This is a genomic window from Bdellovibrio bacteriovorus HD100 (assembly GCF_000196175.1).
GTDB lineage: Bacteria > Bdellovibrionota > Bdellovibrionia > Bdellovibrionales > Bdellovibrionaceae > Bdellovibrio > Bdellovibrio bacteriovorus.
Window position 1 is genome coordinate 341,313 of record NC_005363.1, and the last position, 57,403, is coordinate 398,715.

A 57,403-nucleotide genomic window follows, 5' to 3' on the forward strand; every position below is an offset into this window, starting at 1 on the left:
AGTTCCTGAACCAGGTGACGCTGTTGGTTCACCTTGATCGGGTAAACGCCCCGGTACTGGCCTTTGTAGCCATGATCAGCAAATGCTTTTTGGAAGCAGCCGTTCAAAAGCTCCACGCGGGATTTAATAATTTCCGGAAAACGAATCATGATGGGAACGCGGATACCGCGGTCCAAAAGATCTTGGGTCAGCTCATGCAGATCCACTGTCGGACCTGTAGCGCCCATCGGAGTGACAGCAACATTGCCTGCGCTGTTAATTCTGAAATAACCGTTGCCCCAGTTATTAATCCCATAAAGCTCAGCACTTTTTTCAGGACTCCAAGTCATCTCTCGCTCTCCTCGGGGGACCGATGAAAAGGGCCCAATTGACTGCGTTGTCAGGGGACCTCTTTCGCTCCGACGTGCTTGGAGCACGCCTGCGCTTCAGAGGGACCCTTCCGCCTTGCACTTGGACCTTTTTGATCGGTCTTGTTTTGCGTGAATCCCGCTTCGTATATTTGGGATTCGGTTGTTTACTTTACGATCAAGTTCAAAATTTTGCCGGCTTTGTAAATCACCTTGTCGGGATTCTTGTCGCCAAGCACAGCTGCCACCTGTTGAACGGCTTTCGCCGCGGCCACAGCTTCCTGTTCGGAGGCTGCCACGCCAATTTCGATCGTGCCGCGCATTTTTCCATTCACTTGCACGCCGATTGTCACAGTGTCATCAGCGCACAGGGTGTTATCATATTTTGGCCATGGAGCCAAAGCGCAAAGTCCCTCTCCGTTCATTTTTTCCCACAATTCTTCAGCCAAATGCGGGGCAAACGGAGCCAGAATCTGTACCAGCGGTTTTACGGCCAAAACAGAGCGGCATTCTGCACGGTAAAGCTCGTTCACCAGGATCATCATGGCGCTGATCGCAGTGTTAAAGCTCATGGACTCGATGTCTTCTGTGACTTTTTTAATCGTTTTGTGAACTAATTTCTCAATCTCCGGAGTCAAAGCCTCGGAAGTTGCCACCAGCTGACCGTCGTCGTTCACCACAAGGCGGGTGATACGATCCAGGAAGCGTTTCACGCCATCGATACCAGTCGGAGCCCAAGGTTTGTCCTTGTCCACCGGACCCATGAAGCTGATAAAGGTTCTCAAAGCATCGGCACCGTGGGAACGAGCAATGTCTTCCGGAGAAATCACGTTTCCACGGGATTTCGACATTTTCTCGCCATCCGGGCCCAGGATCATCCCCTGGTGCGCCAGTTTCTGGAACGGTTCATCGTGGGTCACAAGACCGCAGTCAAAAAGAACCTTTGTCCAGAAGCGGGCATAGAGCAAGTGACCGACCGTGTGTTCAGGGCCGCCGACGTACAGGTCGACCGGCATCCAGTACTTTTCAGCCTCGGGGCTGAATGGAGCTTCGGTGTTTTTCGGGTCAATGTAACGCAGGAAGTACCAGGAAGAACCCGCCGCACCCGGCATGGTGTCCGTCTCACGACGGCCTTCTTTGTCGCCGTCCATGTACTTCACCCAGTCCGCGTTGCGCGCCAGCGGTGCTTCGCCGGTGTCAGCCGGTTCGTAGTCAGCCACTTCCGGCAAAATCACCGGAAGCTCATTTACTGGAACCCCTTTGGAGCCATCAGCAAAGTGAACAATCGGGAACGGCTCGCCCCAGTAGCGCTGACGGCTGAACAGCCAGTCACGCAGTTTGTACTGAACTTCGCGAACGCCCAGCTTGTTTTCTTCCAGATGCTTCAGCATTTTGGAGATGGCTTCAGTTTTATTCAAGCCGTCCAGGAATTCAGAGTTGATCATGATGCTGTCGCCTTCAAATGGCAGCATATCACTTTCAAGAACGGACTTGATCGGGATGTTGAACTTGGTTGCGAATTCAAAGTCGCGGGCATCGTGACCAGGAACGGCCATGATTGCACCCGTGCCGTAATCCATCAGCACATAGTCAGAAATCCAGATTTCAATCTTGTCGCCCGTGATCGGGTGAGTCGCGTGGGCACCAGTGAACACGCCTGTTTTTTCCGTGGAAGCTTTGCGGTCCACTTCGGATTTTTTCGCCGTGTCAGCGATATAATTTTCCACCGCCGTGTACTGAGGCTGGGAGGTGATTTTCTTAACCAGCGGATGTTCCGGAGCCATCACCATGAAAGTCACACCAAATAATGTATCAGGACGAGTGGTGAAGACTTCGAAGGTGTCTTTTTCGCCGTGAACCTTGAAGGTGATGCGCGCACCTTCGGATTTGCCAATCCAGTTGCGCTGACCTTCTTTGGTTCTTTCCGGCCAGTCCAATTTGTCCAGATCATTCAAAAGACGTTCAGCATAGTCCGTGATTTTCAGCATCCACTGTTTCATCGGAACGCGGATCACCGGGTGACCGCCACGCTCGGATTTACCATCGACCACTTCGTCGTTGGCCAAAACAGTTTTCAATGCCGGGCACCAGTTGACTGGAACTTCCTTCTGGTAAGCCAGGCCACGCTCATAAAGTTTCAGGAAGATGAACTGAGTCCACTTGTAGTAATCAGGCTCACAAGTAGAGATCTCGCGGCTCCAGTCAAAGCTGAAACCAAACGTCTGCAAGGTTTTGCGGAAGCTGTCGATGGCTTTCTTCGTGGTGATTGCAGGGTGAACACCAGTCTGAATAGCATATTGTTCCGCCGGCAAACCGAAAGCGTCATAACCCATCGGATGAAGAACGTTGAATCCGTTCACACGCTTGTAGCGGGAGATAATATCGCCCGGAGTGTAAGAGGCCATGTGCCCCACATGCAGACCGGAAGCCGAAGGGTAAGGGAACATATCCAGGGCATAATATTTCGGCTTGGAACTGGTTGTCTCAGCTTGAAACGCTTTCGCATCAGCCCATTTTTTCTGCCACTTTGCTTCGTACTCGGTGAAGTTCAAACTCATAAAAACATCCTTCAAAATTCAAAGAAAACACCATCACCATAATTAGCGAAAATCCCCTGACAATTCAACGAATAAGACCCCCTTAGCGCTCACAGCAGGCCCCTCATCAAAACACAGAAAATGTAAGAAAACTCTCCCCGCCCAAAGTCCAAACACCAATCGAACTAACGCGTGCATCATGTTGTCGCAAGATGCCCCAAAACCTCGCGCTCGGGCGGACCAACAAGATCTGTCTGAGGGGGAAGGGGTGGGGGCTGATCTCCGCCGCAAGTTCCGCAGGTCCGGGGGAATTGCGGAACGCAAGGAGCCCGGACGAGCCAAAGGGCCTGTAAATGGGGAAAAACCCCACCGAGCGAGGACTGTCCGAAGCGCCGGAGATCAGCCTCCAGTCCTTCTCCCGGCGGGGCAGGATTAAAGTTTGGTAGTCTGGTCTTATGATTAGAAAATTGTCTAAATAATTCCCGGAATTAACCGATGAGTAGGGCAGAAGTTACACTGGTATGTAAGATGAGTTTTGAAGTAAGCCCTAAACAACCCAAAAGTCGCCGTATTCTAGTAATCGACGACGATAAAGACAGCCTGGAGATTCTCCTGGAGCCGTTGCGCTGGGAGGGCTACGACGCGCGTGGTGTGACCACGGAAGCCGAAGCCCACAAGCTCATCGAATCCTGGATTCCTCACATTGTCATTTTAGACTGGATGGCGCCTTCCATGGCGGGCTTGCGCGTATTGAAGTCGGTGCGTGAGCGTCTGTCTCATGTTTCCTGTGTGTTTGTTTCTGAAAATTCCAGCACTGAAGCGATCATTGAAGCTCTGGATTCCGGGGCGGATGACTATATCGTAAAGCCTTTTGTGCCGTTGGAGCTTCTGGCACGCATTCGTTCGCAACTGCGTATCCGTGACCTGCACGAGCAGCTGCTTTTCGCCAATGAAAAACTCAAAGAGCTTGTAGACACCGATGACCTGACGGGTCTGTATAACATGCGTTCGCTGTATCAACGCCTGGACTTCGAGATGGAGCGCGGTCGTCGTTTCCATCGTGATGTCTGTGTCGTGATGATGGATATGGACTATTTCAAAACCGTGAATGACGGTCATGACCACTTGTTCGGAAGCTATGTGCTGTCGGAGGTGGGGAAAATCATTCGCGCCAATACCCGTAATATCGACATCCCGGCCCGTTACGGCGGGGATGAATTCCTGATGGTGTTGACAGAGACCAACCACGCCGGGGCGATGTATTTCTGTGAACGCTTGCGTGAAAATATTGAAAAGACCACGTTCCGCAATGGTGAGGACTCCATGAAGCTGACGGCTTCATTGGGCTTTGCTATCACCATTCCGGGGGAAAATATCAGCGCCCGTGAACTGGTTCGCCGCGCCGACCATGCCCTGTATCAGGCCAAGAGGGCGGGACGCAATCAAGTGGCTCATTACAAGCCCGAAAGTGCGCCTGTGGTGGAAATCAAATCCGCTGTTCATAAGCGTCGTAAAGCGGCCGGCTAATTATTCGTTGACCTGCCTCGCTCTATCTAAGAAAACGCTCCTATATGCAAAATGCTGTGTCTTCTTCTGACAAGATCCGTAATCGTGCCGCCTGGGTTTCCGCCATCGCCAGTGTTCTGATATTTGCGATGAAGGTTTTTGCCTATCGTCTGACGGGCTCGACGGCGGTTTTATCAGACGCCCTCGAGAGTATTGTGAATGTGATAGCAGCTATCGTGGCGCTGTTTGTGATTCGTTTTGCCTCGCAGCCTGCGGACGAAAATCACCCTTATGGCCATGGCAAGGCCGAATATTTTTCTTCTGCTTTTGAAGGTGGGATGATCTTCTTTGCTGCGATCATGATTATCGGCGAAGCGGTCAAGGCGTTGATCTATCACGAGCCGACCCAGCAGCTTGAGACGGGTTTGCTGATTGTCGGGGGAGCTGCGCTGGTGAACCTGGCTTTGGGTTTGTACCTCAAGCGCGTGGGCAGGACTCATCAGTCGGATGCACTCAAAGCCAGCGGGGCTCATGTCCTTTCTGACGTGCTGACCACAGTCGGCGTGATGGTGGGACTGGGGCTGGTGCTTTTGACGGGAATTCAGTGGCTGGATCCGGTCATCGCTGTGCTGGTGGGTTTGCAACTGGCTTATGCCGGATTCAAGATTGTTCGCGGGTCTTTGGGGGGGCTTATGGATCAGCAGGATCCAGCCTCGCTGGAACAGCTGGCGGAGGCGATGGAGAAAAACCGCGTTCCTGGAGTGATTAACATTCACCATTTACGGGTGATCCGTTCTGGGCGCTTCCACCACGTGGATGCGCACATGGTGGTGCCGGAATATTGGGATGTTTCTCAGGTTCATGCCATGACCGGTGATTTTGAGGCGGCGGTGGTAAAGGATTATGAGTTTGACGGGGAGCTGGTGTTTCACCTGGATCCTTGTAAAAAATCCTACTGTGACAGCTGCCAGGTTCCCCAGTGCCCGATTCGTTTGCAGCCGTTCCGGCAGAAGCCTGACTTCTCTGTGAAAAGCTTGACCGATGACCCGGCTCCGACTAATCAAGGGACCCATGACAGATCAGGCTCTTCGCAGACAAATTAACATCACCAAAGACCTTCCCAACCAGAACGCCTACACCCTGGCGTTGAATGGCGAATATGCACACGTGGCTTTCGATGAACTGCGTGCGCCGCTGAACAAGGGCAAGTGGCGTTCGGACGTCTTCAAAGCCGATGCGGCCATGCCGCTGGATGTGGAAGTGGGCACTGGCAATGGGACTTATTTTGCTCATCACGCAAAGACCCATTCCGACCGTCTGTTGGTGGGTCTGGAGCTGAAATACAAACCTCTGATTCAATCCATCCGTCGCGCCGTGAACGCGGGCTGCAAAAATGCGGCGATCACGCGTTTCCATGCCTTCAATATTGATCATCTTTTCGCTGAGGGTGAAATCGACAACGTCTACATCCATTTCCCGGATCCATGGACGTCTCCGAAAAAGCCTAAAAACCGCTTCGTGTGCAAAGAGAATCTGGAGTTGTTGTTCCGTCTGCAAAAGCCAGGTTCTTTCATCAATTTCAAAACTGATTCTTTGGTGTACTTCCTGTGGGCGATGGATGAAATCCGTCAGTCCCCGTACAAGATCATTTTTGAAACTCAGGATCTGCACAATTCGGACATGAAAGATCAGAACTTCGAAACGGCTTTTGAGAAAATCTTCCTGCGTGAAGGAATCAAAATCAATTTCGTCAGACTTCAGAAGATCTAAGGTTCTAGGTCCAGCGTTAAAAGGCAAAATTCAAAATTAGTCCCGCACTCGGGATACAATGGGCCCATAGAAGGAGAATTCTATGGGTTTTTTATTAAAGGCTACTATGACACTCCTTACTTTGACTCTGTCGCTGGGTTTTGAGCAGGCGGAGGCCGCTATCACGCGTGAAACTGATTTTGTGACTCCGGCAGAGCCGATGACTGTTTTACGCAGTTCAGTGGTGCCTTGTTATGGCCGAAATCAGGCCGGGGTGGGGCGAAGAACGAATATGTCCTATGTGGAAGGGGAGCGCTGTTCAGTTCCGCAGCCAGCAGAGGCCCGTCGACTGGATCGCCCCGACCACGAGGTGGATGATCCGGGCCGGGACTTCAGACCTCGTGCGCTTTAATATCACCAGTATGTCGCGTCGATTGTGATGTCGCCCTGAACCCGGGTTTGGCAACTGATGCGAACCTCCGAAGAAAGCCCGTTTTTTTCGCGCAGGAAATTTTCCGTGTCGTTTTCAGCAGATAGATTCTGTTTTCCATCCACAATGATAATTTTGCACTTTGCGCAAACGCCATCTCCGTCGCAGCTGGAGGCCACAGGAAGGCCTGCTTCCAGCAACGCCGTCATCAGTACGGTGCCGGCAGGAACTTCAATGGCAGGCATGTTCTTTTTAAAGGAAATCAACGGCATAGCCCATTGTAGCTGACGCAGTCCAAAACGTGCAAAGAAGTAATGAAAACGGGGCTATTTGTGGTAGCCTTGATCCGTTATTGTCCCGACCAATTGTGAGGTAATCTATGACTCAGGATCAAAAAGTTGAAAACGTCATCATCATCGGTTCCGGCCCTGCAGGCCTGACTTCCGCTATCTATTCTTCCCGCGCCAATCTGGAGCCTTTGATGATCGAAGGTGAAGAGGCCGGCGGTCAGCTGATGACCACGACCGAAGTTGAAAACTTCCCGGGCTTTGACCACGGGATCACGGGTCCTGACCTGATCACGGTCATGAGAAAACAGGCTGAAAGATTCGGCACGCGTTTTATCACTCGTAACGTGACGAAAGTGGATTTTTCCCAGCGTCCGTTCAAAGTGTGGATCGGTGACAAACTTCACCTGGCAAAATCCATCATCATCTCTACCGGCGCCAGCGCGAAGTATCTGGGCCTGCCTTCTGAAAAAGTTTACGCCAACCGCGGTGTTTCCGCGTGTGCAACGTGTGATGGTGCCTTCTTCCGCAATCAGGAAATCGGCGTTGTTGGCGGTGGTGACACGGCGATGGAAGAAGCTCAGTTCCTGACTCGTTTTGCGACCAAAGTGTATCTGATCCACAGACGTGACCATTTCCGTGCTTCCAAGATCATGGTGGACCGTGCTTTGAAGAACCCAAAAATCGAAGTGCTTTACAACACTGAGGTGATCGAGGTTCTGGGGGACGGCAAGGGTATGACCGGCGCAAAAATCAAAGGCACTCTTGATGGCGCTGTCAAAGAACTTCCGATCACAGGTCTATTCCTGGCCATTGGCCATAAGCCGAACACCGACCTTTTTAAAGGTGTTTTGGATATGAATGAGACAGGCTATTTGATCACCCAGCCCAACACCACGTATACTAACATTCCAGGTGTCTTTGCGGCGGGAGACGTGCAAGATCACGTATATCGTCAGGCGATCACGGCAGCCGGTACAGGTTGTATGGCGGCGATCGATGCTGAAAGATGGCTGGAAGCCCAGGAAGCTCACTAAGGAAGATATGAAGGACAAAAGAATCAACACCAAGGATTTGATCGAAAAGATCGAGAAAATGACCAAGGCCCGCATTGCTTCTCAGGAAGTGGTGCCTTTGGATCAGTTCCGTGAAGCCAAGAAAAAGCTGGATCCAAAGATCATTCTGGTGATCGAGGATGACGAAACCATGCGCCTGGCGATGAAAAGAATCCTTGAGAGTGAAGGTTACGTGACGAAGCTTGCGGCCGATGGCACCGAGCTTTCCACAGTGCTGGATGATCACTCGGTGGATCTGATTCTGATGGACGTTGGATTGCCTTGGATCAACGGTTTTGAATTGGCGCAGTTGCTGAAAGAACACCGCGATCTGAAGAAAATCCCATTGGTGTTCGTGTCCGGCAAAGCTTCTGAAGAAGACATGAAAAAGGCCTTCGAGATCGGCGCGGATGACTACATCAAAAAGCCATTCGACGTTGAAAAGCTGAAAAAAACCGTGGAAACGCTTTTGAAGCTGAATCCGTAACCGGAACGAAAATAGCTTAAAAAATTGGGACCCCTCAGTGAGTGATTGCTGAGGGTTTTTTTATTACAGACCAAAGTTCTGTCTCAATTCGGGAACACAGGCCGTTTCCATACTTTCCCAATACTTCTTGCAGAAAATAGTGAACGTGGCCCCCTTTTTAACGATAGAATTAAAGGACTCATGGCACGTAAACACGTCATCATCTTACTTGTTGTAATCACAGCGGTTGTGGCGCTTTCCTGGTTCCTAAAAAAGGATCAGGAGCCGACTCTGGCTGAATCCCTGAAAGAGGCCGCCGATGTTGTTGCCTCTTCTGAAGACCGTCTAAGCGAAGAGGACATTGTTTTGCAATCCCCGAGCGCACAGATGCAGGTGACCGAGATACCTTCGCATGGCCAGAACCAGGCGGAAGAATCCCGCCGTTTGCTGGAGCCGAAAAGAAAGCAGACTGTTTTACCCAAACCGGATGATCGTCGTCTGGCGCAGTCCTCAGTTCTGTCCGGCAGTTCCTGGAAAGTGTGGGAGGGTGTGACCGCTTATCCGCAGTCCGCCGGCAAACGCAGTGCTTATCTGGCTGAAATTAACGGCTACTATCTGGTCGAAGAAGAAGGCTTCCGTGGCGATGACCGTCACTTTTCGGCGTCGCAGCCCTTGGCAGTTTATAACGAACGCAAAGGGATTGCCGGAGTTGTGACGGGCACGATTCAGATCACGTTGAATGAAGGTGTGAATATCGATTCCCTGATTCAGGAATATGACCTGAAAGTGGTGGGTGCGATGCCGGAGGCGAATTTGTACTTTGTGACCTCCGCACAGGACACTTTTAATTTGTCCTCTTTGAAAGAACGTTTAAGCAGCGAACCTGGCGTCAGTCAGACCCAGCTGGAGATTTTGAGCAGGAAGTATGAAAAGTTTTAGTCCCAAAGCCAAAATGCTGGCGGGCCTTGCAGTGATAGCCACTATCACGGGGACTTTATTTACCAACTGTGCGAAGAACAGTTTCACCGCCGTTGGTGAAGAGCTGGTGGGCACCGGGGCGGATCCGCTGTTGGGTTATGCCTGGCATATCAATAACACCGGACAAAAGGTTTTCGCCACCGATGCCGGAACCGCGGGTGTTGATCTGAATCTGTTGCAGTCGTGGACCGGGGGACTGACCGGAAGTGGAATCAAGATTGTGATTTCCGATGACGGGGTTCAGGATGCCCATCCGGATTTGAAGGACAACTTCCTTTATGGGGTGTCCAAGAACTATCATACTTCAGGTACGAACAATGCTCCTCCGAACTCTGCGGATGACAATCACGGGACTGCGGTTGCGGGTCTGGCGGCGGCTGTCGGGGATAACGGTGTGGGCAGCAAGGGTGTTGCTTACAAAGCCAAACTGCTGGCCTATAACTTCCTGTCTACAGGAGTTTCGCAAACCTTCAGCCGAATGGCCGAGCAGCTGAGCGGTGGGTATGATGTTTACAACATGAGCTGGGGGAACTCGCAGAACTATCTGCCGGATCCTGTGGCCGCCTGGGAAACAGCTTTGCTGAACGGGGTGCTCAATGGTCGCAGTGGCAAAGGCTCCATTTATGTAAAGTCTGCCGGTAATGACTTCCTGGTGGAATGCAAAGGCTCCACCGACACCTACTGCATCGGCAACTCCAATTTGGACCCGGACAACAGCACGCCTTACACAATTCTGGTGACGGCATTAAATTCCACCGGTGACGCGGCTTCGTATTCGTCTGTGGGTTCGAATGTCTGGATTTCGTCCTTTGGGGGAGAGTCCGGCGATGATTCTCCGGCGATGGTGACCACCGATCGCACCGGTTGTACGGCGGGCTATGCTCAGACCAGCATTTCCGGCAAAGTGGAGTTCGAACGAGGCAACAACGGAAACAGCAATTGCAATTACACGACGACATTTAACGGGACTTCTTCGGCGGCTCCGGTTCTGACCGGGGCGATTGCGCTTCTGCTGGAAGCCAATCCGAATCTCAACTGGCGTGATGTGAAATACATTCTGGCGAAGACGGCGGTGCAGGTTCGTCCTAACTCGGGGGCCATCAGTAACCATCCACTTAGAAATTATCCAGGGAATTCGTCCAAGAACGTGATTCTGCCGACAGGGGCGGTCTGGGAAAATGCCTGGGTGACCAACAGTGCCGGATTCAAATTCCACAACTGGTATGGCTTTGGTCGTGTGGATGTGGATGCGGCGGTGGCGATGGCAAAAAACTACACTTCGACGTTTACGGCCGGTCTTTCTGGTACAAGTTGGATTGAGAACACAACAAGGGTGGCCATTCCTGATTACAGTGCGACGGGTGTCAGCAACACCGTGACAGTGACAGACAATCTGCGCATCGAAGGGGTTCGTATCCGGTTGAAAGTGGATCATGACCGCGTGGGGGATCTGGGTGTGGAACTGACGTCTCCGTCAGGCACCAAGAGCATGATTTTGAATATGCGAAATTCGTTGTTGGGTCAGGTGGACTATGACAACGAAGTCTTCCTGAGCAATGCTTTCTTCCAGGAGCGCTCCAATGGCACCTGGACAATCAAAGTCATTGATGGTGGTTCAACCTTCAATGGGGATCTGGTCAGCTGGGGGCTGCAGATCATCGGAACACCTTAGTCCGCAATAAACATCGATGATATACAGCGGGTTTCAAGGTTTCCGCTGTAATAGGACGTTGAACCCACACGGGAGAATGTCTTTGTGGTGCTGTCATAGCTGAATTTCTCGATATTGTAGGGAACATTCCCCGTCGTGAAATTCGTGGTCACGGCACCGCCCGTGGCGACATACAGATGGCCCTCCACTTCGTCATAGACCATCGCCGAAGCTCCATAGATCACACCGGGAACCTCATAGGCATTCACCGGATCAGAGATCGTGTTGGCGGTTTCATCCACATCGTAAGTGTAAATTGAATTCAGCATGGAACCTGTGATTCCCGCATAGGCCACAGCAATGCGTCCGGCATCAGGCATATACACTGAAGCTGTCGGATAAGCTGTCAGGGCCGGGCCGGATTGCGCCGCCAGGCACCCGCTGGTTCCATTCCATCCTGTCAGTCCATTCATGATGCCGATGCGGTTGTTCGCACTGGAAGCATTCTGCGAGTGAGTATAGATGATGTTGTAACCGGCGGCATTGGAAGATGTCGGATAGGTCGCAAGGGAAGTGATGTTGGTGATCGAGGCACTGCAGGCACCACCAGGAGCCTGCACCCAGGCATTGGTGCCTGAGCCGGATTCTCGGGATTTTCCGGTGTCGAGTTTTTCAATCGCTGTCGTGCGGCTGATCAAAAGGCCATCCACCACAGAAATCAAGTAGCGAGCGGCGGATTGCAACGCGCCAATAGGGGCCGTCGCGGAAGTGTTGTTATAGAAAGTCTGTCGTTCACCGGACAGCTCTTTTTTGATCAGCTCGATACGGCGCTGGCCGGTGTGCTCCAGCAACGCCAGCAGATGTTCTTCGTCGTGATTGACGATACTGACAGGAGTTGTGCCCGGGGCATCAAGACCCGTCGTAAAGTCGGCTATGCGGCCTTCATATTGGGCGGTCTCAAGCCCGATGCGGAAAATCACGTTGGAAGAAGTGGTGGCACTGTAGGTGGTGTTGCCGGTGCCCGAGTAACAGGCGCCGCTGGCGATGTACAGGTAGCGGGGCTTGGAAGCCTCCTCGAGTTCTTTCTGGCAACCTGATAGCAGGACTAGTGCAGAACCCATTGCAACAACGTACTTCAATGTACTCATAAAGACTCCTAAGTGGATTTCTCAATATTAGATATCGGGTGTGTGTTAAGGAGTCTTGACTTAAATGTGAGAAAACTGGCCTCGATAAGCATTAAGAGGCGTTAACACAAGCATTCTTTTGCAACACTTGTAAGATGATCAAGGAACAAACAATCGTCTTTGTAATCTATGAGGTGAAAGTCGGGGAACTGCCGGCGTCGATAGAGGAAAAGAACTAACCAGCGCTTCGGCGAACCTGATCCTGATAAGCTACGTAAGCCTTCAGCAAAGCATCCAGACGCAAAGTCATGGAGACGTCCTGTTCGATGAACATCAGACGACGTGGGTCCGTCAGATCCCCCACGATTTTCGCGCGGAAGAGCAGGCGGGCTTTGGATGGATCCGGTTCAAAGGGATTCACAATGATCAGATCAAAGGGTTTGTTCAGGAAGTCCTTCGGGATTTCATCTTCAAGCATGGTTCCGCTTAAAGAGATGTCCTTGGAATAAGTGCGGAACGAACGCACCTTGGAAACCAGCACCACTTCGATTTTAAAGTTGTGACGGGGATCGCGACGACGATCCGAACCTTTGGGCTCGGGTTTGGCCTGGGCCAGCGGCGTTTCCGCGGGTTCGTCGCCCTTCTTTTTCGGTTTTGGCATGTCGGATTTGTCTTTGCGGATCTTGGCCAGATCCAGATCGTCTCCGTTGAAGTCTTTCTGATGATAACCGCCCACTTCACGCTGCTTCAGTGGGATGTCTCCGACAACCACCTGCGTGTACGGACTGTCCGCGCCGCCATTGGTGGCCGGAGCATTCTTGGTCGCAGTCAAAGTGTTTTCAGTTACATCCGGAAGAGTCGGCATGCCGCCGGGTTTTGGGGGCTGAACGATGACGAAATAGTTTTGGTCGGACTCCAGGAAGTCCTTGATGGACAGCCAGCTTTCCCAGCCTGGTGTCCATAGGAAAAACTTGGAGTGAGCATCCTCGGGAATGGAGAGGATAGACACTTGAGCTTGAACCACAGACATTGGCTTCGTCTGCGTCTTGGCCTCAGCATCATAGATGATCCAAATTTTCCCTTGGGTCTTCATTCCACTCCTCAAACTAATTCCTATGGAAGTTATCGGAGTTTTTTGGTTAATCCTTTACACCGCTCCCACGAAAGAGACCAAAGTCCAGCGTCTCAAAAGGTGCCTGGTTGTTTTTTCTGGCGAAGGCGCGTTAGGCACTCACCGTGATTCTTTTCACCAGTCCGTGCAGGTCCTGATAATGCTCTAATACGGCCAACGGCTCATACTTTTCCAGGATTGGGGTGGCCGTGTATCCAAAGCCAATCGCGATAGAGCCGACTCCGGCTCTTTGCGCAGAAACCATGTCGGGGATGCCATCGCCGATCATCAGGGTGTTTCCAGGCAGACGGCCCGCCAGTTTCATCATGGTTCTTAAAGGAAGGGGGCTGGGTTTTCTTTCTTCCAGAGTGTCGGCTCCGAAAACGTTCACCCATGGGTACTTGTCCAGCCCCAAGTGTTTCAAAATGACTTTGGCTGGCAGCTCGTTTTTGTTGGTGATAATCCCCATCGGCCCCTGATAGCGAGACAGGAAGTCCTCAACTCCGGGATAGATCCGGGTCTTTTGCAGCATCTCTTCTTCGTAGGTGTTCAGGAACTCCATTTCCAAAGCGATGATGTCGGCGGGTTCCAGTTTGTCGACTTTAAATAAATCGGCGATAAGCTTTTTAATGCCCTCGCCGATATGAGCGATGATCAGTTCATCGCTCAGAGTGGGTTTTGAATGATTCGCCAAAGTGCGATTGACGGCCACGATAATATCCGGGGCTGAGTCAATCAAAGTGCCATCAAGGTCAAAGACAAGAAGTGGATTCATAGGCCACTATCTTGCCGTTTCTGACGTTATTCGACAATCTCAAAGTCCACGCGGCGATCCCGCGCCATTTGGGACGAAGTGCCCAGGGTGTCGCGGGCGACGGCCCCTTTGCCGACGGTTTCCAGTTTGTCTTCAGGCACTCCGCGAGAAACCAGATAGTCGCGCACGCGTGTCGCTCGGGCTTCTGACAGGCGCAAGTTGCGATCAGCGTCCCCTTGCGGGTCGGTCAGGCCAGAGATGCGGATTTTCTCATAAGAATTGGCGGTGTTTTTCAGCTCGCTGGCGATTTCATTCAAAGCGCGGCGGCTGGAGGCATTGAGTTCTGAGCTTCCGACATTGAAACGAATATTCTGGGACAGGGTCGAGAATTTGCTGGATTTGCGCAGATCTCCTGCGGCTCCAGACAGGGCGGAGTCAGGTGCGCGACCACCACGTTGGCCGATGACGTTTTCATCTTCTTTTTTGGTTTTGCTGGAGCAGGCGCCCAGCGCAAGTACCAGAGTCAAGGATGCGGCAATTTTTAATGCTGAAGACACATTCATGGAAATACCTCCGTGTTAGAGAAACAGGTCTTTTAAGGCTAAGCGTGAGGTGAATGGGGGGCAAATTAACTTCCTGTTAACTTCGCAGGCGGGATGTGCGAAGATGGGGCATGCGTGAATCCGTGTTAAGCCACAAAGACAATTATATGCTTTCACTTCTTTCCGAAGAAAGTGATCTGAAAAAACGTTCCCGCCAGTTTGCTGATGAACTGAATTTGGGAAGAATCAGCATCAATGCAGCTGAAGCGAAGTTGATTCAGACTTTGGTGCGCACGCATGGCTGTCGCAAATTTGTCGAGATCGGAACACTGACGGGATTGTCGGCGCAGTACATCTTTGAAGCCCTGCCAGAGGGCGGGGAGCTGTGGACGCTGGAAAAAGACCCGAAGCATGGCGAATACTCAGCGCAGATTTTTGCACAATTGGATCAGTCCCAAAAGAAGATCCATCTGGTGATGGGTGATGCCCGCGAAGAGCTTGAAAAGATCGCGGCTCAAGGGCCTTTCGACGGCGTGTTCATCGACGGCAACAAAGCCGCCTATTTTGACTATCTGACCTGGGCTGAAAAGAACGTGCGTAAAGGCGGCCTGATTCTGGCCGACAATATCTTCCTGTCGGGTTCCGTGTGGGGTGAACCCGCCCAGAAGTTCTCGGACAAACAAATCCGCATCATGCAGGATTTCAACAAACGCCTGGCCGATCCAAGTCTATTTGAATCCGCCATCATCCCCACCTTCGAAGGCCTCTACATAGCCCTCAAAAAATAAAAGGTGCCTGGTGACTTTTTACACCTACGCCGCGTTATCTCATTCTGAGACAGCGGCTTGGCCCTGCCTTTGCTTTACTCCTTAGTTATCAGGTCCGCCTCGAATCACGAGGCTCCGGCCCGCGGAAGTGCCGTTTTTCAGTACTCACGCGTAAAGAAAAGGAGCAGTTATGAAAAAGCTTAGCGTTATTCTGGCGATCAGTTTGGGTTTGGCCGCTTGTGCGGAAAAAGATTCTGATTACGCAAGAAAGCACCGCAATAAGACCGCTGAGAAAGCTCAGGCGGAACAGACTGTCCCTGCCGCAAGATCCGCTCCGATCTGTGAAACTCCTGAAATCAACATTTGTGAAAAATCGGTCCTGCCAATCGTAGCGGACATCAAGAAAAACGGACTGCAGGCGGCACTCAAGGTGCTGAAGGCAGAGCTTTCTTTGCCTGAAGATTTTGACGGTTCAGAAGAAGCCTTCAAAAAAACCATCACCGACGATACGAAAAGAATCCAGGCTCAGCGTCGTTTGCTGGTTCTGGCCGACAAAGAGTACCGCACAATATACAACTATGATGAGGATGTGAAAGAGGCGACTGAAGTCGTCCACAAGCTGATGATGGATTTTGTAAAAAACGAAAAGCTTGATGAAGACGGCCGCATGGGTCTGGTGGGAGCCTTAAATACAACCGTGGTTCAGTCGGTGTCGCAAACTTTTGAGTTGTCCTATCAGGGGAAAGACATTGTGACCACCGATATGGCCGTGGCGTGCGGAAGCGACGGTCAGGGCGTCATGGCGCGCTCGCTGCGACCGGGCGGTGGCCCGCAAGGTGTGATCTTCATCTGTCCGGGTCAGCTGCTGCTGAATGCTGGAAAAACCAAAGTGGAAAGAATTGCAGGACTGGTGATGGCATTGGCGCATGAGATGACTCACCAGCTGGAGTTCCGCGGTTTTGAAATGGATAACCGCGTTCTGTCTTGCGTGAACGCTGATCTGGCGGACAAGTCTGCGAAATTCATTGAAAGCAAAAACAAAGAGACGCAGGCGGATATCATCGCCTTCCGTATTCTGAATAAATTCCTGGCGCAGGATAAAGAGTTGTCCGTGCAGACTGAGAAAGCCAAAGCGGCTTTGTCCTGGATGTGTCATCTGGATGATAAAGAGAGCGAAAGCGACAGTTCAACTCACCTGGACAGCAAGTCCCGTTTGAAAAATTTCTTCAAGCTGAAAGAGACCGAAGACCTTCTGGGTTGCAGCAAGGGTCCCCGCTGCTAAAAAGAAAGCCGCATGATCTGTGATGCAGAAATGCGGCTTTTTCTATTTGGAAGAGTAAGCTTCCACTTTCATTTCGATGGAGTAGTCCTTCGACGCTTCTTTCAGCGGAGCCAGGATCCAGTCCCATTCCCGGAGTTTGGTGAAGCCGTCAAAACTGACCGGATAAGATCCTTGATAGATCTTTTCACCTTGCGGATTGCGATAGGTGACCTCACGGTCTGTATAAATCAGCTTTTGTCCCGAGCACTGGCGCAGATTCTTCAGATGAATTTCCCCGAAGGCTGTGCAGATCTGGTCTTTCTCCGCCAAAGTCAGGTCTTTTTTCATGTACTTTTCCAAAGCTTCCATCGGCAGCAGGGCCAGCTGAGACAAAAGATTTCCGGAAACAATCAGATCGGCTTCAAAATGGAAAAGCTGTTTTGCCGAAAGATTCTGAATCAGCTGGTTCAGATCTTCCAGTGATTTTAGATTTTCCAGCTCATGCAAAGATCCACCCAGATCCTGCGTGACCAGTTTCAGGCGTGAATTGCGTTTGGCCGCCCAGTGATGCTTCAATGGATGGATGACATCCACCAGGGTGATGCTTTCAAAATTGTCCACCAGCAGGTGCAGCGGGATTTCATGCAAGTGGGCACTGCCCAGAACCACCACGGATTTCTTCTGAGGCAGGTCTTTTACAACTTGCAGGAACGTGTCCTGACAGTTTTTCAGATGCGGCAGCCAGATTTTTTTACAGCGCTCAAAGCGGTGTTTCAGTGAAATCGAATGATAGACGAATCCGTATTTTTTGGCGACGGAGGTGGCAGGAGTGAAAATCATTTCAATGGCTTCGCGGATCATGGCGGCACCATAACACCCCGGGATCGGCCTTGAAAAGCACTTTCAAGGCCTTATCCCAGAGGCAGAATGCGTTCGGCGCGGATATTGGTGATGGCCCCCACTTTTTCAACCTGGCCGTGGATTTCCAGCAGCGAACGGGTGTAAATCGTGGTGCGGTCCTTCTGATAGATTTCCGGGTGAATGACGATGTTCACAAAACCGAACTCGTCTTCCAGAGTGATAAAACACATTCCCTTGGCGGTGGGCGGACGCTGGGTGATAGCCACCAAGCCGGCAACCCGAACTTTGGTTTTTGTTTTCATGCGTTTCAGATCTTCCGAAGAAAAATAAGGCACGAAACGTTTTTCACGCAGAGCTTCGCTTTTGCTGTGCAGATAGGTTCTAAGCACCGACATCGGGTGGGATTCCACGGAGTATCCCTTGCTGTCGTACTCCCGGCGCAGGCGGTCCCAGTTGGATTCAAACGGCAGGTGTTCGGGTTCATCATCGTCCTCACCCAGCTCAAACTGTTCTTTCGGATGACCCCACAGGAAGCTTTGCTGATCAAGACTTAACGACTCCAGATTCCAGATCAGCTCCCGCACATTGCTGTTAAAGCTTTCGAAAGCCCCCGCGGCGGCAAGTTTTAAAAGCACACTGCGAGGAAGCTGCGTGCGACGGATAAAGTCCGCTAGGTCTATATACAGTCCTTCTTCTTTGCGGCTGTCTTCGATTCGACGGATCAATACTTCGGGAATACCATAGATTGATCTTAAGCCCACACGCAGCAGATCCCCGGCGGCCGTTTTTTCGATGGTGTAGTCATAATCAGATTTCTGCACATCCAGAGGTGCCACCACCACGCCGTTTCTTTGAGCCTCGGCGATGATCGTGCGGGGAGCATAAAAGCCCATGGGCTGACTGTTCAAAAGCCCGCAGGCAAACACATCCGGATAGTGGCACTTCAGATAGCAGCTGGCATAAGTCAACAGAGCAAAGCTGGCCGAGTGACTTTCGGGGAACCCGTAATTGGCAAAGCCTTCGATGGTTTTGAAGATTTGATCCGCGTATTCACTGGAAATCCCGTGGCGGGCAAACCCCGTGCGCAGGCGCTGCTCGATACCACCCATGGTCGCTTTGCGCTTCCAGGCCGAGGACATCACCCGGCGCAGTTCATCAGCCTCTCCCGGAGTGAAGTCCGCGACGGCCACCACCATCTTCATCACTTGCTCCTGAAAGATCGGAATTCCCATGGTTTTTTTCAGAATCGGTTCCAGGGCCGGGTGCGCATACTTGATTTCTTTGGGGGGATTCTGGCGCAGCTTCAAGAACGGATGCACCATGCCCCCTTGCAAAGGACCCGGACGGATCAGGGCGATCTCGATGACCAGATCATAAAAGTTCCTGGGTTGCATGCGCGGCAAAGTGTTCATCTGCGCGCGGGATTCAATCTGAAAGACGCCGACTGTTTCCGCGCGGCAGATCATGTCGTAAGTGGGTTTGTCATCGGCGGGCAAGGTGGCAAGGCTGTAGTCCCTGCCTTTCACATCACGTAAAAGATCAAAGCACTTGCGCAGGCAAGTCAGCATGCCCAGGCTTAAAACATCAATCTTCATCAGGCGCAGAAAGTCCACATCGTCTTTGTTCCACTGAATGACATAGCGGCCATTCATGGTGGCTTTTTCCACGGGAACCATTTCGGTGATAGGATCCTGAGTGATCAGAAAGCCGCCGGTGTGAATGCCGAGGTGGCGGGGGAATCCGTGCAGCTGCTGGGCCAGAGCCATGAACATCTTCCAAGGACCCGGCTCCATGCCAAAGTCCGCTGCCACCGCGGGATCCAGCAGGCGTTTCATCCCGTCACGGCCCATGAACTTGATCATGGCATTGATCTTGGCCAGGGGCATGCCAAACACCTTGGCGGTTTCGCGAATAGCCATGCGCGAGCGATACCGAATCACCGTGCACACCATGGCGGCATGGCGTTCGTTGTACTTTTCGTAGATGTGCTGAATCACTTCCTCGCGGCGGCTGTGCTCAAAGTCGATATCAATGTCCGGTGGTTCCCGCCGTTCGCGCGATAAAAAACGTTCAAACAGCAGATCCATTTTCACCGGATCAATGGCTGTCAATCCCAGGCAAAAACACACCACCGAATTGGCGGCGGAGCCACGGCCCTGATAAAGAATCTTTCTTTCCGAGGCAAAGTCACAGATTTCTTTCAAAGTCAGAAAGTAGTCTTCGTATTGAAGGTCCTTGATCAGCTCCAGCTCATGTTCAATCTGTTTTAAGGCTTTGTCAGGAATGCCCTCAGGGTAGCGGCTTTCGGCGCCCTTCAATGTGAGGTGGCGCATGTATTCGGTGGGAGTCATCCCGGAAGGCAAGCTGGATGCGGGATAGCGGTAACGGATCTCGTTTAATGAGAACGTCACACGTGCCGAGATCTCCACAGTTTTTTCCACAAGATCCAGCCGGTCCTGCCACAGCCAGGAGATATCTTCGAGGCTTTTTAGGCATCTTTCAGAATTCTGAATCAGTTTATTTTTGGCTTCGGCCAGTGTGGTGTGATGAAGGGTGCAAGTCAGGACATCAAACAGAGGCTTGCGTTCCGGGCTGTGCATGAACGGGCGCTGGGTGACAAAAAGTTGAGCCTTGTATTTTTCTTCCAGCGCAAAACCCTGCCGGCAGAATTCCTGGGATTCCCAGGTCAGATCCCGCCACAGAGGCAGATACAGACGGTTGTCAAAAATCTTTTCCAGCTTTTCATAGCGCTCGTCCGTCCAGGGCGGAAGGGCCAGACACAAAAGACCCTGATTGTATTTTTCAATCTGTTCCAGGCTGAGTTTGGAAAACCCCTTGGCGGCCTGGCGCTTTCCCAAAGTGAGGATTTCGCACAGATGCGAATAGCCCTGTTTGTTCATCGGAATCAGCACAACGGAACTTTCATCCGTCAAAGTCAGCTCCGATCCGATCAGATAATGAAAGTTCTCCTTCACTTGCGGCGAGGCGGTGAACAAAGAAGGCGACTGGATGGTCTGAAAACCACGAACCACGCCATACAATCCATTCAGATCACACAGGGCCATGCCGTCGTAACCGAACTCCACGGCCTGCGACACCATTTCTTCGGGGCTGGAAGCCCCTTGCAGAAATGAAAAGTTACTGCGCCCCAGAAGTTCGACGAATCCTTTGGCCCGCGGCCGGGGTTTGGCCGGCAGCCGCGAATTTTGGGAAGGAATTAAGGCTTTATTAGTCAAAGTACCCATGTAAGTAAACCTGTGAATTTATGCGATCTTTGAAAACCCACAGCAGTTGACCTTGATGAGAGAGCGCAAAGTAATAATCTCTGTTTTTTAAATCCTGAACTGAAATCTGCCACCAGGCCGATTCAATGCGTTCGCTGGGAAGGGAAGACACAAACCGAAGCTTCTGCACTTCACCCGCGCTCAGTGCCTGGGGTTTTTCCAGCAGCAGGGACGGGCGCGGGCTGGAAGCCAGGGCTTTTGCATAGACCGATTTGATCTGCAAAGCCTCGTCCTGTCTTTCCACCAGATCCTGGGGTTTGAAGTCCTCGGGCCAGTCCGTCACCAGGCGGAAACTTTGTTCGGGGAAATGGCTGGCCTCCATTTGCAGAAAGCCCATTTCGCACTGGGATTGTTTTGCAAAACTGATCAGACGGCGCCAGCGGTCCTCGGTGTTGTCCCGGGGCTCAAAGAAATCCAGCTGCTGGATTTTTTCCGGCACATCAAACAAAGTGATTTCAAATTCCCGGATCGGATTTTCCAGAACCTGCTGTTCTAGCTTTTTAAACAGCAGATCCTCGAACAATTCCTGATCGCGCGTCGGGCTGACGGGTTCAATGGAAAGATTGTAGCGTTTGTCTGAGTATTCACAGTGCAAGACCACATCCAGTCGCTGCGCATGACGGGCCAGGCCCTGCAGGCGCGCAAACAGAATGTCCAGATGAACCTTGAGCCGGTTCATCAGCAGGGGCGCGGAACCTAAGGGATCGTCCAGGTAGCCATAGCCCACAAGAGGGTCGCGAGGCACAAGAGGTGAAATGACCTGAGAGTCCTGAGAATGCAGACGATTCCAAAGTAAAACACCAAAATCCCCCCAGCGTTCACGCAGTGAATTCAGACGAAAATTCAAAACACCTTCCAGCCCATACACACCCAGGGTGTGGAAGAAGGCAATCATGTGCTCCACCGGCTTTTTCTGCGCCCACGGCGAAAGACCCTCAAGATCTTTCAGGGCATCCAGTCCCAGCCCTTTGAAGCTTTCCTGTTCCTTGCCGCGCAGACTGATATGCGACGGACGCCACTTTGCCAGCATCTGTGCGCCGGCGGGAGTGTCAGCAATGGCGGCGCTGGCATCCGGAGCAAACTTGGCAGCGATCTGCAGCGCTTTTTCCAGGCAGCCTATTTCGCCGCCCATCAAGTGCTGGGTCGAGCCAATGTCCACGAAGATATAGTGCGGGAAGCGGTACTGAACCCGCGGGCTTAGCACCAAAAAGGCCTCAGCTGAGGAGCTTTCTTGCGGTGTTTTTAAATTGATGCATAAAGTTCGCATGAATCATACTCCCTGCCAGATTGAACGGCGTCGGACGGTGCAAGGCCCTTTGGATGGTGATAAAGTCGCGTTGAAAATGAATCATCAGACTGAACAGCGGATTTACAAACTTGCTGGCCTTCTGATTCACAAAAACCAGAGCCACCTTGTGCAGACGGCACAGTCGTTTCAATTTTTGCAGCTGATGGTTTTTCAAAAACATTTCTTTCAGATTGCAGCCGATCACTTCAAACAACGAACTTGTGATCAGCTCCTGCAACAGCCAGAAAAGCTGTTCATTTTCCTTGGGCTCTTTGACCACCAGCAGTTTCTTCAGATTTATTTTGTAGCTGCTTAAATGAGCGGGGAAAAGCTGAGCATCCCCGTTGATCCACGCCGCCCACTTGTTCTGTGAATGCACGTTTTGAACGATGCGAATCCACAAGGACGTGGCGCCGGTGCCGGGAGCCCCCTGCAGCAGACTGAGGTCGCCTTGCGGGACTCCTTTCCACAGCAGAAAGTCATCCAGGACATTCACGCCGGTGGGAAGGCCCGGCGGGGGTTGCAGCTGCTCGGCAGAGACAAAAGGGATGTTAGCCAGTTCGGGAAGGGCGAGGGTGCTCATTTGAAGCTCTCCATTTACACATAAATTACTATGTAAATTATGTGTAAGTAAAGAGGCTATTTGCAAATATGGACTAAAGTTTGTGTTTCTAAAAAGATTAGTTAAATCAAATATTTAAGTTATCAAAATTGAGACTTGATTACTCTCGCAGCTCTTTCGGGGAGGCCACCTTGCTTTGGATGAAGTAGCGAATCCCGATGCTGGCGCCGTATTGGTCGGCGTACTCGCTGGATTTTTTGGTCAGCGAATACGAGTAGCGCCCTTCCGCCATGATCGAGAAACGTTCGCGGTTGATCAGTTCATACTGAAACGCCAGATCCAAGCCGGTTTCGGTGGTCGAGCGTGCGGTGGTGCCCATGTCCTCTTCCACCGTGAAGTCGTTGTGAAGTACGTCCACCGGCCCCATGGGATAAGAAGTGTAAAGAGCCACAGAGGTTGAAAAAGGTTCGGTCCACCAGCGGCGGTATCCCATCGTGATATGCATCAGCTGCGTTTTTTCCGCGACTGTTCTGTTACCATCTTCACGGAAGTAGATTTTGTTCATGTAGATTGCGGCGATTTCCAGACTGCCTTTGTTGTCGACATCCCCGGTGGCGACCAAAGAAATCCCGGTGCCGATCTTGTTTTGTCCCTGTTCGTGACCATCATAATTTGTTTTAAAGAAATAGGGGCTGAGTGTGGCCACGACGTTACCACGCTGAGGGATATAGGCATGGACTGATTTTGCAGCCAGCATTGAGATACTCAGCGACAGGAAGCAAAGTATAAGTCTAAAATACTTCATGTCTGGAGACTAAAACGTGACGGGCAAAAAAGCACTAATATCTTTCGCGCGCAAAAGTGCTCTGGGGTCAGTGATGCTGATCCTGGCCCTGTATTGCTGTGAGTTGCGTGCAGAATACTCTGAAGCCGAGTCTGAATCCAAAGAGGGCAAGTGGGAAAAATCCTTCATTGCCGGCAACATCGCCATTTCTGAATGGTTTGACGGTGTGGCGGAAGGGGTGGACCTGTTTCTGGCCGGTCAGCAGTACACCACCAAACAGAATAAAACCGCTTTCCTGATTGAACCGTCTTTTTATTATAATGAAAAAGACGGTTACACAGATGTCTTCAGTTTCAATTTTAATCTGCGTCTTCCCAACGTGGAAGAATACTGGCAGATCACTTTTACCAGCTATGATGAAACCAAAGAGCGGGGTATTTCCCAGACGTACCTGCGACAGACACCGCGTGAACGGGATTACGGCGCCACGCTGGGGTTCTTCCGAAAACTGGGTGATGTTAAAGCGTCTTTCCAGCCACGCATCAGTTTTGCCGGATCTTTTTTGATCTCTCACACACTCACCCTTGAAAGTGTCGTTGAACGGGGGAAAAACTATCGGGTGAATCCCAAGCTGCAATTTTATGCCGAGGCCGACAGGGGCACGGGAATCTTTCTGGCCTTCAACTTCGCCTTTCAGTTGTCTCAGCGTTTCAATCTGACTTTTGTGAACGAGGGAGACTACGAGGACCGCGCGCATCTGTTCACGGTGACCAACGGTGTGGCGCTGGGGCACTGGTTTTCCAACCGGTCCAACATGTCCTACAATATTTTTGTGACATCAACGAATCGGCCGAACTACCAGATGAAAAGCTACAACCTGGGCGTGGCCTGGAGCCGTGTTCTGTACAAGAACATGCTCGACGTGCAAGTGATCCCGAATGTCGACTTTGCCGCCCAGTACGACTATGAGCAAAACCCGGGTATCACATTGAACTTCAATTTGAAGTTTTAAAGAGCGCCTTCTTTCATCAGCAGATATTCTTTTACTTCCGGGCCCCAGTGATATTTCAGAAGATTGCTGCCTTTGCCAATCACCCGATGGCACGGGATCCAATAGCTGATGGGATTTTTGCCCACAGCTGAGGCCACGGCGCGTACGGCAGATGCCTTGCGCAGTTTTTTAGCCAGCTCTGAATAAGTGACGGTTTTTCCGGCAGGGATTTTCAGAAGCTCCAGCCACACCTTCATTTGGAACTCGGTGCCCTGAAGTTTGATCTGATGCTGGGTGGCCCAGAAATTTCCTTGGTTCCACTTGGCCGGCTGGAAAGAGCCGATGCGCACGGCATAGAATTTTTCGATCAAAGCGGTGAGGTCCCCTTCCACCAGTTTTTTTCCGGCGTTGTAGCTGCCCAGAAAAATCAACTGGTCGTCTTCAAAGGCCGCCAGCCATTCGCCGAATTCGGAAGGAACTTTGTAAATTTTGAATTCAAGATTGGTCATCTGTCACCTCGCAGGGGATGTGACAGATGTATCGCATAAAGAAGGCTTAAACAACCTCTTCAATGGCGATGCCCGTGCAGTAGCGCATATCGAAGGCCTTGTGTTTTCTAAGAATAGGAACGGCCGCGTCTTTTTCCTCGACGTTCATGGTGACCAGACACATCAGAATATGCCCCCGGCGCAGTTCATCGTCGGCCTCTGTTAAAAAGTGCCATTCGGCCGAATCTGAAAATTTCACAAACTTGCGATAGTACTTTTCCATCAGATCGGCATGGATGGAATCCAGATCCACGGCTTCAACGCCGTCATCGCCCTCAAAGACGTTGATGTCAGCCTCATGAAACCCGGCATTGACCAGCTCTGAGGCTGCTTTGCGAGCGTCCTCGGGGTTGGAGAAAAAGGCCAGTGTGTGATGGTTCAGAGAAGGCAAGCGGCTGGGGTGAGGCAGATGCTCAAGCTGACTCATGGATTCCTCCTTCGGCTCATGATGCTTTCATTATAGTTAAAGGAAGGAGCAAGGCCGACGCAAAAATCAATCTTTGCTGATTTGCAAATCAAGGCCGGACATAGTTCCGGCCTGATGTGAGTTTATTCAAACATTCCATCCATGGTGATGTACTTCTGATTGCCAGTGGTCATACGAATGGATTGATAAAAGCTTTTCTGGCACTGACCGCGCAGCAATGCATCCACCGCTCCAATCATGGCGGTATATACATAGTCCACATTCAGCACATCCATGGAACTGATGACTCCGGAATTCGGTGCCACGGCTCGCGTGCGGCGCAGGAAGTGATCGCGCGAAGCGCAGGCCATCAAACCAATCACCGGGGCCTGGCGGGAAGATCCCAGAGCGTTGAGCATCTTGTTAAAACCGGGGCGCTTGGCTTTGTAATAGCCGCTGTAGTTCAGCTTGTTCGTGCCGGGAACAAACACAGGAGGATAAAAATCGGGACCTCCGCCATTGCGGGCATGCCCGAAGTAAAACACGGCATCGGCCTCGCGCAAAGAGCGTGTGAAGAAGTCGTCCGCATAGCGGGAGCGCTGGCTTTGAGTGTCGCGATATTTCCCAAGGTTGTCAGAAAGAATTTCAGACGCCGACGAGAAGCGGATTTCAACCCGGGCCAAAATTCGTTTTCCGTGGATGGTGACTTCGCGGGTGAACAGAGAACTGTTCTGAGGGTCCTTGCGGAAGCCGCAAAAACGGGCCTTGCCACCACATGATGACGTCAAAAGATCCTTGAGAGCTTCATAAGCGCCAATATCCAAAGACGGGCTGACGCCATAACTGCGCCCGGAATAGTGCACGTTGCTTCCGGTGGTCCAGTCGAAATACCCAATAGCGATGCGAATATCCAGGGTGTTGTCGTTGAGTATCGTGCCATAGCGCTTGTAGCAGGCATTGCGTTTGGATGATTCCAGGGCGTTGGGGTCATCCGTGCTTTTGCCCTCCAGCAGGGACAGATAGCGCCATCCCATTGAAGAAAAGCTGGTTTCGTAAATGTATCCCGCGCTTCTTTTTCCAATACCGAAGGCCGCCGAAGATTTTTCCGTAAAAGTGAACAGGGCAGCGGTCAGCATAAGTGCTGATGGCAAAAGCATTTTCATGGGTCCCCTCCAGGATTCCCAGAATAGAAAATGGGGCCGGATTCAGCCACAAAAACCAAAGCTTGTTGTGTAAGTGCAAATCAGGATCTGTAGATCGAAAAATGCGCGAAGTGCTGCGGGTCTTGAATGGCCGTCAGCCAAGGATGGTCCTTGTGAATGCAGAATCGGGACAGCTTTCCCCGGGCCACGACCGTGAGGGGTTGGCGTCTGGCAAGGTCTTTCAGGTCGTTCAGGGTTTTTTCAACCGCCCTTTGATTGCCGAAATCAAAGATGAAGTACACATCGGCCGCGGGAGGAACAAAGTCGGCAGCCGAAAGATCCTGTGAAAATGCATTCAGATTTTTTCCGGTGTGATGAAAGAAGACCCGCTGGGCTTCCTGCACACGCAAAGCTTCCAGTTCAAAGCCTGTAAAGCGGCAATCAGGATAATGGCGATGCAGAACAAAAGCCATGCGTGCATAGGCGCAGCCCAGATCCACGATGTGCTGGCCGGGTCGTGGCTGCAAAAGATCCAGAATGTTGTGAATTTCGCAGTACGGGGTTTGAAAAGCCTGCAGTGAAAGGTGTTCCCAGTTCTGATGATCGCCGGCGTTCTTAGGCAGGGCGCGAATTTGAGTTTCCACATCCAGACACTGAAAGCCCAGCCAGTCGTCCACCAAGGCCGCATGGGCTTGGGCCTCGTGATAGGTGTAGTCTGTCAGGGGCAGCAGGGGAAAAGGATTTTGCGGATCAAAAATCATGTCAGAGGCGTGGCGACACTGTTTAAGAACTTTTCCAGGGTCGGGGCATATTCGGATTTAAAATCACGAAGCCCGGTCAGGTGACCGGCCTCTGGCAGTGAAAGTTTGGTCCAATCCAGATTCGGGTGCGGTTCAAACACCTGATCGATGTGATCCGGCGGAATCAACAAGTCCTTCCAGCCCCGAATGGATAGAATCTTAAAGCCCTGCGGGAAGGTTTTTAAGTCCTTGTCCAGATCCTTGTGCAGGAACGGGCTCCAGGCCAGGCTCAGCACCGGGGTCAAAGCCAGACGCAATGGCAACGGGCGGATCTTGTATTCGTGCGTGTAAAGGTTGTAAGCCGACGGAATAAATTTACCGGAAGGGCCGCTGTCACAAACCAGTGCCACTGTGTCGCTGCAATTGCGACGGGCCATGGCTTCAATGGCCGAAGCCGTGGGGTTTGAAAACGAGAAGATGATTTTTTTGCCCGGCACTTGATTCAGCAGGGTTTCGATCTGATCAGCATAGATATGTTTAAGTCCGAATCCGCCTTTGGAGCTGATCGGAAGTTTAAGTGATGTCAGATCTTTGTGGGTGCCGGACAGATTGAAGGCAAAGGCATCAAAGCCCATTTCATTGACGAGCTTGATGTGACGAAGCAGCTGTTTTTTGCTGCCTTCAAAGAAGTGGACGAAAAAGACGACTTCTTCAAATCTTTTGCTGCGGGAATAAAAGAACTCCCCATCGAAGGGGAGTTCTTGTTGTTTGTTCTTCATCTAAGTCCAGTTCCGCGGGCCTGCGCCCGCTGCACTTCCTGCGCAGAAGCGCGCGTCCAGTTCCTCAGCTTGCGCAGAAGCGCCCTAGTGCTTCTGGCTGTGAGTTGCGGATGGCCACAAATCAGTCCAGTGAGCGGCTTTGTGGGAAGCTTGGTTTGCGTCCCCCAAGGCCTGTTCAGAAACCATGACTTTTTCAAGTGCGGTTTCAGAAAGAACCTTGCCGCAGGCTTCAACGATAGAAGCGTCGTCAAGGTGGTGGTACTTGAAGATCTCTGAAGGGCGACCGCACTTGGAGTGCTTGCGAACCGCAAGGCATTCCTGACGAACACCAATGATAGAGCCCAAGTTGTCCAACAAACCGGCTTCACCGTCATGAACGCTGACGATCGGGATACGACGGCCCGCAACCGTGATCAGGTCGCCGGAAGAAATCTCTTCTGCTTTTTTCAGATAAAGATCCGCGTTGATGCCCAGTTCGTTGCGCAGATAGTGGTAATCGTTTTCGTGAGCCTGGATACCGGTCAACAGATCAGATGAAGTCACCACGATCACGTTGGCATAAATGCCACGCGCCAGAAGAGCTTCAGAAGCTTTCATGGCTTCCGCCACCAGTGCACCCATTGCGAAGATGTTGATCACGTTGTCACCCGGCTCGTAGCCAGCGTAACCACGGTAATCAATCAGGAAGTAAGCGCCTTTCAGCACTTCTTCACGAACAACGGCGAACATTTCTGCCTCGCTCATTGCTGCCACTTCTTCTTCGTTCACCGCACCCGCTACCGGGAATTCCGCGCGGGACAATTTGCCTTCCAGACCCACTTTGAAGCGAGCTTGTTTGGAAAGATATTTCGTGAAGTCTTTTTGTTCCGCACCACGAGTCACCAGACGAAGCAAGACGCCAGAGCGGCCGGCGTTGTCGTTCAGAACGTGTCTGCGGATTGCGTCCACCATGATCCAGTCAAGCTCTTGGCAGAAGTATGGCTCCCAAGTGATCTGATTTGGAATCTGAACGTCGGATTTCCAGCCGTGCTGAGCACCTTCCGGAGAAAGTGTCACACCTGATGGTGTGCCCACGCAGATGAAAGAGGACTTCCAGTACAGGTTGTAGAAGTACTGATCCAATGCACGTTTCAGGAAGAAGTCATAAACGGTCATCAAAGGGATGATTGGCACGCCCACGATATCACGCATTTTTCCGAATGCGCCCACGCAGGACATAACGTTGCCTTCCGCGATTTCAAAACGCAGGAAACGATCCGTAACGTCTTCACCAGGAACCAGATCCGGAAGCTTGCCGTCTTTTACGCCCAGCTCAGCCTCGATGTCCTGAACTTCCTGAGCACCGAAGATCTTACCATCCATCGCTGGATTCAAGTTCGTGGAAGTACCCACGTCCGGAGCCATGGAGATGAACAGCTCGCCTGGCAGTTTGAATGGTTTTTCATTGTCCGTCAGGGCCTTTTGGCCCGCTTTCAATTCAGACTCATTCAAAGAAGTGTTGGAGATACGAGTCAGTTTTGCAGTCAATTGGCCCAGCATCCACTGTGTGTGCGGGTAGCTTGTCATCTTCGTGTTGATTTCCAAAGAGGATGGCATGTCGCCGAACTCAGCAAGTTTGGTCAGGAAGAATTCCTGGTTTTTTGCTTTCAAGGCGTTTTGAGCTTTGATGTCAGCATAGATCTTCTCGCCACGAGCAGCCAGGAACTTGCCTTCAACGGATTTTTCATCAAAACGCGCATAAAGTGTATTGCCAGTGATGCCTTGTTTCGCGCGCAGTTCTTCAACTTCATCTTCGTGCGGAAGAGAAGAGTGGTTGCCCTGCTGAGCCGCCGCCTTCAGACCCCAGCCTTTCAGGGTGTGAGCGATGATGATGGTTGGTTTGCGCTTGGACTCTTTGGATTTCATCATGGCTTTGGCCAGGGACATCATGTCGTGTCCACCGAAATCACGAAGTGCTTCATAAACGTCCTGGTCTGCAGTTGCAGTCAGGAATTTTTTAAGTGAAGGATAGTCCTTCATCAAAGTGTCTTTAAGCAGCTTCAGGTCATGAACCAAAAGCAATGCCTGAAGATCATAGTCAGTCAGTTCTTTTTCAAGGAAGTTTTTGAAGGCTTCGCCTTCTTTTTTCGCGAACAAGGCTTCACGCTTGCCGCCGTGACGAACCTGGATCACTTCCCAGCCGTTGGCAGCCATAGTTCTTTCAACACGGTCTGCATCCGTACCACCCAGAATCGCGTTGTTCACCAGACGGTGACCATCCAAAGACTGACGGTTGTAATCCAGAATCCAAGTCAGGTTGCCGATCTCACGTTCAGAGAAGTCCGGCACCGCTTCATACATGGAACCTTCACGGAATTCAGAGTCGCCGCAAACAGCCCAGAAGTGAGCGTCTTTAGGCACATCATAACCGTGTTCAGCAGCATAACGGTAAGCCAAAGCCATGTAACCCGCTTCAACAGGCGGAATGCCCACGGAACCGGATGGGAAGAAGTTGTGTTGATCCGGATCGTACGCAGAGTGGTAGGACTGGAACACATATTCGTCACCGTTAGAGAACTTGCGCAGACCGTGCATCGCCTGGTTGGCTTCTTCCAAAGAAAGTTTGGAAAGGTCGGACTTCAGCAAATTGTCCAAAAGATAGTTGTAAGCGTGGTCTGTTGGGGAAGCATGCGGTTTGTTCGCGATGTGATCGAAACCGGATTTTACCAACAGGTGCAGCGCACCCATGATGTGAAGGGAGCTTGCGCAGCCGGCCGGGTGACCACCAATTTTTGGGTCGCCTTTTTCTTTGTCGGTGCGGTGATTGGCTTGCCAGATCATCTGGGTAGCCAGGTAATGGGCGCGTCTCGCGATAGAGTCCAGAACCTCAGGTTTTGCGTTTTTGAGATTAGTGTTATCCACGTGGTTCTCCTAAGTTTTTTCAGTCTTTTATAGCGACTGCAAACTAGCACTCTACAGAGGAGGAGTCCATGCCTTTAAGCCCCGCAGCAAGAGTTCTGGCTCTATTTAGGACGAAGGGGCTGCACCCTGCACAGCCCCGAATGAATATTTTTCAGTTTAGGGGGCCTGTTCTTCGTGGCTTTCCTCTATGGTGCCTTCGGGAGTGTGTTGTACGCGGCCCACCTCAGGTTTTGATGGTTTTTGATGTCGCCCGGTTTCATGCAACGGGGGGCTGCGTTTTTGTGTGGGTTTGCCTGCGGAAGGGACGGGTTTGGTTGGATGATGCTTCACGGAGGACCTCCTCTTCATCAATTTTGATGGATAAGAAGGCCAGGGATGCAAGTTCTGCGCTGCCTGTGTTCGGCTTAATTTGAGTTACACGAATCGTGGCAGGGAAAAGTGCCCTGCGATCGGGGCAATTTGCCCGCAGCCGATCAGGCGGCTTTTTTGACCAACAGACGGTGCAAAGCCAAAGCCAGCACTCCACAGAACCCGATCATCGCACACATAGGCAAGGTTGTGCCGTCATGCAAACGGCTGACAGCGGCGGAAGACAGTGCTGCGATACCGTACTGCAAAGTTCCCAAAAGAGCGGAAGCGCTGCCGGCTGCTTTCCGCTGCGTCGCCATGGCGCCGGCCGTGGCATTCGGGAAGGTCATGCCCAGGGCCGCGATGAACAGGAACAGCGGGATCGCCAGACCCCAGAAGCCCCAGTTGAAGATTCCGGCCATGGCCAAGATCACACCCAAGACCCCAAGAACGACAAAGATTTTTTCTAAGATAACATCATAGCTCAGGCGTTTCAGCAGGCGGGCATTGATTTGTGAACACGCAATCAGGCCGATGGCGTTGGAGCCAAACACCCAGCCGAAACTTTTTGCGGGAATCTCAAACAGATTGATGAACACGAACGAGGAACCAGTGATGTAGGCAAACAGTCCCGCTTGAGCCGCGCCTCCCGCCAGGGCATAACCCATGAAGTGGCGGTCTTTAATAATCTGCACATAGTTTTTCAAAGAGTCTTTGATATGCACCCTTTGATCCGGCTGATGTGTCTCAGGAAGGAAGATGGCCAGCATCACGATGCAGGAGGTGCTGATAATCACCATCAAAGCAAAGATGGCGCGCCAGCCGAAGAACTCGGAAATATAACCGCCAAAGAACGGAGCCAGAATCGGAGCAACCCCCATCACCAGCATCAAAAGTGAAAACACACGTGCGGTTTCCTGATGAGTGAACAGGTCACGCACAATCGCCCGTGAAATCACCACGCCCGCACAGGAACCCAGAGCCTGCAGGAAGCGGAACAGGATCAGCATCTCCACATTTTTGGTGAAGGCGCAGACCAAAGACGCCAAAGCATAAATTCCCAAACCCACATACAAAGGTTTTTTGCGCCCGAAACGATCTGTGATCGGACCATAGAAAATCTGACCCGTGGCAAGACCGATGAAGAAAGATGCCAGAGACATCTGCACAGATGACAGGGGCACATTCAGATTTTCCGCGATTGCCGGAAATGCCGGAAGATACATGTCGATGGAAAGTGGACCGAAGGCAGTCAGACTGGCCAGCAGAAGAATTAATAAAGCAAAGGGAGTGTTGGGCTTGGCGGAGGATTGCATGGGCCCGTCATAACAGGAAGCGAAGTGATTTGCACGAGGGAAGTCGGCAGAGGCTCTTTAATGAAAAAAGCCTCACGAAATAAGCTTAGGTTTCCAGAACAAAGTCCCAGCGGATTTTCACCGTGCCGTCACCTTCCACGATGCCTTTTGGAGGATTCGGGAATGGAGCTGCCGCGCGGAAAGCCTCAATGGCAGCATCATCCAGATCCTGCACGCCAGAGTCACTCAGAACCTGCACACGCACCAAAGTGCCTTTGTCATTCAGAACGATCATCAGCTTGGTGATACGATCCTGATTGGCCGCCGCGGGCGCGCGTCCTTCTTTGAACATTTTGCTCAGTTTGTCACGCACACGGCCTTCCCAGTGCTGGGACAGTTGTTTGCGGATGCGGTTGTAATAAGAGTAGTACTTGAACTCGCGAGTGTTCAGCAAAGTCTCAAGACCCACTTCAACGTCTTTAATATAATCGTTGGATTGGCTGGCTTCAGCGCCGGTTCCGGTGTTTTGTTCACCGGTACCACGACCTTCACCCAGTCCAGTTTTTTGGTCAGCAAGCTTCTGTCTTTCGATCGCTTCATTGGCATCAAAACCTTTGAAAAGATCCTTGGCGATCTGTTTTTGGGACTCTTCAGATTTGGCCACATTTTTCTGACGGCCATCGCCTTTTGGACCCGATTTCACGGCTTGTTCTTTTTTGGTGTTCTGGAACTGCCCGCGTTCAACGGCAATCGTTTGCTTGTTAACCTTCTGGTTTTTGGCGGAAAGGAAGCGCGTGTCGACCTCTTCCTCGTTCGCAGAGGTCTCACTTTGCTCTACAATCTGATTGGCAGGCACCTGCAAAGCCTTTTTCTGCAGGGCTTGTTCAGCTTGGGCAAATTGTTGCAATTGTTCCGGCGTCAGAAAATCAATACTGACAGTCTCTTTCGGGGGGGCTTCTTCTTTAAGCAAACTCGTGATGTAAAAGCCTCCTACGACTACAAAGTGCAGAAGCAGGGACAGCACAATATATTTTCTGAAAGTCGGTGACTTCTTCATAAGACCTCACCCCTTTCTATCGGTATTATGACACTTGAAATTGAGAAGATGGTGAGCTGGACTCAAAGATTGCGACCCAAGTCTAGGGCCAGACTTTGACTCTTCTGTCGGTAGTGGGTGAAAATGATACAACTATGAAATTTGACTCGTGGTATCTGACAGATAAAGGTCTTCGTCGTGATTCGAACCAGGATTCCTGCCTTATTAACCGGGAACTGGGATTATTCATTGTGGCGGATGGAATGGGCGGCCATATGGGCGGGGAAGTCGCTTCCAGCATGGCTGTGGAGACGGTTGAAGAAATCATGCTTCAGCCAGAAGCCACAAGAAAATCACCGCGCGAAGTGATTTTGCAAGCCTATGAAGAGGCTTCAAAACGCATTTTTGACAAGGCTGCCAATGAACGCCCCGAGCTTGCCGGTATGGGCACCACGATGGTGATGGCCTACATCCGCGGCAAACATCTTTATGTCGGAAACGTCGGTGATTCCCGCTGCTATTTGTTCAAGCGTCCGAACCTGTGGCAGATCACGGAAGATCATTCCCTGATCAATGAGCAGCTGCGGGCCGGCGTGATGAGTGAAGAGCAGGTGCGCCAGTTTGTGGGGCGAAATGTCATCACCCGCAGTGTAGGTTATGAGCGTGAAGTTTATCCGGATATCATTGAGCGCGAGATCTTCCCTGGGGAAATTTTCCTCATGTGCTCCGACGGACTTTCCGGTTTGGTGGAAGATGGAAGAATTTCTGAGATTTTAAATCAAAATACACCTGACAAAGCCGTAAAAGCCTGTGTAGAACAAGCCCTGGCAAATGGTGGAGATGACAACGTCACAGTGATGCTGGTGCATTTCCACGAATAATTGTGAATAGTTACTGATAGTTTTAGCGAAGATATCTAAGTAGGGGTCAAGGTTTGGATAAAAAGAAGGTCACGCTGTTTATTGTGAGCAATCAGACGGGGAAAACCCGTAAGCTTGTGCTCTCGGCTGCCTGGCTTAAAGCCATTTCCTTTATTTCCGCCATCGTTATCATCATTTTTGCCGCCGGTCTGGTGGATTACTTCGGTCTGCTTTTGCAGGCCATGGAAAACAAACGTCTTAAAGCTGAAAATGCGCAGCTGATCAAACAGTTTCAGGTGGTTGAAAGTAAAGTCAGCGCCTTGGAAAACTCTTTGGAGCGTGTGAAGACCTTCACCACCAAATTGAAATTGATCACCAACGTCGATGCCGACGACCGTATCACCAAGCTGACCATGGGTCCGAAGCCTGCTGCCGGGCAGCCGGTGGAAGAATACGAACCGATGGAGCAGCGTGAAAGCACGGATGTCCTGGAAGAACAGGATCAGGTCTTTGCCAACAAAAAACCTTTGAACGATCAGGCGGGTGAGCTGGCCAACGAAAATGCGGATAAGGACTATGCCTCTTTGGTGGTTCGTATCGACAAGGCCGTGAAAGAAACCCAGTTGAAAGAACAAAGTGTCATCGATCTTTGGGAAAGTCTTTCCGAGCGCCAGAGCTTGCTGAATTCCACGCCGAACATGAAGCCAGCCAAGGGTTGGATCACTTCACGCTTCGGTTATCGTATTTCTCCGTTCACCGGCAAAACAGCTTTGCACGCGGGTCTGGACATTGCGGCAGCGCCGGGTTCACCGGTGTATGCTCCGGCTGATGGCGTGGTGGTCTTTGCCAGCTACGATGAATCCTACGGTAAACTGATCACCATCGATTACGGTTATGGCGTGACGACTCGTTTCGGTCACTTGTCACAGATCTATGTTCAAGTCGGTCAGCGGGTGAATAAGTGGGATGTTGTGGGTGCGGTAGGTAATACCGGGCGTTCAACAGGACCGCACTTGCACTATGAAGTCCGCATTAATGGTACCGCCGTAGATCCAATCAACTACATCTTAGACGAATAGACCGGAACCGTTGAAAAAGGCCCATCCGACTGCGTTGCCTTGCGGCTGGACCTTTTTGAACGGTTCCTTGTTCTTGGTTTTGGCAAATATCATGGAAAATCTTTGAGTATAATTTTTTGTAGGCACTACACTTTAAGGGTGAGGTGTTTATGAAGGTTCTGTCTTTTGTCTTGGCATTGCTTTCTGCAACCCCTGTTTGGGCGGCGTTGCCTCCGCAGTTTTCGGAGTGTTTGCAGCAGAATTCGGGTTCGAATATGACGGCGGCGGATGTGGCCGAGATCGCGAAGGTGTCGCGTATCACTTATTGCCAGAACCAGGTCAGTTTGATTGGCAAGGCAGAGCTGCTTTCCATGCTTTCCAATCCCAATGTGAACATGGGGCTTTCGGTCAGTAAAACCAGTTATACCAATCAGGATTTTATCGATATGGCGGCGGCAGGCACTTATGTGCTTTATGTCGATAGCAGTCGTCTTTCCCGTGACAATTTGGTGGCTCTGCTAAATGCCAATGTTCAGTTGGTGGTGATGTCGGGAAGCTCGGGGTTGTCCCGCGCGGATCTTTTGATTCTGGCGGCGACTAAGCCGTTTATTTACAACGTGAACTCGGTGGTGTTGAAGACAGACTTGCAGGATTACGTTCGCGCCGGGGTGCAGGTGGTGATTCGCACGGCTCAGGCGGGTCTTAGTCGTCAGGACATTCTGGATGTGGCGCAGTTGAATTCGGAGCGTGTGTCCATCTTCCCTTAAAAAAGAAAAGGGTCTCTTTTCAGAGACCCTTCACTTGGCATTAATTTAAGAAACTCTTACTACTGATTCATGACGGAAACAGCTGGCATTGGGCACTGAAGCTCTTTCAGCTTTTTGCTGACCAGGTTTGCCTCGTTCTGGTAGCCCTTGGAGCTTAGAACAAATTTTGCCTGATCTACGGTGGACTTCACGAAACCACGGCCATTCAACTGGGCGTTACCACGGCAGGAAGTCACAACAGACGCATCCATTTTAACATCCAAAACCGGATCGATCATGTCACAGAAGAACTGGATCGCACCGATATGGTCGATCGCAGAAGACCAATCCAACCAAGCAGACTCAAGCTGTTGGCACGCGATTTCGTTTTCACGAGAACCCACTGGCAACTGATCCACTGTGAAGTTCGCCAGGTTCTGGCTGATCTTCGCACTTGCGACCTGAATTTTAGGGTCCGTGTAGTAACCACCCGCTGGAGTGATGATCACGCCTTTACCCAAGCCCGCATCTGTCAGGCTGTAAGAACCCGCACGAAGAGCCTTCATGTTGGCGATAAAGCCGGAAACAGCCTGGTCGTGCATGGTTTTAGTGTGGTTGATCCACGCCAGAACCGGTGGTTTGCCGAAGCCCCAAGCGCTGCGGGAACCGAACAGGCCGGATTTCAGATTCACCATGCGCTGAGCAAGTTCAGAACGGTCGATGATGGAGTTGTCCTGAGACAACTGTTGCATCGCTTTTTCAACACGTTTGATCGTTGTTCTTTCAGTTTCGATCAAAGTGTACTGAGCTTTCCACTGACGGTAGTCCGCATTGCTGGAAAGTTGAACTTCCAGATCGGATTTGGATTTAGCCACCACGTTGCCGGTTGTGTTCACAGCCTGACGAATGCCCTGGATCCAGGAACGGCCGGTCTGCGCACACGCTTTCAAAGCCGCTTCGTTGTCGCCGGATTTTGCTGCGTATTCAGCAACACGTTTCATGGAATTCGTGTGCAGGGTTTTCAGCGTCAAAGCCTGAAGTTTTGTTGTACGGTCCGATTGAACTGTCGCACGCTCCAGGTTCAGGATCGCAGAAGACGGGAAGGTCTTGCCATCCGCACCCCAGTTCACCAGCTCGTTAGCCAGTGTACAAACCATCAGGTCGTCGTTGTTGCTTTGGATCTGTTCTTCAACGGTGGTGATGTCAGCTTTATCGCTGACAAGCTGATTGCCCACAGCGGACAGATATTTCTCGGAAGAATCCTTATACTTCAGCAGGTTTGCCAGTTCGCCTGTTGGCTTGGCAAATTTCGCGTTGTACAGGTCCACGTTCTTTTCAAGCTCCTGGGTGATCTTTTCGATCTTGCCGGATTGAGCCAGCTGCATGAAACGAACTTTTTTCGCCACTTTGGTGTATTGGCAGGTGTTCTGAAGAACCGCTTTGCGGTGTTCAGGATTGCTCATGTCCAGAGTGTTCTGGTCGATCATTTTCGCGATCGCGGAAATACCGCTGGTAGCAACCGCACCACCGATAACAAATGGAAGTGCCGGACCCAAAGCCGCGTTCATGGAAACCGCGAACAAAGCGTATGGAGCCAGACCGTTGATTACGTCATTCAGCGCCAACAGAACTTTACCAGTGGACATGGTCTGACGACCACACTTGGAGTTCAGGAAGTTGTTGTTGTTGACGATGTCACCCAGGTTACCCACCGCCGTCAAAGCAGACGCCATTGTGGATTCGATGGAGTTCACATTCACCTGGGAAGGATCCTGCGCCGTCATCAATTTTTGAAGAGCGGAGATGCTTTCTTTGATCGCATTACCGTTATCTTCCAAAGATTTTGCTGAAGGACTGCCCGTACACTCCGGAGAAGCCTTCACTTCTTTGGAAAGAGAGTCGATAGCAGAAATAAGTTCTGCGTGAGGTCTGTTGTCGAATAAAGGACAGCTGTAAGCCTCTGGAACCTTGGCAGCGTTCATTCTGCTGGCCCCTGTTGTGGTGGGCTTGGTCGTTGTCGAACGTGGCTGTGAGGTGGAGGACGAATTGGAATTGGATTTGCCGCCACCGCCCGTGGATGGAATTGTGGGAGACGTCGAACCCAGGCCTGTATCGCTGGTGTCGTCATCGCCGAATAAATTCAGCGGAAATGTTGATGTGCTTCCCGCCGCCCACACCTGTTGAGGTGTTTGGGGGACGATGAAGCTCGCTGTCAGCGCGAATGCCATCACGCCACTTTTAACGTTCTTGAGTTTCATAGAGTCTCCAGTGTTTAACTTTTCGACAAGTAACTAATTTTGTGTGCCGTTTTGAGCCAGTCAGCAGTACGGCTGTGATCTAAGTTCTTGAAATCACAACAATCCCTCTGACTGAATTCTTAGGACCCACAAGTTCAGCGACCAAAGATGCAAAACCGGTGCGCAGATGATTCGTTTTGAAACAAGTCCATGGACTGGCTGACAATTAGTTGTCATGTGAAGTGCCGCTGGACGTCCTTGGTCTTACATCCCGCTGTACCGCTGTTATTTGCTCATTATCTCCGCTTTAAAGGGACTGGAGCCACTTTGGGTGGAATGCTCTTTGAATATGGAGGTATGTATGAGACTTCTGGTTTCTTGCCTTCTAATAATGATGAGTTTTTCAGGTGCCTGCTGGGCCAAGGTGGACTTGCGTACCACGAAGCCCCTGGTGATTCCTGAGGATAAAGTCACACCTAAGATCACCAAAGAAGACGTCGCGAAAATCATTCCTTTGGACATTCAAAGCAACGAAAGCACGGGTTCTGTGATGAGCCGTATTGCTGATCGTGGCTTCAATATGTGGTTCAACTCTCCGATCATTAAAAACAGCCTTCTGGGTCGTGCTGTGGAAGAAACCCAGGAAAAACTGAAAACGGACGTGGTGGTGCCGGCGGCAACTCCGCGCGGAGTCAGTCATAAGTTCTCTTTCCGTGTTGAAGCCTTCCAGGCTTTGGCGAAGGTGGAATATTCCGGCTGGGTGAAGGCTGCGGTCAATTATGATGCAAAAGCTTCGGCAACCGATATTCAGTTCAAAGACAAAGTCATGAACAACAAAGATCTGGTTGTCAGTCACAAAGCCAACAAAGAACAGGGCCTGTCGATGATTGGCCTTGCCTGGTCCTGGTAAGCGTCCTACCCTTAGGACATGGAAAAAATCGTATTTATCTCTGGAAAAAGAACTCCCTTCGGAGCCTTCGGCGGTTCATTGAAGGATGTATCAGCAACGGATCTGGGTGTCGCTGCCGCTAAAGCGACCCTGGAGCAAGCCGGTCTGTCTGCAGACAAGATTGATCACGTGGTGTTTGGCAACGTGGTTCAGTCCGGTGCGGATGCAGCCTATCTTCCAAGACATATTGGTTTGAAAACCGGAGTGCCGGTCGCGGTGGGCGCTTTTGCGGTCAACCGTCTGTGTGGCAGTGGTTTCCAGTCCTGGGTGAATGCCGTGCAGATGATCCAGTGTGGGGAAGCCACCGCGGTTCTTGCCGGTGGTGTCGAGCAAATGTCCCAGATTCCTTATGTGGCCCGCAAAGTCCGCTTTGATGGCATGCGCATGGGGAACTTCGAACTGGAAGATCTGATGACCTCGGCGCTGACGGACGCTTATGCCAAGATGCCTATGGCGATCACGGCTGAAAATCTGGCGGTGAAATACGGTATCACGCGCGAAGAATCTGACAAGTATTCCATCCAGTCCCAGCAGCGCTTCCAGGCCGCGGTTGAAAAAGGTTTCATGAAACAGGAAATCTGCCTGGTCACAGTTGAGGGTCGCAAGGGCACCGTGGTGATTGAAAAAGACGAACATCCAAAACCGGATTCCACTCTGGAAAAACTGGCGACGCTAAAGCCTGTCTTCAAAAAAGACGGGATTGTAACGGCGGCGGCGGCTTCCGGTATTGTCGACGGGGCGGCTTGTTCTTTGTTGATGAGCGAATCCAAAGCCAAGGAACTGGGCATGAAACCAATGGCGCGTATCGTGAGCTACGCTTCTGTGGGTTGTGACCCGACGATCATGGGTATTGGTCCAGCGGGCGCAGCTCGTCTGGCATTACAGAAAGCCGGACTGACTCTGGATCAGATGGATCTGGTGGAAGTGAACGAAGCTTTTGCGGCCCAGTACCTGGCGGTGGAAAAAGAATTGAAACTGGATCCGGCAAAAACCAATGTGAACGGTGGTGCGATTGCTGTCGGTCACCCCTTGGGTGCCTCCGGCACCCGCATTATGAATCACCTGGTGTATGAGCTTCATCGCCGCAACGCCAAGTACGCTCTGGGTTCTGCTTGTATTGGCGGCGGTCAGGGTATTGCGATCATCATCGAAAGAATCTAACAGCGAGGGGCCGCCAAGGACTGCGGCCTCTGGAACAGGGACTCATGGAATTTAATTTGAGAGAACGAACGGCGCTCATTGTTGGACCTTTTACTTCAACCGTTCAAAGTCTGGTGATGGGTTTGACCCAAATGGGTTCTGACTGCGTCCTGCTGGATTTTGATAACAGCGCCAGTCAGCGTTTTTGCAATCAGATCAATGATGCCCGTGAAATCAACCCTAAGTTCGGTCGTGCGTTGGGGATCAAGTCCCCGATGAAAACTGCGGAAGACATCAAGGATGCGGTGGGCTCGGCGGCTCACGCTTTTGGCAGTGTCGATCTGTTCATTGATGCTCAAGCCTACAATAAACCCAATCGTTATAAAATCGGCGACAGCATTGATTATCTGGATGATGAAATCCAGCATAACTTTAAAGCTTCGGTGATGCTGACCCATGCGGTGTTAAACTTCCTTAAAAACCGCAAGCGCGGCCGTATTCTTTATCTTTTGAATGAAGTTTACCCGGATCCGATTCTGGCGGGTTCCCGCGGGGCGCTGGTGCCGTTTGCACAAAGTCTGTCCAAACAGGTGGCTGAACACAACATTACCGTGAATGTACTGAAGCTGGGTTTGACTGAAGAATTCATTCTGGCGATGCACCCGGAAGCCAAATCCATCAAAGAAGCGGTTGAAAATCTGAAGGTGAAAGAACCACACTTGCGCATCACGGAACCCGAGAAAATCACCAACACCGTGACCTATCTGGTTAGTCAGTTTGGTGCGGCGGTGAATGGTCAGGTTATTTCTTTAAGTTAGGTTATTAAAATGCAGGCAACCGGTAAAATCACAATCACCCCTCATTCTCCGATGTTTCAGTGGTGGGATTTCATCCCGCACTACACCCTGAAGGACTATTGGAACAAGGCTCCTCTGGAGCTGGATCTTTCCGAAGTGAAGGCCATTTACAAGCGCGGTCCGGCATATCTGTTCGCCTGCGAAAGAAACGGCGTGGACTATGTGGTTTACATGGGGTCGGTTCCCGAAATGCTGGGCCATCTTCCGGTCACCGATGTTGGGCCCTTTGAAGTGGTGAAACTTATCCGCAAGTTCCCCTCTAAATGGAAAAAGGCCTTCCCCAAGCTCTTGGGTCTGGCCTTTGTCACCATCATCCTTCTAAAGATGTTCTTTTCTTTCCGAAACTAGAAGCAGGCGGCCTTCAGCGGGCCGCTTATAGTTTCAGGCTTTTCAGTATCAGTTCAGCCTGTCTTAGATTTTCCGGAGCTACATAGATACGGTCGATGATACGAGCACCTTCGTAGCGCTGGAAGATCTCTGTCGTTTGATTGATCGGGGACGGCTGCGCCCAGCGGTCATACTGGTCCACCACATAAATCTGCAGTGCACGCTCTTCCGGGGAAGCCGTGTGATACTTCGACAGACGCGCCTTGGAACTGGTGCGGATCACTTCAATACCGTCAGCTTCCAGAGCTTTTTTGATGGCTTCCGGGCTTTCCGATTCCGCCGTGTTGTGCTGCTCAATCAGAACCTTGAACGGTTTTCTTTGCGCGATTCTTTGTGCCCACGGGTTGTTGGCTCCGGACAGATGCTCGTGCAGGCGATAGTCGTTGTACTTGGTGTATTCGTTAATATCCCCCGGCAGCACGAACGTGCAATCCGGCGAAGTCAGATAACGGTTCAGCATTTCCTCATAGATGATGCTCTTGTGATGGCAATAAACCATCAAGTGCATGTGGTGACGTGAAATCAGGAAGTCATCGAAAGAATAAAGCGCACGGCGGTTCAGGCCCAGATACATTTTGTTTTCACGACGGTGGAAGGTCATGTTCTGAATCAACCAGGACAGATCGATTTTTCCGTAGTTTGTGCCGCAGAAATAACTGTCACGCTCAAGGTAATCCATGCGGTCCACATCCAGCTCACTGGACACCAGCTGGCTTAGGATCGGGCGGAAGTCGACGCCATTGTCGACAAAGAAATCATCCGGGCAGTGCAGGGCCTTGTCGATCAGGCACGCCACGTGGATCGGCTGAATGTCAGGGAAGTTCGTGCGCAGGGTTTCGGAGATCGCAGAATCCGTGACGTATTTAATTGTATAGTCTTCGTGATTGGCGCGACGATTGTGATTCATCACTGTGTGCGCCTCTTCGCCGTATTGTTCTTGTTCTTTGTATAGCTGAATCTTCAGCTCGGACAAATGCGGCATCACTTGCTCTGTGGTGTGGCTTAAAGGCCCGTGGCCCACGTCGTGAAGCAAAGCCCCCAGGCGCAGCACCTGACGGAAGCGGGTTTTGACTGAGGGTTTTGAGAAGGGATAAACGCGGAAAATCGCATCGAATGTTTCACCGGCAAGATGGCCCACACCGACAGAGTGAATGTAGCGGTTGTGAGTCGCACCCGGGAAGCTGAACTCGGCATAACCCAGTTGTTTGATCGCTCTCAGGCGCTGATATTCCGCCGTATCAAGCACGGCGACTTCCTGTTCAGAGTAGTAAATAGAGCCGTGAACGGGATCGCGAATTTCCATAGGGTCTCCTAGCAGTGAATCTCAATTAGCTGTCATTCATGGGGACTGTCAAACAGCTTCATCTATAGATAAAGGAGGTCTTTGCACTTGCCTAGATATGCCTGTTTGATACAGGACCAAGGGCTAGATACAGGGTTTTTGCCTCTACAGGCTGCGGCGAAGTGGTTTGAAAAAACTTCATTGATAATAGCTATTTAGCTTTGATTTCGGGTGGTGGGGCGAGGGTGCCTGATACAAGCCCTCGGTCCAGAAATGTAAAAAAATGAGACGTATCACTTTAGGAATTTCTGGGGACTCCGATGAGTAAGGTAAGCAAATGAACCACCCAAGGGCACCAAACAGGTGCACTGAGTTTCAAGGATCGAAACTCAGCAAATCTTCAAGGAGGAGGAAACATGGGTCTCAGAATTAATACGAACAGTGCTTCGTTGAATGCTCAGAGAGTTCTCTGGGGGACGAAGATCGGTCTGGATAAGAGCATGGAAAAGCTCGCTTCCGGTTTCCGCATCAACAGAGCTGGTGATGATGCCGCCGGCCTAGCGATCTCTGAGAATTTGAAAGCTCAGATTCGCGGTCTAAAACAAGCATCCCGAAACGCTCAAGACGGTATCTCTCTGGTCCAGGTGGCCGAGGGTTCCATGAACGAGATCTCTTCGATCTTGATCCGTCTGAGAGAATTGTCCGTACAAGCAGCTTCCGATACTATCGGTCCTGTAGAAAGACAGTTCCTGAACGTGGAATACGATCAGCTGGTTTCCGAGATCGACCGTATCTCCGAAGGTACAGAGTTCAACGGAACTCAGTTGCTGGCGGGTGTAGGTTCCATCCTGGACTTCCAAGTTGGTACCAGAAATAATCCTGAAATCGACCGTATCTCTTTCGACGCTTCCAAAGCCGATGCAAACTCTGCCGCTTTGGGTGTGAACCTGACCTCAGTTTCTGACAAAGCTTCTGCACAGAACGCTTTGGCGGCGATTGACCAGGCGATCGTGAGTGTCTCCGCGATGCGCGCAGACTTCGGTGCGATTCAGAATCGTCTTCAATCTACAGTTTCAAACATTCAAGTGTCTGTAGAGAACATGTCAGCCGCAAACTCTCGTATCAGAGATGTGGATGTAGCTGAAGAGACATCTGAAATGACCAAGAACAACATCTTGTTGCAAGCCGGTACTTCCGTCCTAGCACAAGCGAATTCCCAAGCTAACGTAGCACTTGGACTCTTGAACAAGTCATTCCAGGGTTAATCCTGGAGTGACCTAGGTTCCCGATCTTGACTGATCAAGATCACCCTCAAGTGTAACGACCCGAGCTCTGTAAAACGAGCTGACAATTTGATCTGTTTCCTGCGACGAGGCCGTCTTTCACGGCGGCCTCATTTTTTCAGTCAGCCTCTGACTGGCGGGGAGTGGAGTACACGTTTCTTCTGACGAAGACCCATCACGGGTGACTTTGTCCGCCATTTTTCAAAGCTGCATTTTTCTGTCGCAGCGACCGAATTTTCAAAAAGTTTTTCCTCAGCAAAAAATAGAAAAGAAAAGACAAAAACTGGACTCGAGCAGTTGTATTATTTTTCCGAAAAGTAAGCAGGGAACTGTATCGCAAGTTCCGAATATTAATTTTACAGGTGCACGGATCGCGCCTTATGCCAATGGATGGCACACTTTCACGGAGGAAGAAATATGAAGCACGGAGGATAGAATGGGATTAAGAATCGGTACCAATGTGGCAGCGTTGAATGCACAAAAAAATCTGTACATGACTAACATCAACGCAAACAGATCAATGGCAAGATTGGCTTCTGGAATGAGAATCAATCAAGCTGCTGATGATGCTGCAGGTCTTGCGATCAGCGAAAACCTCAAAGGACAAATCAGAGGTTTAAGACAGGCCAACCGAAATGCCAACGACGGTATTTCCCTTGTGCAGGTCGCGGAAGGCAGCTTGAATGAAGTATCCAATATGCTCATTCGTTTGAGAGAATTGGGTGTACAGGCTTCCTCTGACACAATTGGTGAAACAGAAAGAAAGTTTTTGGACGTTGAGTATCAACAGCTGAAATCCGAGATCCAGCGTATTACTGAATCCACGGTTTTCAACGGTTACGAACTGCTTAACGGTACTGGTGGGATGATTGACATCCAGGTCGGCGTAAACAACGACGCTTTCCGTGACCGTATCAGCTTCAACGCTGGCGCGGCCAACGCCTCCATCGATGCCCTGGGATTGACGGCAGAGAATGTGGGGACCAAGGAAAGCGCTCAATTGAGCCTGGGGACCATCGATCAGGCCCTGACATCGGTGAACGCGATTCGCGCGAACTTCGGTGCGCTACAAAATCGTCTGCAATCAACATCGAATAACTTGTTGATCGCTGATGAAAACTTGTCAGCCGCGAATTCCCGAATCAGAGACACTGACGTGGCGGCAGAAACATCCGAGATGACAAGAAATAACATCTTGTTGCAGGCGGGTGTGTCAGTCCTGGGTCAGGCGAACCAGTCACAACAATTGGCTTTGAAGCTTTTGGGCTAAGGCTGAATGACAACCAAAACCAAAAAGCGGCTTCCCTCGGGAGGCCGCTTTTTTTTGTTCCCGTCGCTGCCCGCGATCATTTGCATTTTCAACGCGTTTTCATTTAGCCATTTCCAACCCCGGCCAGAGCGAATATTGTTGAATCAAAAGCCTCTCCAAGGAACAACCAATCCTATGAAACTGCTAATGATTCTTCTGACCAGCATGGCTGTGCACGCTCAAGCGGCGTGGGACTTGAACGATGTCACTTATCTGATGCCTTTGCCACAATCCGTGGACGGGGATTCGTTGTTAAAACTCGAAAGTCCGGGCCGCGGGGGCGCTTTGCTGCCAGTATCCATGGTGAATCAGCTGCCGGTTTTGGCCATTGATCGCACTCGTCCCGAAGTGAACAGCACTCTTCGTGTGATGGCCGTTCGTATTGATCCGTGTTTCCCGCTTCCGACCCCTCAATCCTGTCAACGTCAGATCCGTCTTGCGTGGCAGCCGATTGAATTGAACCGCCGCAATGAGGTTGAAACCGTCGATGCAGCTTTGCACAGCTTCTATGTTCTGCAGGACTGGGAGTTTGCAAATCTTCTGAAAGAGATCAGCGCCTGGAAATCCAAATATTCTGTGAATACCAAGTACCTGCCTTTGCAGGTTCATCCGGCGTGGGCGACGGAAAAAGATGCTTCTCCGGCTCTGGCGGAGTTTCAAAAGATCATTTTGAAGTATGCCGGGATCGAGAACTTCAGCCGGGTGACAGCGATGGTTTTGCGGGGCAATGGGGACATGTGGGCTTTTGCCGGTTTTGAACCGCGCGGTGGTAAATTGGAACTTTTGCCGATTCCTCGTCTGAACCGTCTGTCCCAGTCCTTTATCAACATGGCGGTACCGGCAGATCACTTCAGCGGTGGCGGGATTTCTCCGATTCCAAAAGGGGATGACACCTTCAATAATCTGGCGGCGGAATCCATCCGTATGGGTGAAGGCACTGAAGACACCATCCGCGAGGAAGTTCGCGCCGCATTCCGTATCGAGAATCCCAAGTTCTTCAATCCGGAAAACATGGACTGCGTCAGCTGTCATGTGGCCCAGCCAGCGATTCACTGGGTGCTGAACAAACGCCCGGAACTGCAGGTTGAAAAGCTGTGGAGCCAGGAAATTTACGGCAATCCTAAGTATAATCTGAAAAACACGAGTGTAGAGATTTGGAATACCCAGCAGATTCGTGCGTTGGGTTATTTCGGGAAGAACGTGGCGATCAGCCAGCGCGTGATCAATGAGTCCGCCGAAGTGGCGGACTTCATCAACAGAATTACTGCGCCAAAGTCAGAGGAATAAGGTCGACTGCGAAGCGGGCCTTGTCCTGGTACTTGTACTCGATATCACCCGGAAGCAACACAGAGTTGTTCTCCGGATCGTAAGTCCAGCCACCGTTAGCTTTGTTTGGGATCACCTGACCGCGACCGGCGTTCAGTTGTTCCGGAGTTCCGTAACGAACGCGGATTTGCAAAGAACCGTCAGCCGTCGCACGTGGACGCTGAGTCAGGAAGATCTCTTTAGCCAGAGTCTTTTTGGTGATGTCAGAACCGATGCGGGCCAGATCCTCACCGAAGTTTTTGTTCACGATACCCACGATGTATTTGGATTTGATCGCGTCCGGAGCACCTTTGTCCTCGTTGGCGCGAACAATCAGCTCTTCCAGCTTCTCAGGGCCAAAGCCAGTGCAAGTGCCGTTGTTCTTAGGCGTCTTCTGAGTCATATCAAAGCACTGTTCGTTGTACTTAGGGTGAATACGCAAAGCCCAGTCTTTGTACTGATCTGAATCTGAAGCCTTCACCAAAGCACCATAGACCGCCAGTTTGTTGGCTTTGCCTTTTTTGAAATCCAGCAGAGTGCGGGCCATTTGTTCTGCAGTGATGCGGGACTGTTTGAATTCGTCCGCATCCGTCAGGAACACCACAACCAGTTGGGCGTCTTCACGGAAGAAACCTTCATTGACACCGCCACGGCCGGACTTTTCCAAAGCCGCTGTCAAAGGAGCAAAGAATTCTTCATCCTCGGGGCCACCTTGAGCGTACGGGGCCACACCCAGATCCAGCGTGGAAGCCAGAAGGTGCTTTTCTTTTTTGGTCACGAAGCGCTTGTTGTAGTTCTGGGACTTGCCGTCTTTGATATGGCGAAGTTCGCCGATGCCGTATTTGTCTTTTTTGGTTGCAGAGAAACGCTCGGAACTGTCCCATGTGGAGATCACACCGATCTGATAGTCGATCATGGCGTTTTTGTTGATCCCGTTGGTGAAACGATCCAGATTGCGCACCAGATTTTCCTGGGCGGACTTCATGGATTCAGAGTTGTCCGTCACAAATAAAATGTCCACTTGCGGATTGAAATCCAGCTGGGACTGTCCGCCGTCTTCCGTGATCCACTTGAATTCCTGCTGAGCCGGCATTTCATACTGCGGGATCTCAACCGGTGTTTCAGGAATAGGATCCTGCTGGACCATGAGGCCCGGGGATTCAGGACTGCAGCCCGTAACCAGCATCAAAGCAGATGTGTAAATGCAAAGAGCGATGATCTGTTTCACATTTTCCTCCTGATGTTCTGCGGGCAGGTTTTGGCCGCCACGTCGTACTTATCAAGTTCGTCAATCCACGGACGACCGTCGTCCATGAATACCAGCTGATCTTCGCCGGTCTTTTTGAAATCGCCCTTGGAGTAAAGCTCCTGAGCCAGTTTCATGTCGGTGTGGATTCTTTGAATGGCTTCAACTTCAATCAGATTCAACTTCTGAACGATGCGGAAGTTCGCATCGGTTTCTTCCTGAGCCAGTTTTTTCAGGCGGGACTTCATCTTATCCAGACTGTCCTGCTGAATTTTGCTGACCTGGGACTGCAAAGTCGGGTGAGTGCCGCGGTTTTGCAGAACCTCCAGAGCTTTTTCAGCGACCTTAAAGCGCAGCATCTGACCCTGAAGCTCGGTGTCTTTATAGTAAAGAACCGGAAGATCCAGCAGGGATTCTGCCACGTCGGAAGCTTTAACCGGGAAGCTTGTCACCTTGGTCAAAGCTTTAGCAAAGGCCGCATTCATGCCGGTCTTGGAAAGGTTTTGAACTTCCAAAATACGGGCTTTTTGTCTTTCTTTGAAGATCTCGTGAGTTTCAAAGACGCCTTTGTAATCACAAATGCGCAACTGAGTCAGGGAACGCAGGAAGTAGGCTTCCGAGTTCACGACTTCACCAAACTGCGGGCTGACCAGAGTTTTGGTTTGCGCCAGGGCTTTTTCAGAGTCATTTTGGCGGAAGTAAGCCCAGCCTTTTTCCTCGATAGCCTGGAACCAATAATCACTGCCTTTAGGCACCTGATTGTAAAGCTTCAGGGATTCGTCAAAGTTGCCTTTGGCAAAAAGAACGCGCGCTTTTTTCATCGCGTCCTTGCTGGAACAGTCCACACACTTTGGCAGAGCGTCTTTTTCAAGAATCTTAAAATCCAACAGCTTCAGAGCGTCGCCAGAGTTTTTGGAATCCAGGGCCGTCTCAAAAGATTTGCCCCAGTCCTTGATGGACAGCTTGTCGGCCGCACCTGCCACAGAAGCAGTGCTGACCAAAGCCATCATCAAAATGTTTTTCAGGAACAAATTGCCGGAAATCATAAAATCCATCCAAGTCCCAAAGAACCCGTCACAGTGTCCAGAGTTCTGGAGCCAGTCACTGGTTGATCTTTGTAAGTCTGGTATCTCATCTCGGCACGAGCAGAAATATTTTTAGTAATCCAGGCGCCCACACCGGCACCCGCCGTCATCAAAGCCGTTGTGCCGCTGGAAAGAGTCATCTGACCGCCACCTGCCAGCAGGTAAAGGTCAAATTGAGTCACACCCATATCAAGGAAGCTGGTTTTGCCATAGATTGGATACCAGTTCACCACGGCCAAAGCGGCGTTTTCGGGATAGTCGATATCCACAGCGTAAGCGCGGCCACCGGCTTCGTAGTTCTTGCGGGCTTGTTCAAACACGCGTTTGCCTTCGTCAGTCAGGTTGTTGCCGAAATCCATGTAACGAACACCCAAAGACCAGCGTGGAGTGATGTGATAGTCCATCGCAAGGCTCAGGGACTGAGTTTTAACGTAAGAGTCACCACCGAAAGTGGAGCCATAAGCCAAACCGAACTCAACACGGTTTCTGCGCTCAACGATACGGTCCTGCACGATACGAGTGCGAGTCTGGGATTTGATGTTTTGAGCCATCTCTGCCAGCTCTTTGTTGCCGCCCAAAGAATCAATGTCGTCAGCCAGTGTCGCTTTTTTAGCGGACGCTTTGCCTTGAGCCATTGCCGGGGAGGCCATAAATGTTGCAGCGATTACAGACAGGGAAAGCAGTTTAAGTGTTTTCATGACTATTGTGCTCCTGTAGTAGCTTGACCCGCCGCTGGAGGAGTTGTTGGCTCCTGGGAAGCAAAGCGGATTTTAAGCTTGGACAAAGTCTCTGGGGTGGAAAGGCTGTTCGGGCTGTAAGCTTTAAAGCTCAGACGAACACGCAGGCCGTTGGCGTTGACCATGAAGGACCCGTCTTTTGCCAGTTGCGGTTGAACAGAGATATTCTTGGTGTCGAACACCAAGGAGAATTTCCATTTGGAGTCACCCAGGTACTCTGGGTCTTTTTTGTTTTTATCAGCAACAACGTGACGGGAACCATCCAATTCCAGGAAGTCATTGCCTGTGGTGTAGCTAACACCGTCATAGCTGATGACCAGACGCGGTTTTTGCGCAGAACGACCATCGATGCCCGGAACTTTCACAGTTACAGAGAATGGAATCTCCTGACCCTGCGCCACTTCGGCAGCCAAACCGTCCACTTTCAGTTCAGAAGGAGCTTCCTGGTTTTTGAACAGGAACAAATTCACTTCACGCTCACGAACCAGGCCTTTGAGTTTGTCTGCGTTCTGCTGGCTGGAAACAGAAGTGATTTCAGCCACCAGCTTCACGTTGAAGGTTTTCATGTTTTCATTGGAAGAAACCGTGTAAAGAGCCGGATTCCATTTCAAAAGGTAAAGATCTTTTTCAGCCTGAGAAGCTGTCAAAGTCGCGCCTTCCGGAAGGTTTTTTGCCGTCAGGGAGATTTGCACACCCGGCACCAGAACGCGGGCATAAACTTTAAACACACCTTCTTGGCCTTCGTTGAAAGTCATCTGCGCATCAGGAGTGATGACGATGAATTTTTGGTCGATGGTGGATTCTTCCTTCACGACCACAACTGGTTTTTCAACGATTACGGTGTTGGTGATTTCACGGGGTTTGTCCTGGCCGTGAGTGATCACGTCCTTGGAGTGCTTTCTCAAAGTATCCAGATCGAAAGCCTCACCTGTGGAAGTCTTTGATTCCGGAACCGGGTTTTTATTCCAGTCACCGCAACCAGACAGCACCAAAGTGACAGGGACAGCTAGAAGAGTGGTTTTAAGAAAGTTCATATTCTACCTCGCTTAGCGACTGCTTACGCGCATGAGTTCGAATGGATAAAGAACGTCTACATTTACGTTTCCAACCGGACGGGGGAACTGCCATGTTTTCATGCGTTGAAGCATGCAGTTTTCCACCATGCGGGAGCCCAAAGAGGATTGCGCCACTTTGGCTGTGGTGATGCGACCTGCAGGACCGATCACAAAGTCCACCGCCACACGTCCACCGATGGATGGCTGGGCTTGCAGACCTTTTTCATAGCAATAAACGATTTGACCTCTGTTTTTGTTGATGACGGCGATGATCTGATCGCGATCCAAACCGCCTTCAACACTGGCTTCTTCATCCAGAGGCAGGCTCACCGCGGAAGTGCCACCGACCAGAGAGATTTTGCCGTAGCCCGCACGACCACCGCCGGTGCCACGAGTGCCATAGCCGCCAGCGCTTTGAGCTTTACCGCTGCCTTCGCCCGCAGATCCAGCAATCAGACCGTTGCCTGGCATATAACCTTTGATACCACCGCGACCGGCAGAACCAACTCCACCACCACCGCTGCCAACACCGGCAGAACGAATGGCTTTCATAGAGTTGTTATCCAGACCCTCGTAGCCACGGGAGCCTTTCGGTGTGCCACCCAAAGCAGCCAGTGCACCAAATCGCGAAACATCTTTGGCCTTGGCCGTGTTCACCTTGTAAGGTTTTGTTTTCAGTTTCGCCTGAGCTTTCGGGCGATAGACTTTGTTGGTTTGTTTGATCTTCTTTTGGGACACCTGAACGTGCTGGCGTGGTTCCGCTTTCTGAACAGGTTTTTCCTGAGGAAGTTCGATGGTCACCAGCATGGGTTCTTCAGTTTTAGTGAAGTAGGACGCCCAGATCCAGGCGCCCATCATCAGGCTCAGCACCGCGGCCAGATGAGCCAGCGAGGTCTTTTTGAGCATGACCTTAAGTTGTTCATCGTCCTTTTCATCCGCCAGCTGATAAGTCGGGCTGTTTTGAGCAGAAGCATCCGCCAAGCGCAGACGCCCCAGGCCTTCCAGTGCCACACCCTGGTCACCCATCTGGGTAAGATCCACGGTCTGCAATAGACGGTATTCAATGTCGTTGGAATCAAGGGCCTGCAGGTTGGAAACAGCCTCAATGCGACGGCTGTTTTTCAGGTAAACGATGTTCAGAGATTCGGAGTCCACAGCAAAGGTGCGGACTTTTTGTCCTAACCTGTTTTCGAGAATTAACAACTTTGCAGTACTCATATTTACGTCCTAGTTTCTTTTCTCGTCTTGGTCGATTTTGTCATCGAACCGGTTTCGGCCACCCAGGAGATCTTCAAGAAGCTTGTCGTTCTCTACGGTGGCTTTCGTATTCAGTGAGCTCTGGTACTTACCTCTCAGCGCACTGCCATCAAATTTGAACGAGGTGCCGAGTTTGGGCCTGTGGCTTTGCTCTTTTTTCACCTTATTCGTCCCTGTTGCTTTTTGAGACGCCAGGGAAGGTACCGCTAGTAGACTAAGCAAAAGGGGGGCCACAACAATCAGGGATTTCATAGGCTCTTTCCTTTCTGAATTTGATTTAAACGGGCTTCCAGGTAGGACGGCATCAGGGGGTGGCCCATTTTTGTCTCTAGGTATTTCAGGTTTTCCAGGTCACGCACATTGGACGGGTTTTCAGACACGGATTTACGTGCAGAAACCAGGTCACGGCTGGAGAAGGATGACGAATCCAAAGCATCCGATACGGCGGACTTCATACGGCCACGGCCTGGAAGCTCTTCCAGAATCTGCATTTCACGCAGAAGCAGCTTCTGGATTTCAGGACGCGCCATTTTGTATTCAGCAGCCAGTTGACCCAAAGCCGGGGACTGTGCCCACAGTTCATCCATCTTCTGCTTTGCCGTGCGGGCTTTCAGCAGGTACGGCTTGGAACGGCCCTTCAGCAGGTCCACATACTGACGCTGTTCTGCCGGGCTCAAACCTTTTGGCATCGGCAAAGAAGCCAGGTCTTTCACCAGACGTTCATTTTCAGACGCCACGATGTTCAACACAATCAGCTGAGCCGTGATGTCTTTCAGTGCCAAAGATTCCTTCAGCAAGCCATCTGCTTTTGCTGTCAGGCTCATGCGCTCTTGAATGGATTTCTGAACAGTGCGATCGTTCTTGCCATTCAACTGGTGGGAGGCAATCTTCGGATGGAAGTTAGCCACCTTGTTGTAGAAGTCCTGTTTTTGGAAGAACTGCGCCGCGGACTTGCGACGAAGTTCTTTCATTTCAAATACGGATTTCAAACCGGATTTGTCCATGGTGCGGGCGTAAACCAGCAAAGCAGTTTCATTCAGCAGATCCGGTTTTTGTTTCAACTCTGGCGCCTGAGCTTTCAGCTCTTTCACCGGGTTGGATGAAAGCAGAACCAGACGGGATCTCATGATCAAAGAACGCTCACCTTTAAGGCCGGCCTTCAATGCTGCCTTATAGTGTTTTTCTGGATTCATTTCAGCCAGATCCGCCAATGTGCCCAGACGGAACTCGCGGTCTTTTTCTGACACTTTCGAGCTGCGCACCTGAGAAGCCATGCGGTAAGCATTTTTGAAATCCAGATGTTTTTCGTAGTGAGCTGCCAGCTGTTCGCGCAGTTCATCTTTTCTGGAATCAGAAACTTCGTTCATGGCAATCAAAGCCAGGATGGACTGAACATAGATTCCATCTTCGCCGGTCTTCTGAGCCAGAACGCTGGCGTTGGTGTAGAACAGAACTTTTTCAGCAGGTTTTGCTGTCGCCACGTCAGTGCTCATCACCTTCTTCAGGGCTTTTTTCATGTCTGAAGAAGACGATTTTGGATTGTTGGCCACCGCCGCGACCTCATTCATAAGAGCTTTGCGTGCCAGAGTTTCAAACTCTGCACGGTGCGCAGGGAAAAGCTTCGCATAGTCCCAAGCCCATTTTTGCAGTGACTCTTCGTCCTTTAGTTGAGCGGCCGCATCCAAAGAAAGGTCCGCGGCTTTCTTGCGAAGATCAGCAGAACCTTTTTTGTCTTCGGCCAGGTCGTTGAAGGCGACCGCGGCCTCTTTCAGTTGCTTTTGCTGATAGCTCAGATAAGCCAGCTGGTAACGAACTTCGAAGGATTTTGCATCGTTGTCGGAATATTTCAAATAGTGAACATAGGCTTCACGGCGCAAATTCAGGTCTTGGGACTTTTCCGCTGCGGAAACTTCATTGTTCAAAGCCTCTTCGCGTTCTTTGGCAGAGAACTTGCGGCTTTCGCTGATGCTGCGATAGATCTGGATTGCCAGTGGATACTTCTTCATATCCATTGCGATCTGGGAACCGCGGTTCGCCATCTCGATGTCTGTCGGGAAAGTCTTGTTATAGATAACGTAAGCGTTCAGCAGATCCTGGTCCGGATTCAGCTTTTTCAGACGGTGAAGCTCTGTTACATAACGCTTCATTGTTTTCTGCAGCTCTTCACACTTGGATTCATCATCACAATCAGTGTTTTTGAAGGCTGCCGCCGCTTTGGCAAAGTCCTGCGTCGACTGCGTGGTCTGACCACGGTCATAGTTCACTTGTGCCATGCGCACAAACGCTGACAGGCGCTCTGACTTGGTCAGATCCGGCTGTTCAAGATAGCGGTTCAGGATTTTATGGGCGGCCTGCTTTTGTCCCAGACGGTCCGCTTCACTGGCAAAGTGATACAGCAACTCTTTGCGGTTCTGTGCTGGAGCCAGGGATTCAAACTGGGCAATTTCTTTGTCGTTGATGTCTTTGCGGGAATAGAAAGTCGCCAGATCACGCATGATATCGGCATGGAAAACCGGGTCGTATTTGGAGCCTTCTTCCGTGTCGCGGGTGATCAGGTGTTTGTTTTTAAGAAGCGTTTCCAGGATTGTGATTGCAGAGGAAAGTTTGTCCTCGTTGAAATCACACCAAGCCATGTTGTAAGTCACCAGGGCGCGGTTTTCCAGTTTGTCGTCTTTAAGAGCGATCACATAGTGATAACGGGCATCTTTGAATTTGTTCTTTTGGAACAACAGGTCGCCCAAAGAGGCGTGGGACCGGGAAACAATCGCCGGATTGATTTTCTTGGCTTTGGCTTCCTTGATGATTTGTTCAAACAGACGAATCGCGTTGTCGTTCTGGCCGGCCATTTCGTACAAATGAGCCAGTTGGAACAGGATAGGACCATGTTCGTTCAGGCTGACCTGACGAAGCAGTTCCTCATAGATACCAATGGCCTTCTGACGGTCGGCTTTCGATCCTTTGCAGCCGTCACAATTGGCTTCGACTTCCAGCATGAAGCGGTCACGCGCACGTTCAGCCAGCAAATCGGCCAGGCGCTGCTGGGTCGGAACCCAGGATGGATCTTCTTTGCCAATGGCAGATAGGACCCGCTCCATTTTCTGGATAACCAGGTCCTGCGTTCCGGCGTTCATCTTGTCAGCAAGGGCAAGACGACCATTCAGAGCACCAAGGACTACGATACTGATCAGAGTGATTCGTCTTAGATTTTTCATTTGCCCGGCACCACAGCGAATTTTAGTTTTTCGATACCGGCCAGGGATCCGGCTTTTAGCAGAGGATCCAGGTCGGCGTATCTCATTTCCGTGTCTGCTTGAACCATCAGCTCAAGTTCTTTTTCCTCGGTGTTCTTTTTCAGTTCCGCCAACTTGTTTGTCAGGTCGTTGGCGGCCACACGCTTGTCATCAAGGAAGTAGCTCCCTTTTTCGATGCGCAGAATCGGGGTGATCTTTTCCACACCCTGGCTGTGATTGGCCGAAGGCAGAGTCATTTTATTTGGAATCTGTGTTTCCATCCCGCTGTTTTGAGTCCCGATCAACAGATAGATCACGATGATCGAAAACGCATCGATTAAGGACGTTAGTGGCAAAGCCAGAGCCAGCTCACGACGGAACAAGCCTTTCTTTTTGCCACCACTGCTCAAAGTCAGCGACTCAGTCATTGGTGAACGTTTAGGGGATGCCGCATTTTCCAATAATGATTTTCTCATAGTTCCTACCCCAGCGGGGACAAGCCCACGCCTTCAAAGGCACTTTGTTTCAGGCGGTCCATCACGCGAATCACATCACCGTAGGACGTGTTCGCTTCCGGGCGCACAACACTTGTTTTAAGATCCGGATACTGATCTCGCAGAGCCTTCAGCTTTCCTTCCAGCGCTTCCCAGTTCACACCCTTGGTGGATTTGGTAATGCGGGACTCAAGAACCTTGGCCTGGGGAAGATCACGCAAAGAGAGCTGAACGCCACCGTCAGCAGCCATCGTCACCCAAAGTGAAGGGGGATTCTTGGCGCCGGCTGTGGAGTTGTCTCCAATAGCCTGCTTGGTATCCAGTGTCCCGATCTGGATCCACACCGCAGTCAGAAGCAAGAAGCAAATCATGACTGACAGGATGTCCAGAATGGGCAGGATGTTGATTTCGAAGTTCAACTCTTTATTGCTGCTCATACAAGAGTTCTTTCTTTCTTGTCAGAAACCGGAGCGTAGTGGAAGCCCAGTTGGATGAACAAATTCAAAGACGCTTTATTAAGATCTTCTGACAGTTTGGTCGCACGATTCTGCAAAACTGCATACATGATCAGAGCAGGCACGGCGACAATCAGTCCGTAAGCGGTTGTATTCATCGCCAAAGAAATACCATTGGAAAGAATCGCCGCTTTTTCAACCGGGTTGGCATTGGCAATACCGGCGAAAGAATGAATCAGACCGGTGATAGTACCCAACAGACCCACCAGAGTGGCCACGTTGGCAAACATCGCCAGGAAGCCGATGCGTTTTTCAATGCGGGAGTTTTCTTCAAGCAGGACTTCGTCCATCTTTAACTGGATTTCCTCTTTGCCGCCCATATCAATAGCCGCCTGGATACCAGCGGAAGCAACAACTCCCAATGGCTCTTTGGCGCTCATTTGCAGGGATCTGCGCAGAGCCTTGTCCAAGTTACCGCTTTTAATGTCTTCAGCGATAGTTTTGGAAAGATCTTTTTGGTTCACCTTGCGGTTCACAAAAAGAGCGATAGAACGTTCGGCGATAATCGCCACGGACACTACCTGAGCAGCCAAAATAGCCCACATCCAGAAAGCGTCAGAAGAAGTGAAAGCGCGACCAAGTGACAATAGGAATTCCATAAGTCCTCCGTTAAAAGAATCCGGAAGCCTTAGGAGCAAGGGGGGTGCCAGAGCCCAGTGTCTCAATACGAGGCCCCCACAGCACCCTGTGTGAATAATTTCAACAGTGGTGACGTTTTATGGCGTCACCGGTCCGTTACAGTGGGGGGGGGCGGGGACTATTCCTCGATCGCGGAAATGATGTTTTCCCAGAGCATGGGATTGAGCAGTTCGGAGCCGATCATCATCACGGGTTCGGA

At 51.0% G+C, this 57,403-nt stretch carries 55 protein-coding genes (2 of these 55 only partly in view); 21 read left to right on the plus strand and 34 right to left on the minus strand.

The window, feature by feature from the left end:
• Together speA and leuS are read right to left on the minus strand one after the other, a co-directional pair.
• On the minus strand, positions 1–329 hold the 5' portion of the coding sequence (gene speA / locus BD_RS01675) for a biosynthetic arginine decarboxylase (protein WP_038450681.1). It extends 1,573 nt beyond the left edge of the window; 329 of the gene's 1,902 nt are visible here — the first part of the coding sequence; the start codon lies at positions 327–329; its stop codon lies beyond the left edge, outside the window.
• Between the two features lie 185 nt (positions 330–514).
• Positions 515–2,905, minus strand: coding sequence for a leucine--tRNA ligase (gene leuS / locus BD_RS01680; RefSeq protein WP_011162956.1), 2,391 nt, complete (start codon positions 2,903–2,905; stop codon positions 515–517).
• 507 nt (positions 2,906–3,412) lie between these two features.
• On the opposite strand from leuS, the gene BD_RS01685 reads away from it, so the two are divergent.
• From BD_RS01685 to BD_RS17935, 4 genes are all read left to right on the plus strand, one after another.
• A complete protein-coding gene (locus BD_RS01685; protein ID WP_038450684.1) occupies positions 3,413–4,411 on the plus strand; it encodes a GGDEF domain-containing response regulator in 999 nt (332 codons plus the stop codon).
• A gap of 44 nt (positions 4,412–4,455) precedes the next feature.
• Positions 4,456–5,493: a cation diffusion facilitator family transporter gene (locus tag BD_RS01690; protein WP_011162958.1), complete on the plus strand. Its 1,038-nt coding sequence runs from the start codon at positions 4,456–4,458 to the stop codon at positions 5,491–5,493.
• A complete protein-coding gene (gene trmB, locus BD_RS01695) occupies positions 5,462–6,160 on the plus strand; it encodes a tRNA (guanosine(46)-N7)-methyltransferase TrmB (protein WP_231839246.1) in 699 nt (232 codons plus the stop codon). Before BD_RS01690 ends, trmB begins: the two co-directional genes overlap by 32 nt.
• 82 nt (positions 6,161–6,242) lie before the next feature.
• Positions 6,243–6,551: a hypothetical protein gene (locus BD_RS17935; protein ID WP_011162960.1), complete on the plus strand. Its 309-nt coding sequence runs from the start codon at positions 6,243–6,245 to the stop codon at positions 6,549–6,551.
• A 2-nt stretch (positions 6,552–6,553) separates the two neighbouring features.
• On the opposite strand, the gene BD_RS01705 is transcribed toward BD_RS17935, so the two are convergent.
• Positions 6,554–6,841 (minus strand): 2Fe-2S iron-sulfur cluster-binding protein, encoded by a 288-nt coding sequence (locus tag BD_RS01705; RefSeq protein WP_011162961.1) that lies wholly within the window; start codon positions 6,839–6,841, stop codon positions 6,554–6,556.
• Positions 6,842–6,948: 107 nt separating this feature from the next.
• Here BD_RS01705 and trxB point away from each other — a divergent pair, with 107 nt between their 5' ends.
• The 4 genes from trxB to BD_RS01725 all read left to right on the plus strand — a co-directional run bounded on the left by trxB (position 6,949) and on the right by BD_RS01725 (position 11,027).
• Entirely contained in the window at positions 6,949–7,893 is a 945-nt protein-coding gene (gene trxB, locus BD_RS01710; RefSeq protein ID WP_011162962.1) for a thioredoxin-disulfide reductase, read from the plus strand.
• Between the two features lie 7 nt (positions 7,894–7,900).
• Positions 7,901–8,398 (plus strand): response regulator, encoded by a 498-nt coding sequence (locus BD_RS01715; protein ID WP_011162963.1) that lies wholly within the window; start codon positions 7,901–7,903, stop codon positions 8,396–8,398.
• A gap of 180 nt (positions 8,399–8,578) precedes the next feature.
• Positions 8,579–9,316 carry a hypothetical protein gene (locus tag BD_RS01720; RefSeq protein ID WP_011162964.1) on the plus strand — a complete coding sequence of 246 codons (738 nt, stop codon included), beginning with the start codon at positions 8,579–8,581 and terminating at the stop codon, positions 9,314–9,316.
• On the plus strand, positions 9,303–11,027 hold the full coding sequence (locus BD_RS01725) for a S8 family peptidase (protein WP_226987901.1): 1,725 nt from the start codon (positions 9,303–9,305) through the stop codon (positions 11,025–11,027). Before BD_RS01720 ends, BD_RS01725 begins: the two co-directional genes overlap by 14 nt.
• Here the strand turns inward: BD_RS01725 and BD_RS01730 are convergent.
• The 4 genes from BD_RS01730 to BD_RS01745 form a co-directional block, all read right to left on the minus strand.
• The gene (locus BD_RS01730) at positions 11,024–12,154 is read right to left on the minus strand and encodes a hypothetical protein (protein ID WP_011162966.1); all 1,131 of its coding nucleotides are present in this window, start codon (positions 12,152–12,154) and stop codon (positions 11,024–11,026) included. The genes BD_RS01725 and BD_RS01730 overlap by 4 nt on opposite strands.
• A gap of 214 nt (positions 12,155–12,368) precedes the next feature.
• On the minus strand, positions 12,369–13,226 hold the full coding sequence (locus tag BD_RS01735; protein WP_038450693.1) for a PilZ domain-containing protein: 858 nt from the start codon (positions 13,224–13,226) through the stop codon (positions 12,369–12,371).
• Between the two features lie 130 nt (positions 13,227–13,356).
• Entirely contained in the window at positions 13,357–14,019 is a 663-nt protein-coding gene (locus BD_RS01740) for an HAD family hydrolase (RefSeq protein WP_011162968.1), read from the minus strand.
• A 26-nt stretch (positions 14,020–14,045) separates the two neighbouring features.
• Positions 14,046–14,561, minus strand: coding sequence for an OmpA family protein (locus BD_RS01745; protein WP_011162969.1), 516 nt, complete (start codon positions 14,559–14,561; stop codon positions 14,046–14,048).
• Between the two features lie 110 nt (positions 14,562–14,671).
• On the opposite strand from BD_RS01745, the gene BD_RS01750 reads away from it, so the two are divergent.
• Together BD_RS01750 and BD_RS01755 are read left to right on the plus strand one after the other, a co-directional pair.
• Positions 14,672–15,328, plus strand: coding sequence for an O-methyltransferase (locus BD_RS01750; protein ID WP_038450698.1), 657 nt, complete (start codon positions 14,672–14,674; stop codon positions 15,326–15,328).
• A 169-nt stretch (positions 15,329–15,497) separates the two neighbouring features.
• Positions 15,498–16,589: a hypothetical protein gene (locus BD_RS01755; protein ID WP_011162971.1), complete on the plus strand. Its 1,092-nt coding sequence runs from the start codon at positions 15,498–15,500 to the stop codon at positions 16,587–16,589.
• Positions 16,590–16,631: 42 nt separating this feature from the next.
• Here BD_RS01755 and BD_RS01760 read toward each other — a convergent pair whose 3' ends face one another.
• From BD_RS01760 to BD_RS01780, 5 genes are all read right to left on the minus strand, one after another.
• The gene (locus BD_RS01760) at positions 16,632–17,429 is read right to left on the minus strand and encodes a hypothetical protein (RefSeq protein ID WP_011162972.1); all 798 of its coding nucleotides are present in this window, start codon (positions 17,427–17,429) and stop codon (positions 16,632–16,634) included.
• 50 nt (positions 17,430–17,479) lie between these two features.
• Positions 17,480–20,674 (minus strand): DNA polymerase III subunit alpha, encoded by a 3,195-nt coding sequence (locus BD_RS01765; protein WP_231839247.1) that lies wholly within the window; start codon positions 20,672–20,674, stop codon positions 17,480–17,482.
• Positions 20,658–21,980: a DNA polymerase Y subunit UmuC family protein gene (locus BD_RS01770; RefSeq protein WP_226987903.1), complete on the minus strand. Its 1,323-nt coding sequence runs from the start codon at positions 21,978–21,980 to the stop codon at positions 20,658–20,660. Before BD_RS01770 ends, BD_RS01765 begins: the two co-directional genes overlap by 17 nt.
• Positions 21,928–22,584 (minus strand): RecA family protein, encoded by a 657-nt coding sequence (locus BD_RS01775; protein ID WP_144313897.1) that lies wholly within the window; start codon positions 22,582–22,584, stop codon positions 21,928–21,930. Before BD_RS01775 ends, BD_RS01770 begins: the two co-directional genes overlap by 53 nt.
• A 139-nt stretch (positions 22,585–22,723) precedes the next feature.
• Complete coding sequence (locus tag BD_RS01780) at positions 22,724–23,368, minus strand: hypothetical protein (RefSeq protein ID WP_011162976.1); 645 nt, start codon at positions 23,366–23,368, stop codon at positions 22,724–22,726.
• A 73-nt stretch (positions 23,369–23,441) separates the two neighbouring features.
• Here BD_RS01780 and BD_RS01785 point away from each other — a divergent pair, with 73 nt between their 5' ends.
• Positions 23,442–24,359, plus strand: a complete 918-nt coding sequence (locus tag BD_RS01785; RefSeq protein ID WP_011162977.1) for a hypothetical protein — start codon at positions 23,442–23,444, stop codon at positions 24,357–24,359.
• Here BD_RS01785 and BD_RS01790 read toward each other — a convergent pair.
• From BD_RS01790 to BD_RS01830, 9 genes are all read right to left on the minus strand, one after another.
• Complete coding sequence (locus tag BD_RS01790) at positions 24,356–24,847, minus strand: methylated-DNA--[protein]-cysteine S-methyltransferase (protein WP_011162978.1); 492 nt, start codon at positions 24,845–24,847, stop codon at positions 24,356–24,358. The genes BD_RS01785 and BD_RS01790 overlap by 4 nt on opposite strands.
• Positions 24,848–24,893: 46 nt before the next feature.
• On the minus strand, positions 24,894–25,313 hold the full coding sequence (locus BD_RS01795; RefSeq protein ID WP_011162979.1) for a hypothetical protein: 420 nt from the start codon (positions 25,311–25,313) through the stop codon (positions 24,894–24,896).
• Positions 25,314–25,435: 122 nt separating this feature from the next.
• On the minus strand, positions 25,436–26,455 hold the full coding sequence (locus BD_RS01800; protein ID WP_011162980.1) for a hypothetical protein: 1,020 nt from the start codon (positions 26,453–26,455) through the stop codon (positions 25,436–25,438).
• An 80-nt stretch (positions 26,456–26,535) separates the two neighbouring features.
• The gene (locus BD_RS01805) at positions 26,536–27,195 is read right to left on the minus strand and encodes a class I SAM-dependent methyltransferase (protein ID WP_011162981.1); all 660 of its coding nucleotides are present in this window, start codon (positions 27,193–27,195) and stop codon (positions 26,536–26,538) included.
• Positions 27,192–27,953, minus strand: a complete 762-nt coding sequence (locus BD_RS01810) for a hypothetical protein (RefSeq protein WP_011162982.1) — start codon at positions 27,951–27,953, stop codon at positions 27,192–27,194. Before BD_RS01810 ends, BD_RS01805 begins: the two co-directional genes overlap by 4 nt.
• A gap of 84 nt (positions 27,954–28,037) precedes the next feature.
• A complete protein-coding gene (locus BD_RS01815) occupies positions 28,038–30,854 on the minus strand; it encodes a pyruvate dehydrogenase E1 component (RefSeq protein WP_011162983.1) in 2,817 nt (938 codons plus the stop codon).
• A gap of 156 nt (positions 30,855–31,010) precedes the next feature.
• A complete protein-coding gene (locus BD_RS18140; protein WP_157865630.1) occupies positions 31,011–31,184 on the minus strand; it encodes a hypothetical protein in 174 nt (57 codons plus the stop codon).
• Between the two features lie 143 nt (positions 31,185–31,327).
• Positions 31,328–32,518, minus strand: a complete 1,191-nt coding sequence (locus BD_RS01825; protein ID WP_011162984.1) for a Bcr/CflA family multidrug efflux MFS transporter — start codon at positions 32,516–32,518, stop codon at positions 31,328–31,330.
• A gap of 85 nt (positions 32,519–32,603) precedes the next feature.
• The gene (locus BD_RS01830; RefSeq protein WP_011162985.1) at positions 32,604–33,554 is read right to left on the minus strand and encodes an energy transducer TonB family protein; all 951 of its coding nucleotides are present in this window, start codon (positions 33,552–33,554) and stop codon (positions 32,604–32,606) included.
• Between the two features lie 134 nt (positions 33,555–33,688).
• On the opposite strand from BD_RS01830, the gene BD_RS01835 reads away from it, so the two are divergent.
• The 3 genes from BD_RS01835 (at position 33,689) to BD_RS01845 (ending at position 36,218) form a co-directional block, all read left to right on the plus strand.
• Positions 33,689–34,414, plus strand: coding sequence for a Stp1/IreP family PP2C-type Ser/Thr phosphatase (locus BD_RS01835; protein WP_038452089.1), 726 nt, complete (start codon positions 33,689–33,691; stop codon positions 34,412–34,414).
• Between the two features lie 53 nt (positions 34,415–34,467).
• On the plus strand, positions 34,468–35,472 hold the full coding sequence (locus BD_RS01840) for a M23 family metallopeptidase (protein WP_011162987.1): 1,005 nt from the start codon (positions 34,468–34,470) through the stop codon (positions 35,470–35,472).
• Positions 35,473–35,621: 149 nt separating this feature from the next.
• Positions 35,622–36,218, plus strand: coding sequence for a hypothetical protein (locus tag BD_RS01845; RefSeq protein WP_011162989.1), 597 nt, complete (start codon positions 35,622–35,624; stop codon positions 36,216–36,218).
• A 59-nt stretch (positions 36,219–36,277) separates the two neighbouring features.
• On the opposite strand, the gene BD_RS01850 is transcribed toward BD_RS01845, so the two are convergent.
• A complete protein-coding gene (locus BD_RS01850) occupies positions 36,278–38,455 on the minus strand; it encodes a hypothetical protein (protein WP_011162990.1) in 2,178 nt (725 codons plus the stop codon).
• 340 nt (positions 38,456–38,795) lie between these two features.
• On the opposite strand from BD_RS01850, the gene BD_RS01855 reads away from it, so the two are divergent.
• Genes BD_RS01855 through BD_RS01870 form a run of 4 tightly spaced genes read left to right on the plus strand, consistent with a single transcriptional unit; the run spans position 38,796 to position 41,728 of the window.
• Positions 38,796–39,344 (plus strand): hypothetical protein, encoded by a 549-nt coding sequence (locus BD_RS01855; RefSeq protein WP_011162992.1) that lies wholly within the window; start codon positions 38,796–38,798, stop codon positions 39,342–39,344.
• Between the two features lie 18 nt (positions 39,345–39,362).
• Positions 39,363–40,544, plus strand: a complete 1,182-nt coding sequence (locus tag BD_RS01860; protein WP_011162993.1) for an acetyl-CoA C-acetyltransferase — start codon at positions 39,363–39,365, stop codon at positions 40,542–40,544.
• Positions 40,545–40,588: 44 nt separating this feature from the next.
• Positions 40,589–41,341, plus strand: a complete 753-nt coding sequence (locus tag BD_RS01865; RefSeq protein WP_011162994.1) for an SDR family oxidoreductase — start codon at positions 40,589–40,591, stop codon at positions 41,339–41,341.
• Between the two features lie 51 nt (positions 41,342–41,392).
• Positions 41,393–41,728, plus strand: coding sequence for a hypothetical protein (locus BD_RS01870; protein WP_231839249.1), 336 nt, complete (start codon positions 41,393–41,395; stop codon positions 41,726–41,728).
• 25 nt (positions 41,729–41,753) lie between these two features.
• Here the strand turns inward: BD_RS01870 and BD_RS01875 are convergent, their stop codons facing one another.
• Entirely contained in the window at positions 41,754–43,070 is a 1,317-nt protein-coding gene (locus BD_RS01875) for an HD domain-containing protein (protein WP_011162996.1), read from the minus strand.
• Between the two features lie 395 nt (positions 43,071–43,465).
• Between BD_RS01875 and BD_RS01880 the strand changes: the two genes are divergently transcribed.
• The 3 genes from BD_RS01880 (at position 43,466) to BD_RS01890 (ending at position 46,928) form a co-directional block, all read left to right on the plus strand.
• Positions 43,466–44,314 (plus strand): flagellin N-terminal helical domain-containing protein, encoded by an 849-nt coding sequence (locus BD_RS01880; protein WP_011162997.1) that lies wholly within the window; start codon positions 43,466–43,468, stop codon positions 44,312–44,314.
• Between the two features lie 454 nt (positions 44,315–44,768).
• Positions 44,769–45,602, plus strand: a complete 834-nt coding sequence (locus BD_RS01885; RefSeq protein ID WP_011162999.1) for a flagellin N-terminal helical domain-containing protein — start codon at positions 44,769–44,771, stop codon at positions 45,600–45,602.
• A gap of 174 nt (positions 45,603–45,776) precedes the next feature.
• Positions 45,777–46,928, plus strand: coding sequence for a hypothetical protein (locus tag BD_RS01890; RefSeq protein WP_231839250.1), 1,152 nt, complete (start codon positions 45,777–45,779; stop codon positions 46,926–46,928).
• Here the strand turns inward: BD_RS01890 and BD_RS01895 are convergent.
• The 11 genes from BD_RS01895 to BD_RS01945 form a co-directional block, all read right to left on the minus strand.
• A complete protein-coding gene (locus tag BD_RS01895; RefSeq protein WP_011163001.1) occupies positions 46,903–48,174 on the minus strand; it encodes a hypothetical protein in 1,272 nt (423 codons plus the stop codon). The two genes, BD_RS01890 and BD_RS01895, sit on opposite strands and share 26 nt — an antisense overlap.
• On the minus strand, positions 48,171–49,238 hold the full coding sequence (locus BD_RS01900; protein WP_011163002.1) for a tetratricopeptide repeat protein: 1,068 nt from the start codon (positions 49,236–49,238) through the stop codon (positions 48,171–48,173). The genes BD_RS01895 and BD_RS01900 overlap by 4 nt, the downstream gene beginning before the upstream one ends.
• On the minus strand, positions 49,235–49,975 hold the full coding sequence (locus BD_RS01905) for an outer membrane beta-barrel domain-containing protein (protein ID WP_011163003.1): 741 nt from the start codon (positions 49,973–49,975) through the stop codon (positions 49,235–49,237). The genes BD_RS01900 and BD_RS01905 overlap by 4 nt, the downstream gene beginning before the upstream one ends.
• Before the next feature lie 2 nt (positions 49,976–49,977).
• Positions 49,978–51,048: a hypothetical protein gene (locus BD_RS01910; RefSeq protein WP_011163004.1), complete on the minus strand. Its 1,071-nt coding sequence runs from the start codon at positions 51,046–51,048 to the stop codon at positions 49,978–49,980.
• A gap of 12 nt (positions 51,049–51,060) precedes the next feature.
• Positions 51,061–52,287 (minus strand): TonB family protein, encoded by a 1,227-nt coding sequence (locus tag BD_RS01915; protein ID WP_011163005.1) that lies wholly within the window; start codon positions 52,285–52,287, stop codon positions 51,061–51,063.
• 9 nt (positions 52,288–52,296) lie between these two features.
• Positions 52,297–52,578: a hypothetical protein gene (locus tag BD_RS01920; RefSeq protein ID WP_038450733.1), complete on the minus strand. Its 282-nt coding sequence runs from the start codon at positions 52,576–52,578 to the stop codon at positions 52,297–52,299.
• The gene (locus BD_RS01925; RefSeq protein WP_011163006.1) at positions 52,575–55,538 is read right to left on the minus strand and encodes a tetratricopeptide repeat protein; all 2,964 of its coding nucleotides are present in this window, start codon (positions 55,536–55,538) and stop codon (positions 52,575–52,577) included. Before BD_RS01925 ends, BD_RS01920 begins: the two co-directional genes overlap by 4 nt.
• Positions 55,535–56,032: an ExbD/TolR family protein gene (locus tag BD_RS01930; protein WP_011163007.1), complete on the minus strand. Its 498-nt coding sequence runs from the start codon at positions 56,030–56,032 to the stop codon at positions 55,535–55,537. The genes BD_RS01925 and BD_RS01930 overlap by 4 nt, the downstream gene beginning before the upstream one ends.
• 5 nt (positions 56,033–56,037) lie before the next feature.
• Complete coding sequence (locus BD_RS01935; RefSeq protein ID WP_011163008.1) at positions 56,038–56,487, minus strand: ExbD/TolR family protein; 450 nt, start codon at positions 56,485–56,487, stop codon at positions 56,038–56,040.
• Positions 56,484–57,164 (minus strand): MotA/TolQ/ExbB proton channel family protein, encoded by a 681-nt coding sequence (locus tag BD_RS01940; RefSeq protein ID WP_038450741.1) that lies wholly within the window; start codon positions 57,162–57,164, stop codon positions 56,484–56,486. The genes BD_RS01935 and BD_RS01940 overlap by 4 nt, the downstream gene beginning before the upstream one ends.
• A 158-nt stretch (positions 57,165–57,322) precedes the next feature.
• On the minus strand, positions 57,323–57,403 hold the final stretch of the coding sequence (locus tag BD_RS01945) for a LysR family transcriptional regulator (protein WP_011163010.1). It continues 690 nt past the right edge of the window; 81 of the gene's 771 nt are visible here — the last part of the coding sequence; its start codon lies beyond the right edge, outside the window — the gene reads right to left on this strand; its stop codon occupies positions 57,323–57,325.

Excerpts from the sequence above, each read along its gene's own strand:
- BD_RS01785 (WP_011162977.1), top strand. The coding sequence starts at position 23,442 with ATGCTGATCCTGGCCCTGTATTGCTGTGAGTTGCGTGCAGAATACTCT.
- BD_RS01880 (WP_011162997.1), top strand. The coding sequence starts at position 43,466 with ATGGGTCTCAGAATTAATACGAACAGTGCTTCGTTGAATGCTCAGAGA.
- BD_RS01930 (WP_011163007.1), bottom strand. The coding sequence starts at position 56,032 with ATGAGAAAATCATTATTGGAAAATGCGGCATCCCCTAAACGTTCACCA.
- BD_RS01800 (WP_011162980.1), bottom strand. The coding sequence starts at position 26,455 with ATGAAAATGCTTTTGCCATCAGCACTTATGCTGACCGCTGCCCTGTTC.
- BD_RS01720 (WP_011162964.1), top strand. The coding sequence starts at position 8,579 with ATGGCACGTAAACACGTCATCATCTTACTTGTTGTAATCACAGCGGTT.
- BD_RS01935 (WP_011163008.1), bottom strand. The coding sequence starts at position 56,487 with ATGAGCAGCAATAAAGAGTTGAACTTCGAAATCAACATCCTGCCCATT.
- BD_RS01725 (WP_226987901.1), top strand. The coding sequence starts at position 9,303 with ATGAAAAGTTTTAGTCCCAAAGCCAAAATGCTGGCGGGCCTTGCAGTG.
- BD_RS01855 (WP_011162992.1), top strand. The coding sequence starts at position 38,796 with ATGAGACTTCTGGTTTCTTGCCTTCTAATAATGATGAGTTTTTCAGGT.
- BD_RS01920 (WP_038450733.1), bottom strand. The coding sequence starts at position 52,578 with ATGAAATCCCTGATTGTTGTGGCCCCCCTTTTGCTTAGTCTACTAGCG.
- BD_RS01870 (WP_231839249.1), top strand. The coding sequence starts at position 41,393 with ATGTTTCAGTGGTGGGATTTCATCCCGCACTACACCCTGAAGGACTAT.
- BD_RS01825 (WP_011162984.1), bottom strand. The coding sequence starts at position 32,518 with ATGCAATCCTCCGCCAAGCCCAACACTCCCTTTGCTTTATTAATTCTT.
- BD_RS17935 (WP_011162960.1), top strand. The coding sequence starts at position 6,243 with ATGGGTTTTTTATTAAAGGCTACTATGACACTCCTTACTTTGACTCTG.
- BD_RS01760 (WP_011162972.1), bottom strand. The coding sequence starts at position 17,429 with ATGATCCGCGAAGCCATTGAAATGATTTTCACTCCTGCCACCTCCGTC.
- BD_RS01810 (WP_011162982.1), bottom strand. The coding sequence starts at position 27,953 with ATGAAGAACAAACAACAAGAACTCCCCTTCGATGGGGAGTTCTTTTAT.
- BD_RS01795 (WP_011162979.1), bottom strand. The coding sequence starts at position 25,313 with ATGAGTCAGCTTGAGCATCTGCCTCACCCCAGCCGCTTGCCTTCTCTG.
- BD_RS01940 (WP_038450741.1), bottom strand. The coding sequence starts at position 57,164 with ATGGAATTCCTATTGTCACTTGGTCGCGCTTTCACTTCTTCTGACGCT.
- leuS (WP_011162956.1), bottom strand. The coding sequence starts at position 2,905 with ATGAGTTTGAACTTCACCGAGTACGAAGCAAAGTGGCAGAAAAAATGG.
- BD_RS01910 (WP_011163004.1), bottom strand. The coding sequence starts at position 51,048 with ATGAACTTTCTTAAAACCACTCTTCTAGCTGTCCCTGTCACTTTGGTG.
- BD_RS01860 (WP_011162993.1), top strand. The coding sequence starts at position 39,363 with ATGGAAAAAATCGTATTTATCTCTGGAAAAAGAACTCCCTTCGGAGCC.
- trxB (WP_011162962.1), top strand. The coding sequence starts at position 6,949 with ATGACTCAGGATCAAAAAGTTGAAAACGTCATCATCATCGGTTCCGGC.
- BD_RS01765 (WP_231839247.1), bottom strand. The coding sequence starts at position 20,674 with ATGGGTACTTTGACTAATAAAGCCTTAATTCCTTCCCAAAATTCGCGG.
- BD_RS01735 (WP_038450693.1), bottom strand. The coding sequence starts at position 13,226 with ATGAAGACCCAAGGGAAAATTTGGATCATCTATGATGCTGAGGCCAAG.
- BD_RS01685 (WP_038450684.1), top strand. The coding sequence starts at position 3,413 with ATGAGTTTTGAAGTAAGCCCTAAACAACCCAAAAGTCGCCGTATTCTA.
- BD_RS01750 (WP_038450698.1), top strand. The coding sequence starts at position 14,672 with ATGCGTGAATCCGTGTTAAGCCACAAAGACAATTATATGCTTTCACTT.
- BD_RS01780 (WP_011162976.1), bottom strand. The coding sequence starts at position 23,368 with ATGAAGTATTTTAGACTTATACTTTGCTTCCTGTCGCTGAGTATCTCA.
- BD_RS01845 (WP_011162989.1), top strand. The coding sequence starts at position 35,622 with ATGAAGGTTCTGTCTTTTGTCTTGGCATTGCTTTCTGCAACCCCTGTT.
- BD_RS01850 (WP_011162990.1), bottom strand. The coding sequence starts at position 38,455 with ATGAAACTCAAGAACGTTAAAAGTGGCGTGATGGCATTCGCGCTGACA.
- BD_RS01875 (WP_011162996.1), bottom strand. The coding sequence starts at position 43,070 with ATGGAAATTCGCGATCCCGTTCACGGCTCTATTTACTACTCTGAACAG.
- BD_RS01905 (WP_011163003.1), bottom strand. The coding sequence starts at position 49,975 with ATGAAAACACTTAAACTGCTTTCCCTGTCTGTAATCGCTGCAACATTT.
- BD_RS01755 (WP_011162971.1), top strand. The coding sequence starts at position 15,498 with ATGAAAAAGCTTAGCGTTATTCTGGCGATCAGTTTGGGTTTGGCCGCT.
- BD_RS01890 (WP_231839250.1), top strand. The coding sequence starts at position 45,777 with ATGAAACTGCTAATGATTCTTCTGACCAGCATGGCTGTGCACGCTCAA.
- BD_RS01715 (WP_011162963.1), top strand. The coding sequence starts at position 7,901 with ATGAAGGACAAAAGAATCAACACCAAGGATTTGATCGAAAAGATCGAG.
- BD_RS01925 (WP_011163006.1), bottom strand. The coding sequence starts at position 55,538 with ATGAAAAATCTAAGACGAATCACTCTGATCAGTATCGTAGTCCTTGGT.
- BD_RS01790 (WP_011162978.1), bottom strand. The coding sequence starts at position 24,847 with ATGACCAATCTTGAATTCAAAATTTACAAAGTTCCTTCCGAATTCGGC.
- BD_RS01835 (WP_038452089.1), top strand. The coding sequence starts at position 33,689 with ATGAAATTTGACTCGTGGTATCTGACAGATAAAGGTCTTCGTCGTGAT.
- BD_RS01730 (WP_011162966.1), bottom strand. The coding sequence starts at position 12,154 with ATGAGTACATTGAAGTACGTTGTTGCAATGGGTTCTGCACTAGTCCTG.
- BD_RS01830 (WP_011162985.1), bottom strand. The coding sequence starts at position 33,554 with ATGAAGAAGTCACCGACTTTCAGAAAATATATTGTGCTGTCCCTGCTT.
- BD_RS01745 (WP_011162969.1), bottom strand. The coding sequence starts at position 14,561 with ATGAATGTGTCTTCAGCATTAAAAATTGCCGCATCCTTGACTCTGGTA.
- BD_RS01915 (WP_011163005.1), bottom strand. The coding sequence starts at position 52,287 with ATGAGTACTGCAAAGTTGTTAATTCTCGAAAACAGGTTAGGACAAAAA.
- BD_RS01900 (WP_011163002.1), bottom strand. The coding sequence starts at position 49,238 with ATGATTTCCGGCAATTTGTTCCTGAAAAACATTTTGATGATGGCTTTG.
- BD_RS01865 (WP_011162994.1), top strand. The coding sequence starts at position 40,589 with ATGGAATTTAATTTGAGAGAACGAACGGCGCTCATTGTTGGACCTTTT.
- BD_RS01775 (WP_144313897.1), bottom strand. The coding sequence starts at position 22,584 with ATGAGCACCCTCGCCCTTCCCGAACTGGCTAACATCCCTTTTGTCTCT.
- BD_RS01690 (WP_011162958.1), top strand. The coding sequence starts at position 4,456 with ATGCAAAATGCTGTGTCTTCTTCTGACAAGATCCGTAATCGTGCCGCC.
- BD_RS01805 (WP_011162981.1), bottom strand. The coding sequence starts at position 27,195 with ATGATTTTTGATCCGCAAAATCCTTTTCCCCTGCTGCCCCTGACAGAC.
- BD_RS01705 (WP_011162961.1), bottom strand. The coding sequence starts at position 6,841 with ATGCCGTTGATTTCCTTTAAAAAGAACATGCCTGCCATTGAAGTTCCT.
- BD_RS01770 (WP_226987903.1), bottom strand. The coding sequence starts at position 21,980 with ATGCGAACTTTATGCATCAATTTAAAAACACCGCAAGAAAGCTCCTCA.
- BD_RS01740 (WP_011162968.1), bottom strand. The coding sequence starts at position 14,019 with ATGAATCCACTTCTTGTCTTTGACCTTGATGGCACTTTGATTGACTCA.
- BD_RS01885 (WP_011162999.1), top strand. The coding sequence starts at position 44,769 with ATGGGATTAAGAATCGGTACCAATGTGGCAGCGTTGAATGCACAAAAA.
- trmB (WP_231839246.1), top strand. The coding sequence starts at position 5,462 with ATGACAGATCAGGCTCTTCGCAGACAAATTAACATCACCAAAGACCTT.